At 71.9% G+C, this 55,411-nt stretch carries 55 protein-coding genes and 1 pseudogene (2 of these 56 only partly in view); 24 read left to right on the top strand and 32 right to left on the bottom strand.

The annotated features are described in order from the left end of the window. The 4 genes from AB0L00_RS26580 to AB0L00_RS26565 all read right to left on the bottom strand — a co-directional run. Positions 1-165, bottom strand: the start of a protein-coding gene (locus AB0L00_RS26580; protein ID WP_364439407.1) for a GH1 family beta-glucosidase. Its footprint begins 1,263 nt before the window's first position; 165 of the gene's 1,428 nt are visible here — the first part of the coding sequence; its start codon is at positions 163-165; its stop codon lies off the left edge, out of view. Then, positions 162-1,037 (bottom strand): carbohydrate ABC transporter permease, encoded by an 876-nt coding sequence (locus AB0L00_RS26575; protein WP_345361745.1) that lies wholly within the window; start codon positions 1,035-1,037, stop codon positions 162-164. The genes AB0L00_RS26580 and AB0L00_RS26575 overlap by 4 nt, the downstream gene beginning before the upstream one ends. Further along, positions 1,034-1,999, bottom strand: coding sequence for a sugar ABC transporter permease (locus AB0L00_RS26570; RefSeq protein ID WP_345361743.1), 966 nt, complete (start codon positions 1,997-1,999; stop codon positions 1,034-1,036). The genes AB0L00_RS26575 and AB0L00_RS26570 overlap by 4 nt, the downstream gene beginning before the upstream one ends. A gap of 91 nt (positions 2,000-2,090) precedes the next feature. Further along, positions 2,091-3,404, bottom strand: coding sequence for an extracellular solute-binding protein (locus AB0L00_RS26565; RefSeq protein ID WP_364439403.1), 1,314 nt, complete (start codon positions 3,402-3,404; stop codon positions 2,091-2,093). A gap of 248 nt (positions 3,405-3,652) precedes the next feature. Between AB0L00_RS26565 and AB0L00_RS26560 the strand changes: the two genes are divergently transcribed. Next, the gene (locus tag AB0L00_RS26560) at positions 3,653-4,069 is read left to right on the top strand and encodes a TIGR03668 family PPOX class F420-dependent oxidoreductase (RefSeq protein WP_364439400.1); all 417 of its coding nucleotides are present in this window, start codon (positions 3,653-3,655) and stop codon (positions 4,067-4,069) included. A 25-nt stretch (positions 4,070-4,094) separates the two neighbouring features. On the opposite strand, the gene AB0L00_RS26555 is transcribed toward AB0L00_RS26560, so the two are convergent. Beyond that, entirely contained in the window at positions 4,095-5,066 is a 972-nt protein-coding gene (locus tag AB0L00_RS26555; protein ID WP_364439530.1) for a hypothetical protein, read from the bottom strand. 25 nt (positions 5,067-5,091) lie between these two features. Beyond that, positions 5,092-5,643 carry a hypothetical protein gene (locus tag AB0L00_RS26550; RefSeq protein WP_364439397.1) on the bottom strand — a complete coding sequence of 184 codons (552 nt, stop codon included), beginning with the start codon at positions 5,641-5,643 and terminating at the stop codon, positions 5,092-5,094. Between the two features lie 341 nt (positions 5,644-5,984). On the opposite strand from AB0L00_RS26550, the gene AB0L00_RS26545 reads away from it, so the two are divergent. Further along, positions 5,985-6,533: a hypothetical protein gene (locus AB0L00_RS26545; protein ID WP_364439394.1), complete on the top strand. Its 549-nt coding sequence runs from the start codon at positions 5,985-5,987 to the stop codon at positions 6,531-6,533. A gap of 14 nt (positions 6,534-6,547) precedes the next feature. Here AB0L00_RS26545 and AB0L00_RS26540 read toward each other — a convergent pair whose 3' ends face one another. Next, complete coding sequence (locus AB0L00_RS26540) at positions 6,548-7,147, bottom strand: HAD family phosphatase (protein ID WP_364439391.1); 600 nt, start codon at positions 7,145-7,147, stop codon at positions 6,548-6,550. 157 nt (positions 7,148-7,304) lie between these two features. Here AB0L00_RS26540 and AB0L00_RS26535 point away from each other — a divergent pair, with 157 nt between their 5' ends. Further along, positions 7,305-7,982 (top strand): TetR/AcrR family transcriptional regulator, encoded by a 678-nt coding sequence (locus tag AB0L00_RS26535; RefSeq protein ID WP_364439388.1) that lies wholly within the window; start codon positions 7,305-7,307, stop codon positions 7,980-7,982. A 61-nt stretch (positions 7,983-8,043) separates the two neighbouring features. On the opposite strand, the gene AB0L00_RS26530 is transcribed toward AB0L00_RS26535, so the two are convergent. The 6 genes from AB0L00_RS26530 to AB0L00_RS26505 form a co-directional block, all read right to left on the bottom strand. After that, positions 8,044-8,613 carry a ferritin-like domain-containing protein gene (locus AB0L00_RS26530; RefSeq protein WP_364439385.1) on the bottom strand — a complete coding sequence of 190 codons (570 nt, stop codon included), beginning with the start codon at positions 8,611-8,613 and terminating at the stop codon, positions 8,044-8,046. A gap of 76 nt (positions 8,614-8,689) precedes the next feature. Next, positions 8,690-10,837: an MMPL family transporter gene (locus AB0L00_RS26525; RefSeq protein ID WP_364439382.1), complete on the bottom strand. Its 2,148-nt coding sequence runs from the start codon at positions 10,835-10,837 to the stop codon at positions 8,690-8,692. A 153-nt stretch (positions 10,838-10,990) separates the two neighbouring features. Next, on the bottom strand, positions 10,991-12,406 hold the full coding sequence (locus tag AB0L00_RS26520; protein ID WP_364439379.1) for an MFS transporter: 1,416 nt from the start codon (positions 12,404-12,406) through the stop codon (positions 10,991-10,993). A 66-nt stretch (positions 12,407-12,472) separates the two neighbouring features. Beyond that, positions 12,473-13,048, bottom strand: coding sequence for a TetR/AcrR family transcriptional regulator (locus AB0L00_RS26515; RefSeq protein ID WP_364439376.1), 576 nt, complete (start codon positions 13,046-13,048; stop codon positions 12,473-12,475). 77 nt (positions 13,049-13,125) lie between these two features. Next, positions 13,126-14,283 carry a sensor histidine kinase gene (locus AB0L00_RS26510; RefSeq protein ID WP_364439373.1) on the bottom strand — a complete coding sequence of 386 codons (1,158 nt, stop codon included), beginning with the start codon at positions 14,281-14,283 and terminating at the stop codon, positions 13,126-13,128. Between the two features lie 62 nt (positions 14,284-14,345). After that, on the bottom strand, positions 14,346-15,455 hold the full coding sequence (locus AB0L00_RS26505) for an acetyl-CoA acetyltransferase (protein WP_364439370.1): 1,110 nt from the start codon (positions 15,453-15,455) through the stop codon (positions 14,346-14,348). Positions 15,456-16,005: 550 nt separating this feature from the next. Between AB0L00_RS26505 and AB0L00_RS26500 the strand changes: the two genes are divergently transcribed. Next, complete coding sequence (locus AB0L00_RS26500) at positions 16,006-16,236, top strand: hypothetical protein (protein ID WP_364439367.1); 231 nt, start codon at positions 16,006-16,008, stop codon at positions 16,234-16,236. Between the two features lie 202 nt (positions 16,237-16,438). Here AB0L00_RS26500 and AB0L00_RS26495 read toward each other — a convergent pair whose 3' ends face one another. After that, positions 16,439-16,789, bottom strand: coding sequence for a MerR family transcriptional regulator (locus tag AB0L00_RS26495; RefSeq protein ID WP_364439364.1), 351 nt, complete (start codon positions 16,787-16,789; stop codon positions 16,439-16,441). A gap of 10 nt (positions 16,790-16,799) precedes the next feature. Next, positions 16,800-17,558 carry an SDR family oxidoreductase gene (locus tag AB0L00_RS26490; protein ID WP_364439361.1) on the bottom strand — a complete coding sequence of 253 codons (759 nt, stop codon included), beginning with the start codon at positions 17,556-17,558 and terminating at the stop codon, positions 16,800-16,802. Between the two features lie 166 nt (positions 17,559-17,724). Between AB0L00_RS26490 and AB0L00_RS26485 the strand changes: the two genes are divergently transcribed. Further along, positions 17,725-18,186: an Lrp/AsnC family transcriptional regulator gene (locus AB0L00_RS26485; protein ID WP_364439358.1), complete on the top strand. Its 462-nt coding sequence runs from the start codon at positions 17,725-17,727 to the stop codon at positions 18,184-18,186. A 139-nt stretch (positions 18,187-18,325) separates the two neighbouring features. Then, the gene (locus AB0L00_RS26480; protein WP_364439355.1) at positions 18,326-19,294 is read left to right on the top strand and encodes an EamA family transporter; all 969 of its coding nucleotides are present in this window, start codon (positions 18,326-18,328) and stop codon (positions 19,292-19,294) included. Here AB0L00_RS26480 and AB0L00_RS26475 read toward each other — a convergent pair. Both AB0L00_RS26475 and AB0L00_RS26470 read right to left on the bottom strand, forming a co-directional pair. After that, positions 19,248-19,547: a Dabb family protein gene (locus AB0L00_RS26475; protein WP_364439352.1), complete on the bottom strand. Its 300-nt coding sequence runs from the start codon at positions 19,545-19,547 to the stop codon at positions 19,248-19,250. The two genes, AB0L00_RS26480 and AB0L00_RS26475, sit on opposite strands and share 47 nt — an antisense overlap. Positions 19,548-19,620: 73 nt before the next feature. Then, positions 19,621-20,853, bottom strand: a complete 1,233-nt coding sequence (locus tag AB0L00_RS26470; protein WP_364439349.1) for an amidohydrolase family protein — start codon at positions 20,851-20,853, stop codon at positions 19,621-19,623. 63 nt (positions 20,854-20,916) lie between these two features. On the opposite strand from AB0L00_RS26470, the gene AB0L00_RS26465 reads away from it, so the two are divergent. The 3 genes from AB0L00_RS26465 (at position 20,917) to AB0L00_RS26455 (ending at position 24,441) form a co-directional block, all read left to right on the top strand. After that, positions 20,917-21,429 carry a MarR family transcriptional regulator gene (locus tag AB0L00_RS26465; RefSeq protein ID WP_364439346.1) on the top strand — a complete coding sequence of 171 codons (513 nt, stop codon included), beginning with the start codon at positions 20,917-20,919 and terminating at the stop codon, positions 21,427-21,429. 386 nt (positions 21,430-21,815) lie between these two features. Beyond that, the gene (locus AB0L00_RS26460) at positions 21,816-22,874 is read left to right on the top strand and encodes an LLM class flavin-dependent oxidoreductase (RefSeq protein WP_364439343.1); all 1,059 of its coding nucleotides are present in this window, start codon (positions 21,816-21,818) and stop codon (positions 22,872-22,874) included. 61 nt (positions 22,875-22,935) lie between these two features. Next, a complete protein-coding gene (locus tag AB0L00_RS26455; RefSeq protein ID WP_364439341.1) occupies positions 22,936-24,441 on the top strand; it encodes an AMP-binding protein in 1,506 nt (501 codons plus the stop codon). A gap of 9 nt (positions 24,442-24,450) precedes the next feature. Here AB0L00_RS26455 and AB0L00_RS26450 read toward each other — a convergent pair whose 3' ends face one another. After that, complete coding sequence (locus AB0L00_RS26450; RefSeq protein WP_364439338.1) at positions 24,451-24,891, bottom strand: MarR family transcriptional regulator; 441 nt, start codon at positions 24,889-24,891, stop codon at positions 24,451-24,453. An 82-nt stretch (positions 24,892-24,973) separates the two neighbouring features. Here AB0L00_RS26450 and AB0L00_RS26445 point away from each other — a divergent pair, with 82 nt between their 5' ends. After that, a complete protein-coding gene (locus tag AB0L00_RS26445) occupies positions 24,974-26,155 on the top strand; it encodes an MFS transporter (RefSeq protein WP_364439335.1) in 1,182 nt (393 codons plus the stop codon). Between the two features lie 39 nt (positions 26,156-26,194). After that, a complete protein-coding gene (locus AB0L00_RS26440) occupies positions 26,195-26,953 on the top strand; it encodes an SDR family oxidoreductase (protein ID WP_364439332.1) in 759 nt (252 codons plus the stop codon). Between the two features lie 13 nt (positions 26,954-26,966). Here the strand turns inward: AB0L00_RS26440 and AB0L00_RS26435 are convergent, their stop codons facing one another. Further along, positions 26,967-27,872, bottom strand: a complete 906-nt coding sequence (locus AB0L00_RS26435; RefSeq protein ID WP_364439329.1) for a cyclase family protein — start codon at positions 27,870-27,872, stop codon at positions 26,967-26,969. A gap of 26 nt (positions 27,873-27,898) precedes the next feature. Here AB0L00_RS26435 and AB0L00_RS26430 point away from each other — a divergent pair, with 26 nt between their 5' ends. Beyond that, positions 27,899-29,104, top strand: coding sequence for a serine hydrolase domain-containing protein (locus AB0L00_RS26430; protein WP_364439326.1), 1,206 nt, complete (start codon positions 27,899-27,901; stop codon positions 29,102-29,104). A gap of 10 nt (positions 29,105-29,114) precedes the next feature. On the opposite strand, the gene AB0L00_RS26425 is transcribed toward AB0L00_RS26430, so the two are convergent. Next, positions 29,115-29,846 (bottom strand): SDR family oxidoreductase, encoded by a 732-nt coding sequence (locus AB0L00_RS26425; RefSeq protein WP_364439323.1) that lies wholly within the window; start codon positions 29,844-29,846, stop codon positions 29,115-29,117. Positions 29,847-29,854: 8 nt separating this feature from the next. Further along, positions 29,855-30,481 (bottom strand): isochorismatase family protein, encoded by a 627-nt coding sequence (locus AB0L00_RS26420; RefSeq protein WP_364439320.1) that lies wholly within the window; start codon positions 30,479-30,481, stop codon positions 29,855-29,857. Between the two features lie 79 nt (positions 30,482-30,560). Between AB0L00_RS26420 and AB0L00_RS26415 the strand changes: the two genes are divergently transcribed. Then, positions 30,561-31,232: an endonuclease V gene (locus tag AB0L00_RS26415; RefSeq protein WP_364439317.1), complete on the top strand. Its 672-nt coding sequence runs from the start codon at positions 30,561-30,563 to the stop codon at positions 31,230-31,232. Between the two features lie 113 nt (positions 31,233-31,345). Here the strand turns inward: AB0L00_RS26415 and AB0L00_RS26410 are convergent, their stop codons facing one another. After that, positions 31,346-32,986 carry a penicillin-binding transpeptidase domain-containing protein gene (locus AB0L00_RS26410; RefSeq protein WP_364439314.1) on the bottom strand — a complete coding sequence of 547 codons (1,641 nt, stop codon included), beginning with the start codon at positions 32,984-32,986 and terminating at the stop codon, positions 31,346-31,348. Between the two features lie 130 nt (positions 32,987-33,116). Between AB0L00_RS26410 and AB0L00_RS26405 the strand changes: the two genes are divergently transcribed. Genes AB0L00_RS26405 through AB0L00_RS26385 form a run of 5 tightly spaced genes read left to right on the top strand, consistent with a single transcriptional unit; the run spans position 33,117 to position 38,324 of the window. After that, positions 33,117-33,515 carry an OB-fold domain-containing protein gene (locus AB0L00_RS26405; protein WP_364439311.1) on the top strand — a complete coding sequence of 133 codons (399 nt, stop codon included), beginning with the start codon at positions 33,117-33,119 and terminating at the stop codon, positions 33,513-33,515. After that, positions 33,512-33,850, top strand: coding sequence for a VOC family protein (locus AB0L00_RS26400; protein ID WP_364439308.1), 339 nt, complete (start codon positions 33,512-33,514; stop codon positions 33,848-33,850). Before AB0L00_RS26405 ends, AB0L00_RS26400 begins: the two co-directional genes overlap by 4 nt. A gap of 45 nt (positions 33,851-33,895) precedes the next feature. Continuing rightward, positions 33,896-35,470, top strand: a complete 1,575-nt coding sequence (locus AB0L00_RS26395; RefSeq protein ID WP_364439305.1) for a class I adenylate-forming enzyme family protein — start codon at positions 33,896-33,898, stop codon at positions 35,468-35,470. Further along, positions 35,467-37,563, top strand: a complete 2,097-nt coding sequence (locus AB0L00_RS26390) for an acetate--CoA ligase family protein (protein WP_364439302.1) — start codon at positions 35,467-35,469, stop codon at positions 37,561-37,563. The genes AB0L00_RS26395 and AB0L00_RS26390 overlap by 4 nt, the downstream gene beginning before the upstream one ends. Beyond that, positions 37,563-38,324 (top strand): glucose 1-dehydrogenase, encoded by a 762-nt coding sequence (locus AB0L00_RS26385; RefSeq protein WP_364439299.1) that lies wholly within the window; start codon positions 37,563-37,565, stop codon positions 38,322-38,324. Before AB0L00_RS26390 ends, AB0L00_RS26385 begins: the two co-directional genes overlap by 1 nt. Here AB0L00_RS26385 and AB0L00_RS26380 read toward each other — a convergent pair. From AB0L00_RS26380 to AB0L00_RS26370, 3 genes and pseudogenes are all read right to left on the bottom strand, one after another. Continuing rightward, positions 38,318-39,049, bottom strand: a pseudogene (locus AB0L00_RS26380) (enoyl-CoA hydratase/isomerase family protein); the annotation flags it as partial. The gene AB0L00_RS26385 and the pseudogene AB0L00_RS26380 overlap by 7 nt on opposite strands. Positions 39,050-39,103: 54 nt before the next feature. Further along, positions 39,104-39,652 carry a hypothetical protein gene (locus AB0L00_RS26375; protein WP_364439296.1) on the bottom strand — a complete coding sequence of 183 codons (549 nt, stop codon included), beginning with the start codon at positions 39,650-39,652 and terminating at the stop codon, positions 39,104-39,106. A 276-nt stretch (positions 39,653-39,928) separates the two neighbouring features. After that, the gene (locus tag AB0L00_RS26370) at positions 39,929-41,329 is read right to left on the bottom strand and encodes an amidase (protein ID WP_364439293.1); all 1,401 of its coding nucleotides are present in this window, start codon (positions 41,327-41,329) and stop codon (positions 39,929-39,931) included. Between the two features lie 96 nt (positions 41,330-41,425). On the opposite strand from AB0L00_RS26370, the gene AB0L00_RS26365 reads away from it, so the two are divergent. Next, on the top strand, positions 41,426-41,983 hold the full coding sequence (locus AB0L00_RS26365) for a TetR/AcrR family transcriptional regulator (protein ID WP_364439290.1): 558 nt from the start codon (positions 41,426-41,428) through the stop codon (positions 41,981-41,983). 419 nt (positions 41,984-42,402) lie between these two features. Further along, complete coding sequence (locus AB0L00_RS26360; RefSeq protein WP_364439287.1) at positions 42,403-43,848, top strand: GAF domain-containing protein; 1,446 nt, start codon at positions 42,403-42,405, stop codon at positions 43,846-43,848. A 50-nt stretch (positions 43,849-43,898) separates the two neighbouring features. Here the strand turns inward: AB0L00_RS26360 and AB0L00_RS26355 are convergent, their stop codons facing one another. After that, on the bottom strand, positions 43,899-44,126 hold the full coding sequence (locus AB0L00_RS26355; protein WP_345361613.1) for a DUF397 domain-containing protein: 228 nt from the start codon (positions 44,124-44,126) through the stop codon (positions 43,899-43,901). A 229-nt stretch (positions 44,127-44,355) separates the two neighbouring features. On the opposite strand from AB0L00_RS26355, the gene AB0L00_RS26350 reads away from it, so the two are divergent. Further along, positions 44,356-45,012 (top strand): enoyl-CoA hydratase/isomerase family protein, encoded by a 657-nt coding sequence (locus AB0L00_RS26350; RefSeq protein WP_364439284.1) that lies wholly within the window; start codon positions 44,356-44,358, stop codon positions 45,010-45,012. Between the two features lie 302 nt (positions 45,013-45,314). Here the strand turns inward: AB0L00_RS26350 and AB0L00_RS26345 are convergent, their stop codons facing one another. The 4 genes from AB0L00_RS26345 to AB0L00_RS26330 form a co-directional block, all read right to left on the bottom strand. Next, positions 45,315-46,148 carry a TIGR03619 family F420-dependent LLM class oxidoreductase gene (locus AB0L00_RS26345; protein ID WP_364439281.1) on the bottom strand — a complete coding sequence of 278 codons (834 nt, stop codon included), beginning with the start codon at positions 46,146-46,148 and terminating at the stop codon, positions 45,315-45,317. Then, complete coding sequence (locus AB0L00_RS26340) at positions 46,145-47,749, bottom strand: hydantoinase B/oxoprolinase family protein (protein ID WP_364439278.1); 1,605 nt, start codon at positions 47,747-47,749, stop codon at positions 46,145-46,147. The genes AB0L00_RS26345 and AB0L00_RS26340 overlap by 4 nt, the downstream gene beginning before the upstream one ends. Then, positions 47,742-49,805, bottom strand: coding sequence for a hydantoinase/oxoprolinase family protein (locus AB0L00_RS26335; RefSeq protein ID WP_364439275.1), 2,064 nt, complete (start codon positions 49,803-49,805; stop codon positions 47,742-47,744). The genes AB0L00_RS26340 and AB0L00_RS26335 overlap by 8 nt, the downstream gene beginning before the upstream one ends. Before the next feature lie 123 nt (positions 49,806-49,928). Then, positions 49,929-51,062, bottom strand: coding sequence for a hypothetical protein (locus AB0L00_RS26330; RefSeq protein WP_364439272.1), 1,134 nt, complete (start codon positions 51,060-51,062; stop codon positions 49,929-49,931). Between the two features lie 258 nt (positions 51,063-51,320). Here AB0L00_RS26330 and AB0L00_RS26325 point away from each other — a divergent pair, with 258 nt between their 5' ends. Continuing rightward, on the top strand, positions 51,321-52,091 hold the full coding sequence (locus tag AB0L00_RS26325; protein WP_364439269.1) for an SDR family oxidoreductase: 771 nt from the start codon (positions 51,321-51,323) through the stop codon (positions 52,089-52,091). A gap of 47 nt (positions 52,092-52,138) precedes the next feature. Further along, entirely contained in the window at positions 52,139-52,753 is a 615-nt protein-coding gene (locus tag AB0L00_RS26320) for a hypothetical protein (protein ID WP_364439266.1), read from the top strand. A gap of 8 nt (positions 52,754-52,761) precedes the next feature. On the opposite strand, the gene AB0L00_RS26315 is transcribed toward AB0L00_RS26320, so the two are convergent. Next, a complete protein-coding gene (locus AB0L00_RS26315) occupies positions 52,762-53,403 on the bottom strand; it encodes a PaaI family thioesterase (protein ID WP_345361586.1) in 642 nt (213 codons plus the stop codon). 230 nt (positions 53,404-53,633) lie between these two features. Between AB0L00_RS26315 and AB0L00_RS26310 the strand changes: the two genes are divergently transcribed. Further along, positions 53,634-54,749, top strand: coding sequence for an alcohol dehydrogenase catalytic domain-containing protein (locus AB0L00_RS26310; RefSeq protein ID WP_364439262.1), 1,116 nt, complete (start codon positions 53,634-53,636; stop codon positions 54,747-54,749). On the opposite strand, the gene AB0L00_RS26305 is transcribed toward AB0L00_RS26310, so the two are convergent. Beyond that, positions 54,750-55,411: the final stretch of an NACHT domain-containing protein gene (locus AB0L00_RS26305; RefSeq protein ID WP_364439259.1), read on the bottom strand. It continues 2,695 nt past the right edge of the window; the window shows 662 of its 3,357 coding nt (coding positions 2,696-3,357); its start codon lies off the right edge, out of view; the stop codon is at positions 54,750-54,752. It lies immediately after the preceding gene.

The following is a 55,411-nucleotide window of genomic DNA, read 5'->3' as shown; positions in this document are numbered from 1 at the left end:
GCCGAGCACCTTGCCCGGCGTGTGGGCGAAGGTGTCCCAGATCGACGGTCCGCGCCCGTCCTCGTCCACCGCCCCCTCGATCTGGTACGCCGCGGTCGCCGCGCCCCAGACGAAGCCGGTGGGGAACCTGATCTCCGTCTCCGCGCGTGATTTCTGGATCGTCATGCCTTCACGGCCCCTTCCATGATTCCGCCGATGATCTGGCGGCCGAACACCACGAAGACGACGAACAGCGGGATGGTCGCCACGACCGTGCCGGCGAACATCAGCGTGTAGTCGTTGAAATAGGCGCTGTTCAGCAGTGCCAGGGAGTACTGCACGGTCGGGTTGTCGGGGTTCAGCACGGCCCGCGGCCAGATGAACTCGTTCCAGGTCGACATGAAGGTGAACAGCGCCAGCACCGAGGCCGCGGGCCGCAGCGCGGGCAGCACCACGCTCCAGAAGATCCGGAAGGTCGACGCCCCGTCGACCCGGGCGGCCTCGATGAGCTCGTCCGGGATGGCCTGCGACGCGTACTGCCGCATCATGAACACGCCGAAGCCCGTGACGAGGAACGGGACGATCACCGCCTGGAGCTTGCCGGTCCAGTGCAGGTGCACCATCACCATGTACAGCGGGATGATGCCCATCTGCACCGGCACCATCATCGTGGCGATGACGACCAGCAGGAGCGCGTTCTGGCCCTTGAAGCGCAGCTTCGCGAAGGCGAAGCCGGCCAGCGACGCGAAGAACACCGTGGACGCGGCGACGACGGCCGAGGCGATCGCGGAGTTGACCAGCGCCTTGGCGAAGTGCGCCTGCTCGTTGTCGAACACCCGGCGCAGATTGTCGCCGAGGTGCTGGCCGGCGATGAACGGCGGCGGCACCGCGCCGACGACCGCGTTGGTCCGCGTGGCCACGACGAACATCCAGTACAGCGGGAACGCCGACAGGACGATCGCGAAGATCAACACGATGTACGTGAGCGGGCTGGCGGCCCACAGCCGGGCCGAGCCGGCGACGGCCTGCCGGGAGCGGCGGGCGACGGCTTCCTTCACTTGTCACCACCTCCGGCGAACCGGCGGATCAGCAGGAAATTGACCACGGAGAAGACGAGGATCAGCAGGAACAGCATCCAGGCGACCGCGGAGCCGTAGCCGTACTGGTAGCGGTTGAAGGCGTTCTCGAACATGTACATCGCCACGGTCTGCGACTGCCGCAGCGAGCCGCCGTTCATGTACCCGAAGTTGAACAGCAGCGGCTCGGTGAACAGTTGCAGGCCCCCAATGGTGGAGATGATCGAGGTGAAGATGATCGTGGGCCGCAGCATCGGCACGGTGATCCGCCAGAACTGCTGCCGCCGGGACGCGCCGTCGATCGCCGCGGCCTCGTACAGGTCGCGCGGGATGGCCTGCATGCCGGCCAGGAAGATCAGCGAGTTGTAGCCGGTCCACCGCCAGTCGACCATGGTCGAGACGGCCACCCAGGAGGCCCACCGGTTCGCCTGCCAGTCGATCTTGTGGACGCCGAAGAAGTGCAGGACCCAGTTGGCCATGCCGTAGTCACGGCCGTACAGCTGGGTGAACACGATCGCGACCGCCGCGACGGACGTCACCAGCGGCAGCAGCACGCCCATCCGGAACAGCGTCTGGAAGCGCAGCCGCCGGTTCAGCGCGTTGGCCAGCAGCAGCGCGAGCAGCAACTGGGGCACGGTCGCGATGACGAACATGCCGAAGGTGTTGACGACGGCGTTCCAGAACTGGTCGTCGGTCATCAGCCGCGTGTAGTTGCGCAGGCCGACGAACTCGTGGCCGCCGATCATCTCCCAGCGGTGCAGGGAGACCCAGAAGGTGTACCCGAGGGGGAACAGCCCGAAGACCAGGAAGAGGATGTAGAACGGCGAGATGTAGAGGTAGGGCGAGACCTTCAGGTCCAGCCGGGAGAGCCGGGCGCGCAGGCGGCTCCGCTCGGACGGCGCGGCGCGCGGTGCGGCCGGGGCGGGCCGCAGGTCGACGGCCATGTGCGAGGTCCTTTCGTCGAAGACGGACGGGCGTGGAGACGGGCGGCGCCGGCCGACGCGTCCTGGGGAAGGCCGGCGCCACCCGCCGGTCTCAGAGCCCCGCCGCCTTCTTGGCGTCGGAGACGGCCTTGCCCCAGCCGGACGACGCGGACAGCTTCTTCTGCGCGATCGCCCGCAGGTCCGCCTCGACCGCCTGCCGGACCTCCTGGTTGTCCGCCCCGAGGTAGACGGGCTTGAGGCTCGTCGCGGTCGCCCCGTAGATCTGGCCCACCGGGGCGTTGTTGAAGTACGGGTTGTTGAACGCCTTGACCGCCGGGTCGTTCAGCGCCTGCGGGGAGGACGGCAGGTTGTTGGCCGCCTTGAACGCGGCGATCTGACCCTGCGGGCTGGTCAGGAACTTGACCAGCTCGGCCGCCTCCTTGGGGTGCTTGCTCTGCGTCGGCACGGCCAGCCAGGAGCCGCCCCAGTTGCCGCCGCCGCCCGGCACGCCGGCGACGTCCCACTTGCCCTGCTGCTCGTCACCGCCGTACTGCTTGATGAGACCGAGCATCCACGCCGGGCACGGCGCGGTGGCGAAGGCGTCCTTCTTGAGCGCCTGGCTCCAGGGGTCGGACAGGAACTGCACGCCGTTGGCGAGCCCGGCGTCCGACATCTTGACGGTCTCGTCGAACGCCGCCTTGACGGCCGGGTTCGACTCCATGACGAACTTGTTGCTCTGGTCGAAGTACGTCTGGTTGGAGGCCTTGCCCGCCTCCTGCATGAGGATCGTGTTGTAGTACGTCTCGGGGCTGTCGATGAACTTCGTGCTGCCGCCGATCTTCGAGGTGAACTTCTGGCCCACCTTGATGAAGTCGTCCCAGGTCGGCCAGAGCTTGGTGACCTCGTCGCGCTGGGAGGGCAGACCGGCCTTCTTGAACAGGTCGGCGCGGTAGCACAGCGACATGCTGCCGATGTCGGTGCCCAGGCCGATGAGCTTGGAGCCGTCCGGGCTCATGCCCCCCTGCCACTTCCAGGGGATGTAGTTGCTCTGCAGCGACGACGCGCCGTACTGCTTCAGGTCGACGAACTTGTCGGGCTGGCTCTTGAACTTCACCATGATGCCCTCTTCGATCGCGACCACGTCGCCGGCGCCGGCGCCCGCCGCGATGTACTGCTGGAGCCGCGGGGTGTAGTCATCGAGCTTCGGGACGTTCCGCTCGTTGATCTTGATGTTCGGGTGCTGGGCCTGGAACTGCTTGTACAGCTCCTGGTAGCCGAAAGTGCCGAAGTCGTCGACGTTGAGCGTGATCTTCTCGCTCGAGCCGCCGGAGTCGTTCGACTTGCCGTCGTCGCTGGAGCACGCCGACGCCGCCGCGAGCGCGGCGGACAGCACGATCGCCAAGGCGCCGACTCGCCCGCGATGCATGTTGACCCTCATGACGGACCCCTCTCAGGTCGTCTCCATAAGCGGGGGGTTCTACCGGACTCCTCGGTGAGCCCGGTTCGTTCTGTGGGAGCGCTCCCACGAAGCGAAGCCGGGAGTCATAGGGGATGTCAATAGCCCGAAACATATTCGTTACGCGGCCGTCACGGCCTCCTTGCCTTCGGCGACACGGCCCCTCCGCCGCACGCCGCCTGCCGTCCCGGGCCGTCCTCCCGTGGCAACCTCGAAGAATGAGGCTCCCGGAGCAGATCGCGCGCACCCGTTTCGCGTCCGCGCGCGCCGTGCGCATGGCGACCGTGGATGAGGCGGGGCGTCCGCATCTGGTCGTCATGACGTTCGCGGTGGACGGCGACCGGATCTACTCCGCCGTCGACGCCAAGCCGAAGCACACCCGGGACCTCAAGCGGCTGCGCAATATTCAGGCCGACCCGCGTGTCGCCGTGCTCGCCGACCACTACGAGGACGAGTGGTCCCGCCTGTGGTGGGTGCGCGCCGACGCCACCGCGCAGATCATCGAGGACCCGGAGGCCATGGCCGAGCCGATCGGCCTGCTGCGCGGGCGTTACCGGCAGTACCGCGCCCACGCCCCCGAAGGCCCGGTCATCGCCCTGACCGTCCACCGCTGGACCGGCTGGTCCGCCTCCTGACCGGCGCGGACCCGCGTCGCACCGCCTACGACCGCCTCCTCGGGCGATGGCGGCGCAAGAGCCACAGCGCCAGGACGACGGCCGGCACGGCCCCGCCCACCATGAGGCCGTCGGTCAACCGGCTGGAGCTCAGCCGGATCGCCGATCCCGCGGTGTCGGCGACGGCCGGAAACGTGAGAGTCGCCGATACGGTCCGCTTGATCATGCCGCTCTGCAGCGTCAGCCGGGCCTTCCACGGACCGCTCGGCAGTCTGGGGTCCAGGACCACGCTCACCGGTGCGCTGTCGCCCGGGACCAGGGTGGTCCCGAGCGTCGCGGCGAACGGACCGGCGCTCATCTTGCCGGGACCGTCCGACAACGTCAGGGCACCGCCCATCTCGAGGACCCGGCCGCCCGTGTTACGGACCTGCGCGAGAACCTCCGGACGGCCGTCCTTGCCGCGCGCGGGTGTCAGGCTTGTGATCTGAAAATCCGAGGCGGGCTCCCCGCCCGGTCCGATGTCCAGGTAGGTGCGGATACCGACCCTGTTGATCGCTCCCAGGTTGTGCCGGGCGTCCGGCGCGGCCTCGGCCTGAGCCCAGACGACACCGTAACGCTCTCCATGCGAGGCCGACGGCGGAACCTTGATCGTCACGCGTGCGGTCCCCTCGCCATGCGGGGACAGATCGAGCGACGGTTCGTCGAGCGACGTCCATGTCGTCAGCTCGTTCGGGGTCCGGCCGATCAGCGGAATGAACCTGTGGCCGAGGACCTGCGCCGCACCCACGTAGAGTTGCACTCGCAACCGCCTGGCCGACGCGTTCTCGACGAGTATCCGCCGGTGGATGGTCGTACCGGGCGCGATGTGGTCGACGATCTGATAGTAGGCGCGCGGATCCTTACGACGTGCGACCGGAGCTTCCAGCAGACGGATTCCGAAGCGGCCGTGCGAGTCGTGCGACGCCACCGCCGCCGACGCACTGCTGGTCGTGTTCGCGGAGAGCACGACCAGCAGCATCACGGTCAACCATGGTGGTACGGGATCACGCGACCGAATGGGTCACCGTCCCCGTATAGGTCCGCCCCGCTGTCGCGGTGACGGGAATGACGACGGTCAGGGCCGGACTCCAGGACGCGGTGTTGCCACCCACGCCGCCCGTGTGGGTGTAGACCGGCTGCGGCGTAGCGCTCAACGTCTGCGTGGTCGGCGTGAAGGTGCCGTCTCCGGTCGTCGTGGCGGCGCCCGGGACATAGGTCACGGCGGACTGCGGGATCGTGGGGACGTCGGGTCCTCCGTCGAAGGGCGACGCCGAAACACTCGCCGTCCAGGACGCGGGGCTGGCACCCCGGGCGTCGGTGACCGTCACCGTGCCGAACACGCCCGCGGCGTTCGTGACGGTGGCACCGGGCGCCCCGTTGTTCAGCGCCGCCGTGTCCGGAACGGTCAGCGACAGATCTCCCGCGTTGACGGTGAACGTGGTGATGGTGCCCGTGGAACAACCCGTCGGGCTCCCACAGGTACCCGCACTCACCGGTTGCGACGCGGTCACCCCGAGAACGATGGCACCGGCGACCGCCAGCGTTATATGACGCACTTATCCCTCCCCACTCTGAAATGCTCGGCCATGAGAAGTCACGATGGATGTGGGATGGCTCCGCGAATCATTGCGCCGCACCATCACCCAAGATCGCAGCCATAGGCTACCCACCCAGCGGGTCGGCTACACCGCATGGTATATACCCGCCATCACCCGAATTCGCCGCCTTTAAGATTATGACCGAGCTATCCGCATATGGGGCGCTGGTCAAGGGACGCTCGAGGATGATCCCCCGAAATTCATCCCCGGGCGTGTCCCGATGAGATTCGAAGACACGCCGCGGTAGAAGAACCCTGCGGTGAGATCGTCGGGCAGCCGAAATGCGTTGACGGGAGGCAGTGAACCGGATGATTCCTGTGCGCGGCGGGCGCATCCTGGCGCTGTGGGCGACCGGCCTGATCGGTCATGCGCCGGCACCGCCGGCCAACGCCTCCGCCGACCTCGCCTCGGTGATGCCCCTGCATTCCGGAGCCGTGACGATCACTGCTCCGACCTCTTTCTCTCTCGGTAAGGCCAGGCCAGGACAGACAATGGTGAGCCGGCTGAAACCCGTCCGGGTCGACGACACGCGCGGACCTGGCGCCGCCGACTGGACCGCCACCGTGTCGGCGACCGAGTTCAGCCCCGGCAGCGGAAGGGCCATAACGAAGGCCCACATCTCCTACTGGTCCGGTCCGGCCATTCGAACGACCGGCGACGGCGTATTCACCCCCGGGCAGCTCTCGCGAGGAAGAGCACAGTCACTCAGTACGACCCGGGTCGCGTTCAGTCATTTCGAAGGCAGTAGCGAGAACTCGGCGAGCTGGCGCCCGTTTCTGGTGATCTCCATTCCGGACACCGCGGCCGCCGACGAGTACGCGGGCTCCATCATCCACTCGGTCGCCTGACGTCCCCGGGCCTGTCAGAAGACGTCGAGCAGCGCGCGAGTCCGCTCGACCGAACGGAAGACCTCGGCGCGCATGCCGACCTCGCGGGCGGCCACGACGTTGACCTCGCTGTCGTCGATGAACAGGCAGTCGGCCGGCGCGACCCCGAGGCGCTCGGCGGCGATCTCGAAGGCGCGGTGGTCGGGTTTCGCCACGCCGATGGCGCAGGAGTAGGTCAGCGCGTCGAAGTGCGCGAGCCACGACCCGTGCCGCTCCTCGAACACCGGGACCAGGTCGGCGATGATGTTCGACAGCAGGCCGAGCCGGCGGCCCTGCCCCGCCAGCTCGCCGATGAGGGACACCATGGCCGGGTCGGCGTTCGTCCAGCTCGCCAGGTCGGCCGCGGTCAGCGCGTCGATCGTCGCGGCCGGGAACCGTACGCCGAGCCGGTCGGCGACCGCCGTCCAGTACTCCGCGCTCGACTGTCCCGCGTCGTACGGTTTACGGAGCGCCCAATAGGCGTCCCAGAGCGCGTCGGGTGCGACGCCGGCGATGTCCTCGATCCGGCGCTTCGCCGCGGGCGTCTGCGTCAGGGCGATGACACCGAACAGGTCGAACACGATCGCACGCGACATGCGGTCCTCTTCTCAGGCGGTGACCAGGGGCGATGCGAGCCTATGCGGCGCCGGGCCGGCCGGCGACGGCCGGTGCCCGCGCGGATCACCGAGCCGGTGACGGGACGTGACCCATTCATTTGAACAAGCGGTTGGGCAGACGGGCCATAATGAGGGGGTGACGACCACGCGCAAGGACAACGGACGGCCGCGGGCCGATGCCCGCACCGGCACCTCGGGGGGCGCCCGCCGTCGCGCGAAGGGCTCGTCGACGCTCGCCTCCGAGCGCCGCGAGCACCTCGTGAAGCTCGCCGCCGAGCTGTTCGCGGAGAAGGGCTACCAGGCCACGACCGTTCGCAACATCGCGGACGAGGCCGGGATCCTATCCGGGAGCCTCTACCACCACTTCGACTCCAAGGAGTCGATCGTGGATGAGATCCTCACGTCGTTCTTCGACGAGCTGGCGGCCGCGAACCAGGCGGCCCTGGCCGAGGGCGGCGAGCCACGCGAGGTCCTGTCCGAGCTCGTGCGCATCTGCTTCGGCACGCTGGTCCCGCACCGCGCCGCCATCATGGTGCTGCAGAACGACTGGAACTACCTCAAGCAGTTCGACCGGTTCGACTACCTCAACAAGGCCGAGGCCGAGACCGAGCGGCTGTGGGTCGGCCAGATCAAGCGCGGTCAGGAGAGCGGGCTGTTCCGCGAGGACATCGATCCCAAGCTCACCTACCGGATGATCCGCGACACGATCTGGGTGACGGTGCGCTGGTTCCAGCCGGAAGGCCGGCTCGACGCCGACGGGCTCGCCGACCACTACATCAAGGTCCTGTTCGACGGCATCTCGCGGCATCGCTGAGGCCCGCCGCCGGGTGCCTCAGGCCGATGCCGGCATCGGCCCGAGGCGCCCGGCGGCGTGGTCAGGTCCCTGCCGGGGGCTCGTCGAGCTTCTTCAGCTCTTCCGGCAGGCGTTCGAGCAGGCCCCGCAGGTCGTCGGCGTGCTCCTCCTCCTGCGCGAGGATCGTCTCGAACACCCGCTTGGTCGTCGGGTCGCCGTCCCCGATCCACTGAATGATCTCGGTGTAGGACATGATCGCGACGCGCTCGGCGACCAGGTCTTCCTTGATCATCTCCACCAGGTCGAGGCTTCCGGCGTACTCGGCGTGCGCCCGGGTCGCGAGCGTGTCGGGGTTGAAGTCCGGCTCGCCGCCGAGCTGGACGATGCGTTCGGCGAGCATGTCGGCGTGGTTCTGCTCTTCCTGGGCGTGCTCCAGGAACTCCCCGGCGACCGCCTCGGCGTGGATGCCGGTGGCGGTGAAGTAGTGCCGCTTGTACCGCAGGACGCAGACGATCTCCGTGGCCAGCGCCTCGTTGCAGATCTGGATGACGCGCTCCAGGTCGGCGCCGTACGCGTCGGTCACGGGGCCCTTGTCGATCTCGGTCTTGGCCCGCTCGCGGATCGTCTTGATGTCGGTCAGGAATTCGGCCATGGCGTTCGTACCTCCCGCCCTTGACCTACCTCAGCGCGCACGGTCTACACCGGTGATCGGTCATTCGCTCGGGCGTTCATCGCCCGGACTCGACGCGGGCGGGTACGGCCGGTGCCGCGACGGGTGGTTCGGCGACCGGCAGCAGGCGGGCGAGCCACCCCGGCAGCCACCAGTTCACCGCGCCCAGGAGCTCCATGACGGCGGGGACGAGCACCATGCGCACGACCGTCGCGTCGATGAGCACGGCCACACCCAGGCCCAGGCCCATCTGCTTGACCGCGATGTCCGCGCCGAGCAGCACCGACAGGAACACGCACACCATGATGGCCGCGGCGGCCGTGATCACGCGGGCGGTGCGGGCGAGCCCCCGGGTGACGGCCTGCCGCGTGGGCGCCCCCGCGTCGTACTCCTCCCGGACCCGCGAGATGAGGAACACCTCGTAGTCCATCGACAGCCCGAACAGGATCGGGAACATGAACAGCGGCACCCACGCGGTAACCGGCATTCCGATCGGGAAGCCGAGCGCACGCCCCAGCCAGCCCCACTGGACGACCGCGGTGAGCACGCCGTACGCCGCCCCGATGGACAGCAGGTTCATCAGCGCGGCCTTGATCGCGATGGCCACCGACCGGACCAGCGCGAGCAGCAGGATCAGGGACAGCCCGACGACCACCGCGATCAGCCACGGGAGCCGGGAGATGACCGCGTCGGCGAAGTCGATCGTGCCGGCGTTCGGCCCGCCGACGTAGACCCGCGGACCGCCGGCGCGGTGCCGTTCGGCCATGGCGTCGCGGAGCCGGTGCACGAGCCGCGGCGTCGCGGCGTCCTGCAGCCCGGTCCTCGGGTACGCGACGAACATGGCCGTCGTACCGTCCTGGCTCGTCCGTACGGGCGTCACCGAGGCGACCCCCGGCGTGCCGCGGACGGCGTCGGCCACCGGCCGTACGTCACCGGGGAGCCGGGCCACGAGGACCAGCGGCGCGTCGTACCCGGCGCCGAACCCGTCGGCGAGGATCCGGTGCGAGGCGTAGGCGCTCGTGTCGTGCGGCTGGGTGCTGGAGTCGGTGAAGCTCAGCCGCATCGACAGCGCCGGCACCGCCAGGACGAGCAGCGCGATCGCCGAGACGGACAGGGCGACGACCGGACGCCGCTGGATCACTCCGGCCCACCGCTCGGACAGGGGCCGGCGCGCGTGCCGCCGGGTCACGCGGCGCAGCCCGAACCGGTCGATGTTCCGGCCGGTGAAGCCGAGCAGCGCGGGCAGCAGGGTCACGGCGGTGACCATCGTCATCAGCACCGTCAGCGACGCGGCGACGGCGACGGCGTTGAACAGCCGCTGGCCCATCACGAACAGCCCCATCAGCGCGACGACCACGGTGGTGCCCGCGAACAGCACCGACCGCCCTGCGGTGGCGATCGCCACGACGGTGGCGTGCTCGGGGTCGGCGCCCTCCTCGGCCAGGGCCTCGCGGTAGCGGGTGACGATGAACAGCGCGTAGTCGATGCCGACGCCGAGCCCGATGAGACCGGCGACGATCGGTGTGAAGCCCGGCGCGGGCAGCAGGTGGCCGAGCAGGGAGATGCCGGCCAGGCCGGTGCCGATGCCGAAGATCGCGGTCACGATCGGCAGGCCCATCGCCAGCAGCGAGCCGAAGGCGATGAGCAGCACGATCACGGCCGCGAGCAGTCCGATGCCCTCGGTCGGCCCGCCGCCGGGGGTCTCCGCGTTGATCACGGCGCTGCCGCCGAGCGCGAGCGTGAGGCCGTCTCCGGACGCCTTCCGCACGTCGGCGATCATCGCGGTGACGTCCTTCACCTGCATATCGTCCGCGCTCACGTCGAGCTGGACCGGGGCGAACGCCGTCCGGTGGTCCGGCGACACCTGGCCGGGCACTTGGTACGGCGAGCTCACGGACGCGACGTGCGGGGCGTGGGCGAGGTCGCCGAGCACCTTCTCCACCCGGGGCCGCGCGGCCTCGACGCCGCCGTCGGCGCGGACGGCCAGGGTGAGCGTGTCGCCGTTCCGGCCCGGGAAGTGCTGCTCGATCAGGTTCTGCGCCTTGGCGGACTCGGCCTTGCCTCCGGAGAAGTCGTTGTCGGCCGGCGCGGCGAAGCCGAACCCGATCGCGATGACGATCGCGGCGCCGACCGTCCAGGCCGCGAGGACCAGACGCCTGCGGCGGTAACAGAAACGGGCCAGCCGCGCGAGCGGTCCGTCGTACATGGGATCACCTCGTGGGACGTGTCAATGACGCCCTGAGATTCGCGGTCGATCGTGCCTCCGCGCGTCAGTCCGGCGATGACACTCCAACGGCCGCCGTACTCCGCGGGGAGTACGGCGACCAGGCGATCGGATGGGCGTTCACCGCGTCGCGGCTCAGGCGGAGACCAAGGCTTCGGACTCGTCCGTGTCGAGCCGGCGCTGCGCGGTCACGGTTCTGGCCAGTCGCATCGCCAGCACCGTCATCGTCAGCACGAGGGCCAATGCGATCCAAGCGGCCACCTCCGCGGCGGTGGCGTACCCGCCGTGGTCGAGCACCGCGAAATAGATCCCGCCCACGACGGCCACCCCGGTCACGCCGGCGAACTGCTGGGTGGTGGAGAGCGTGCCCGAGGCGACACCCGCCTTCGCAGGGGCGATCCCGGTCATCGGCGCACCGATCAGTGACGGCAGGATCAGGCCGTTGCCGATCCCCATCAGGCCTGTCGCGGTCAGCAGCCACGGAACGGCGATGTGGTCGCCTTCGGCCTGCAGTCCGACCGCGATGAGCAGCACGCTCAACCCGGTGATCACCGTACCGGCGGTCATGACCCGCAGGCCGTACTTCGCGATGAGGCGCTTTCCCGTCAGTGAGGCGACCATGGCCAGCACCGCCGTGGGCGTGAAGATGAGTCCCGCGCCGAGCGCGCTGTACCCGAAACCGGTCTGCAGGGTCAGACTGATCACGAAGATGAAGCTGGTGAAGAAGGCCATGAAGGCGGCGTTGATGGCGAGGCCGATGGTGAAGACCTTGCCGCGGAACAGCGTCAGGTCGAGCAGCGGCTGACCGCCGCGGGCGGCGAGGCGGCGCTCCCATGTGAGGGCGGCCCAGAACACCGGCACGGAGGACACCAGCAGGACCCAGGCCCACACCGGCCAGCCCTCCTGCCTGCCGAGGACCAGGGGTACGAGTGCCAGCGCCAGCGACCCGGAGACGCCGAGGACCCCGATCCCGTCCACGGCCGGGCGGCCGGCGACGGTCGTGCGCGGCAGCGCGGCGGAGGCGAGGGCGAAGACGGCCAGGCCGACGGGGAGGTTGATGAAGAAGATCACCCGCCAGCCGAGGCCGAACACGTCGGCGCCGAGCAGCAGGCCGCCCAGCAGTTGGCCGCACACGCCGCTGAGTCCTCCGGTGACGCCGAACCACGCCAGCGCGCGTGGCCGCTGTTCCGCGGGGAGGACCGTGGTGATCAGGGCGAGCACCTGGGGCACCATGGCGGCGGCCGTCAGCCCCTGGAGCATGCGGGCCAGTACGAGCTGGGTGGAATCCTGCGCCAGGCCGCACAGCACGGAGGCCACGGTGAAGGCCGCCACTCCCGTCAGGAACAGCCTGCGGTGGCCGAAGATGTCGCCGAGCCGCCCGCCGAGGACCAACCCGGCGGCATAGCTGAAGACGTAGCCGCCGACCACCAGTTCCAGCGCCGCCGCTCCGGCGCCGAGGTCGGACTGGAGGGCGGGAAGAGCGACGTTGACCACGTTGCCGTCGAAGCCGTACATGAAGAAGGCCGCCAGGATGACGGGTAGCAGGAGCATGGATCCTCCGTTGTTGATGGATCAGTCAAAAACTTGGGCATGCGAAGGCCGTATCCCCGGCCCAGGTCAGGCGCGCAGGTCGGCGATCACCGCTTCGACCGTCTCGTGCAGCGACTGCCGGTCATAGCCGGCCTTGGCCTGCACGAGCAGGCCGTGGAAGGTGCCCATCACCTGGCGGGCGAGCAGACGGGCCGGGCGGTCCACCCGGATCTCACCCTGCGCCCTGCCGTCCTCGATCGTCTCCACCAGCACCGCTTCGAGCTGCGTGAGGCACCGGCGGGCCAGCGTCGCCAGCTCGGGGTCCACGCTCGCCAGTTCGGTGACCGTGTTGACCGCGAGGCAGCCGCGACGGTCGGCCGCCGCCCGATCCACACCACTGAGCATGAGCCGCCGGATGCGCTCCAGCGGTGGCCGGTCCGCCTGGATGGCGTTCTGCCCGGCGGCGCCCTTCTCCCGGTAACGGTGGAGCGCCAGCTCGAACAGGCCCCGCTTGCTGCCGAAGGCGTTGTAGAGGCTGCCACGAAGCATTCCCGTCTCCGCGAGCAGATCCTCGGTCGAGGTCCCGGTGTATCCCTTGGTCCAGAACGTCTCCATCGCCGCCTCGACGGCCGCGTCGGCGTCGAACTTCCTCGGACGTGCCATGAGAGCAGGTTGCCAGTTTTTGATAGATCCGTCAAAAACGCGGCGTCGAGCCGTCGGCCGCCGAGGCGGCGGAGCGCTCACCCGCGCGGTGGCGGTTCCTCCGGAACGCCGGTGACCGGCAGCCGAGCCGACACGGTGAACCCTCCGGCGTCGCCCCGCCGCGCGGTGAACGAACCGCCGACCGCCTCGACGCGCTCCCGCATCCCCGTCAGCCCGTTGCCGGGGCGCCCGTGGTCGGGCGGGCCGACGCCGTCGTCGGCGACCTCGATGACGAGCTCACCGCCGGCGTACGTCAGCGACACCCGCGCGGCGGCCGACGGTCCGGCGTGGCGCAGCACGTTGGTCAGCGACTCCTGCACCAGCCGGTACGCGGCGTGGTCGACGTCGGCGGCGAGCCGTCCCGAGCCCGCGCGGGCGACGTCGACGGACAGGCCCGCCGCGCGTACGGCCTCGACCAGGCCGGGCATCCGGTCGAGGCCGTGCTCGACGGCGGATGCGCCGTCGCGGAGCATGCCGAGGGTCGCCCGCATCTCGGCGAGCGCTTCCTTTCCCGTCTTCCGGATCGCGGCGAGCGCCGCCCGTGACCCGTCGTCGCCGTCGCCGAGCAGGTGCAGGGCGCTGCCCGCCTGCACCGTGATCGTCGCCACGCTGTGCGCGACCGTGTCGTGCAGCTCGCGGGCGATCCGCAGCCGTTCCTCCGCGACGCGCCGGGCCGCCTCCCGCTCGCGACTCTCCTCGGCCTGCCGGAGTCGCTCACGCGTCTCGGCGGCCAGCTCCCGGCGGCTGCGAGCGTACTCGCCGAACAGGATGATCCCCGCGAGCAGCGTCACCTGCGGCAGCGAGTCGCTGAGCGTCCGCAGCAGCGCCTGGTCCTTGAGACCGAGGAGGACGATGTACCCGGCGACCAGGTAGAAGAGGGTGACACCGGCCGCCCAGCGCCACTTCCCGGCCAGGGAGGCGAAGTACAGCTGGACCGACAGCGCGAACGCCGGGGAGAAGCCCGGATACCCCGTCGAGTAGTAGACGAACAGCAGCGCGGCGGAGGTCAGGAGAACCCCGAGCGGCCGACGGCGGTGGAACGGAATCGGCAGCGCGATCAGCCCGGCCATGAGGTACGCCCCGAGATCCACCGGCCTCGCCCGGGGCTCGTTCGCCACGGAGACCGTGATGCACAACCCGACCACCACGCCGATCGTCAGCACCAGATCGATCAACACGGCACGGGACAGGCGCATCCGCCAAAACTACCCCCCGCCGCCCCTCAAGACAGTCGGGCTGACCCCACTTCCGTCGCAGCTCAGGAGCCGTCGTCCGGGCGGATGAGGAGGGCGGCGCTGCCGTAGGAGCCGCCGAAGCCGGTGCAGAGCGCGACCTCGGCGTCGGAAACCTGGTTCACCCCGTCGCCGCGCAACTGCCGGACCGCCTCGGCGACGTTGTTGAGGCCGTGGACGTACCCCTCCGACAGCAGCCCGCCGTGCGGGTTGACGGTGGCGAGGCCCTCGCGGAGCGTCCCGGCCAGGTCGGAGCGGGCGCACAGCCCGAAGTCCTCCAGCTGGCGCGGGACCAGCCAGGAGTACGCGTCGTACAGCAGGGCCACGTCCACGTCGGCCGGCGTCATTCCCGCGGCGGCGTAGAGCGGGCCGGCGACGTAGGAGGAGAAGATCCTCGTCATGTCGTCGGTCTTGTCCATGGCCGAGGCGCCCGGGCCGCCGCCCCGGACGACGGCGTGGATGCGCGGTGCGGCCGGTGCCCGGTCGGCGGACGTGATGACGAGCGCGCAGGCGCCGTCCGTCTCCTGGCAGCAGTCGGCGCGACGCAGGGGCGAGGTCACCGGCGGGCTCGCCCAGTAGTCCTCCTCCGCCCGGCGCAACGCGCGGGGATTGGCGGCCGCGTGCGTGCGCGAGCTGCGGACGACCGCGCACAGGTCCTTCTCGGTGAGGCCGGTGTCGTGCAGGTAGCGCTGGGCGGCGAGCGCGAACTGCTGCACCGGACCGGCCGACCCGTACGGGTGGGTGAACTGCTCCTCGACCCCCTCCCCCAGTTTCAGGGAGAGGGTGTTCATCCGCCGTCCCGAGCGGCCGTTCAGGGCGCGGTAGACCAGCACCGTACGGGCCAGGCCCGCGTCGATGAGCATGGCGGCGTCGCCGAGGATCGAGGCGCACTGGGTGCCGCCGCCGTAGATCTCGTTGTGCCAGCCGAGCTCGATCCGCAGGTCCCGCGCGACGTGGATCACCGGGGCGGAGTCGCCGAGGTGGTAGCTGAGGATCGCGTCCGGCCGCTGCCCGGCCTCGTCGATCGCGCGGCGGGCGGCCTCGACGGCGAGTTGCAACTCGGACCGGCCTGAGTCCCGGGACAGGTCCGTCATCCCCACCCCGGCGATCGCCGCCTTACCGGAGAAGCTCTGCATCCGGCCAGTCTGCCCCAGACAAGCGCTTGCTCGCCACATCCTGTTCCGGTCCGCGGCCCAGGGCGCACCGAATACTCGGCAACCGCGGCACAGAAAGGAACCAAAGCCCGCATATCAGCACTGCGGCGAGCCCTTTTCCGAGCATTCGGCACGACGCGTCCGCTACGGGTGACACAAAGCGTCACCGACAAGTCAAGTTCCGTGATCATTAATAGCCGATTCGCGATCGCGGCAGCCGGCCGACTTCGCTGCGCTCGCCCCTACGGGGTGGCCTACGGCCATCAACCGGCCTCGCCTCCCGTAGTCAGGGAACGGCCGGACGGGAACCGGCAGGCCCGCCGGAATCCGGGCTGCGGGCGGCGCTTCGCGCCGTCCTCGCCCGTCCCGGCGGCCTGCCACCCCGCCCTCCGGGCCTGACACCAACCGCCATCCACGGCCGCACACCCCGCTCGGGGCTATAACTCCAGCAACAGATCGCGATGTTGGCTCACATCAACGCCAGACGCTAGTCTGTGATCTTGTAATTCGCCCTACGTAGCAGGAGTGTGGCGTGAAAAAACTTCTTCGCATTGCTCTGCCGGTGACGATTGCAGGCACAGCGCTGTTTGGAGTGACGACCACGGCCCAGGCGGGTACTTGGATCGACGTGGACGAATTCAATACTCTCAGCCAGTGCAAGGCCGCCGCGCCCGCTGCAATGCAGCGATACGGCGCCGACACCTACACGTGTGACACGGATTCCGGGCGTCTACCCTACCTCTTGCGCGTTTTCGTCCGCTAAACGCTCTGACAAGGCGCAGCAGATTCACCGATTGGTGGCTAGCCCAGCAACCAGTCCGCTTAACGCTCGATCCCCCCGGCTGTGACAACATGGCCTGCTGGCGCGCCGACGGACCGGAGATCCCGGGCGGCCTCGTCGGCGTCGCCCGCACGCCGACCGGCTGAGCCGTCAGCCGGTCGCGAGGCGCGAGTACGTCACCGGACTACTCGCCGGCCCGGGCCAGTGCTTCGATGAGACGTTCGCGGACGACGTCCAGAGCGGCGATCTTCTCCTCCACGTCGGCGAGCCTCCGGGCGATGACCCGCGCACTCGCGGGACAGACGGGACCATCGGCGATGTCGCCATCGAGACAGAGCAGGAACGCACGGACGTCATTGGCCGTGAGGCCGAGCGAGAGCAACAGCCTGATGTTGCCCACCCGGCCGACCGTCGTCTCCTCATACTCCCGGTAACCGTTCGGCGCTCGCCGGGGGCGCAGCAGACCCTGCTGCTCGTAATACCGCAGGGCCCGAATGGTGGTGCCGGCCTCGTTCGCCAGTTCTCCGATCAGCATCGCTCTATTGTCATCCGGCCACGCTCAGCCCGCCGTCGACGCGAATGACCGTACCTGTGAGGTAGGCGGCTTCGGAACGCGTGACGTTCACGATCCACCAGGCGATCTCCGCCGGCTGAGCGATACGCCCGAGTGGGATTCTGGCCCGAAGCTCCTTGCCGGCCACGGCGATCTGCTCGTCCGAGAAACCGGCATGGCTCAGCACGGGCGTCGCGGTTATCCCGGGGGCCACCGACACGACGCGAATTCCGCGCTGCGCGAGCTCGACGGCCCACGTATGGGTGAGGAAGTCCAGAGCCACCTTCGTGGATCCGTAGACCGAGTTGTTCGGCCAGCCATAGTAGGGCGGGTTGGACGTGACGTTGACGATGGTGCCGCCGGCCTCCAGATACGGCACGGCATGTTGGGTCAGGAACACCGGGGCGAGGAGGTTCGTGGCGAGTTGTTCCTCGGCGACCTTCCGCTCGATCGCACCGAGCGGGGCCGGACGAGTGATCGCGGCATTGTTGACCAGGACATCGATGCGGCCGAACGCCTCCACCGCGGCGGCGACGATGTCGGCAGGGGCGTTCGGTGCGGCGACGTCGGCCACGAACGTCCGGATGCGCGGGTGTCCTTCGGCCGTCTCCGCCAGGCGTTCGGCGGTCCGGCCGACGATGAGAACCTCGGCGCCCGAGGCGGCGAACTGCCGGGCCGTCGCACGACCGATCCCGGTGCCTCCTCCGGTGATGAGGACTGCCCGACCATGACGGGGATTGGTCTCTTCCATGCGCGAGACGCTAAGCCCTGACCTCGGCGTCAAGGTCAAGGGCGGGAGACGGCTCGATACGGGCGGCGAGCACCGGACTGCGGACCGAATATCCTTCGGCGAACGAGCCGATGAGCCGACGTATCGCGTACGGCGTTCGGCGTGGCGGCGACGAGTGGGGGATCACATGGACGCGGTGGATCAGGCGATCCTGCGACGGCTGCAGCGAGACGGGCGGCAGACGAACCGGGAGCTGGCCGAGGCGGTCGGGATCGCCCCGTCGACCGCGCTCGAGCGGACGCGGGCGCTGCGCACTCGCGGCGTCATCACCGGCTTCCACGCGGCGGTGGACCCGGCGACGCTGGGCCGGAGCGTGCAGGCGCTGATCTCGATACGGATCCGGCCGCAGTCCCGCGAGGCCATCGAGTCGGTCCGCGACACCATGGCGGCACTGCCCGAGACGCTGGGCGTCTTCGTGGTCACGGGGAACGAGGACGTCCTCGTGCACGTCGCGGTGCCCAGCACGGCGTACCTCCGCGACTTCGTGCTCGACCGGCTGGCCCGGCGCAAGGAGTTCGTGGACGTCCGTACGACGGTGGTCTTCGACTACGTCCAGCCGGTCGAGCAATCCGAACTTCCGTCGACATAGGACCGCCATCGCCGAAGCGCGTTCGCCTGAATCACTCCGATGACGATCTCGGCCGAAGGATGCTCGGCTCATACCTCCTCAATCGAACGATCGACGGCCGAACAGCTGTTCCTCCGCAGTTCCGCCTAGCGTTCTCCGCATGGAGCAACGAAATGACCTGTCCGGAGTGGGGCTCGTGCTGGCGACCGGGGTGCTGTGGGCGACGGTGGGGCCCGCGCAGGTTCTCGCGGACTCGGCGGCCGGGCCGGTGGCGCTGGGCGGGGCCCGGATCCTGGCGGGTGGAGTGGTGCTGGCCCTGGCGGTCCTGGCGACGCGCCGGGGAGCCTTCCGTACGCTGACGCGGAGCGCGTGGCCGTCTCTGCTGGCCGCCTCCTGCGCCACCGGGATCTTCCAGGCGGCGTTCATGAGCTCGGTGGCCCGTACCGGCGCGGCCGTGGCCACCGCCGTGACGTTCGGCGTGGCACCCGTCAGCACCGGCGTCGTCGAGCGGATCGCGCTCGGCACCCGGCTGTCGCGTGGCTGGGCGGTCGGCACGTGCGCCGCCGTCGTCGGCTGCGCCCTGGTGATGACGCCGGACGGACCGGTGCACGTCGACCCGTACGGCGTGCTGCTCGGCGTCGTTTCCGGCGGCTGCTACGGCGTCTACACGGTGGCGGCCAAGCGGCTCACCGGCGGTCGCGTCGACATGCCGGCGGCGGTGTCGGTGACGCTCCTCATCGGCGGCTCGTTCCTGGCGCCGTGGACGCTGTCGCGACTGCCGGCCCTCGGCACGGCGCGCTCTCTCCTGGTGGTCGGCTGGCTGGGCCCGGTCACGGCGGCGCTGGCGTACTCGCTGTTCGTCGCCGGGCTGCGCCGGGTCACCGCGGCGACGGCGGGCACCCTGTCGCTGGCCGAGCCGCTCGTGGCCACGGCGCTGGCCGTCCTGTTCCTCGGCGAGCGGATGTCCGTGCCGGTCGCGGCGGGGTCCGTGCTGCTGCTGGGCGGGTTGGCGGTCGTCTCGGTCCCCGGGCGCCCCTCCCGGCGCTCGGCGCGCGCGGGAGGGGACGCGGACGCGCCGCGGGTCAGAGTTCGTACTGGACCGCGGCGCGTTCGGCGAGGATCGGCGTGACGTACTCGTCGATGACCGCGCGGTGCACCGGGTGGTCGCGGTAGACGGTGTAGGCGTCGCGGTCGGCGAAGTCCGCGACCACGGCGAAGTCGAAATTGCCGGGGTTCACGCCGGCGTCGGCGCCGACGTGGTACCCCTCGATCTCGGGGATGGCGCCGGGCAGGGCGGTCAGCCGCTCCACCAGGTCCCGCTTCCGCTCGTCCGTCGCGCTCTCGTTCCAGCGGAATATCACCACGTGCCGGAATCCGGCCATGTCGCCTCCTCGATCGATGCTTCGCCGACGACGATACGAGAAGGGCTCCGGCGGGCGGCGCGCGCCACCCGGTTCACGCGGCGAGGTGCGCCGCCGAACGTTCGGCCAGGTCGAAGGCCTGCCGGAGGTCGGCCCGCACCAGCCGCCCGCCCTGTTTGACGATCTTCCCGCCGACCAGGACCGTGTCCACGTTACTCAGGTCGGCCGCCGTCACCACGGCGGTGATCGGGTCCCCCAGCGGTACCAGGTTCGGGGTGTCGGCGCGGAGCAGGACGAGGTCCGCCTGCTTGCCGGGCCGCAGCGACCCGATGCGGTCGTCCAGGCCGAGCGCGACGGCGCCGTCGAGCGTCGCCATCCGCAGCACGTCCGCCGCCGAGACGGTGGGGTCGTCGGCGCGCGTCGCCGCGAAGGCCGCCCGCATCAGGCCGAACATGTCACCCGCGACGCTGGTCACGGCGTCCGCGCCGAGCGTCGTCCGGACCCCGGCGGCGCGCAGGCGGGCGAGCTCCGGGCGGCCGAGGCGCATCTGGTCCTCCAGGACCGGGGAGACCGAGGCGGTGCCGCCGCTGTCGGCGATGAGCGTGAACTCCTCGTCGGTGGCCCCGTTCAGGTGGATGTAGGTGGTGTCCGCGCCGAGCAGGCCCCGGTCGCGCAGCCGCTCGATCGGGCCGCGGCCGTTGACGTGGACGCTGATCCGCATACCCAGCTCGCGGGCGAGGCGCCAGTCGGCCTCGGTGTCCTCGATGCTCGAGAAGCCGGGCCCCCAGGCGGCGAGCGTCATCGAGACCCGGCCGCCGACGAGGCCGAGCGCCCGGCGCACCTCGTCGGGCCGTCGCGCGTCCGGCGCCGGATGGGCGTATCCGAAGACGGCCCGGATGCCGGAGTCGCGCAGGGCGGCGACGGCCGCGTCGGTGTGCTCGGGCGAGCGCTGGATGTGCGACCAGTCGAGCAGCGTGGTGATCCCGGAGTTCAGGCATTCGAGGGCGCCGGCGAGGTTGCCCGCGTGGACGTCCTCCGGGCGGAAGCGGGGCGCGGCCCCGTACACGATCGCCTCGAGGTACTCGCCGAGCGAGGCGTACGGGGCGGTGGACCGGAGCACGCTCTGCCAGGTGTGCCGGTGGGTGTCGACGAACCCGGGGAGCACGATGTGCCCTCGCGCGTCGATGACCTCGGCGCCCTCGGCGGGCAGGCCGGGGCCGACCGCGGCGATCACGCCGTCCTCGATCAGGAGGTCGGTCGCGGGCGTGGCGTGCGGCGCGGGCTCGGTGTCGATGACGAGCCCGTGCCGGATCAGGATCCGGGACATGGAAATACCTTTCTAGAAAGCTTTTTGGAAAGCTATCACGGCGAGCGACTAGGCTCAACGGCCATGGAACGGCCGGATCGCGTGGACGCCATGCTCGCGGCCTGGCGCGCGGAGGACCCCGAGGTCGCGACGCTGACGCTGGAGCTCACCAAGCGCGTCGGGCGCCTGGCCGCGCTGTGCGCGGAGGCGACTCAGCGGGCCCTGGAGGAGTTCGGCGTCACCTACGCGGAGTTCGACGTGCTGGCGACGCTCCGCCGGTCCGGCCGGCCGTACCGGCTCAAGCCGGGCACGCTCGCCGAGTCATCGATGCTGACGACCGGCGGCACCAGCAACATCCTGCAGCGACTCGGCGCGGCCGGCCTCGTACGGCGCGAGCCGGACCCGGACGACCGGCGCAGCTCGTGGGTGTGCCTGACCCCGGAGGGTCTCGACCTGACGAACCGGATCGTCGCCGCGACCGGCCGGCAGCACGAGGCGTTGTTCGGAGGGGTCACCGAGGAGACCGGACGGGCACTGGCGGACCTCCTTCGCGAGGTCCTCCTCACCCTCGGCGACGAGGCGCCGCGCAAGCGCTGACCGGCGCCTCGAGCGGACCGGCCGGGCCTGCGTCCCGAGAGGAAAGGCCTGGCCGGCGGCTCGGAAGGAAGGGCGAAGGGCGGCCGGGTCGTCGCCCGGCCGCCCCACCGCGGGGCCTATCAGGCCCAGGACACGCCGCCCATCGCAGCCTCCTTCCCCGACCGCCTATCAGGGTCGCCGCTCCCCCGAGCGTGTGCGTGGACATAAATGCTAAGGAAACGATCACTGCGGGCAAATACGTCGTTTGACATATTTTGTGGCGATCACCGCCTGTATGCGGCAATTCACCGCTGGTATTCCACCATTCGACCTTCGCCGGGACTCCATCACGGGCGTCAAGCCTGATACGCTACCAAGCGAGCGCTTGGTACGGAGGTGCCGCCCGCATGAAGTTCTCCACTTTCCAGCTCTTCCACCGGTTCGAGGGGCAGACCGTCCGGGAGGTGTACGACTACCAGATCGAGATCGCCGAGCTCTGCGAAGAGCTGGGCTTCGACGGGCTGTGGGTGGCCGAGCACCACTTCCGCGACTACGGCGTCGTGCCGAACATCTTCACGCTGCTGGCCAACCTCGCCGCGCGCACCGAGCGGATCCGGCTCGGCACCGGGATCGTCGTGCTGCCCCTGCACAACCCGGTGCACGTGGCCGAGGAGGCCGCGATGGTCGACCTGCTGTCCGACGGCCGGCTGGAGATGGGCGTCGGCCGCGGCTACCAGAGCGTGGAGTTCGAGAGTTTCGGCGTCGACCTGGGCGAGGCCCGCGAACGCTTCAACGAGGCGCTCGACATGATCATCGCGCTGTGGACCCAGAACGACGTGCACTTCCAGGGCAAGTACTACGGCACGGGCAACGAGGTCTCCCTCACACCGCGGCCGGTGCAACGGCCCCACCCGCCCCTGCACGTCGCGGCCGTGAGCCCGGAGACGGTGGAGCTGTACGCCGCGCGCGGCCTGCCGATCCTCGCCGACCCCGCCGCGCCCTTCAAGAAGATCGCCAAGGCGGCGGAGACCTGGCACGCGACCGCGCGGGCCAACGGCGTCGACACCGAGGGGGTCGAGCTGGTGGCCAGCCGCTCGGTGTACGTCGCGCCGACCGTCGAGCAGGCCCGCGCCGACCAGGCCCGCTTCGAGAGCTCCTTCGACCGGTCGCGCATCTTCAACCGGCAGAGCGCGCCCATCGACTCCAGGACCGGTGAGGTCGCCAAGGGGTTCGAGTACTGGCAGGACCGCTACCTCAAGGGCGGCGAGGTCGGCGCCGACTTCCGCTGGGAGCAGCTCGAGGTCATCGGCGACCCCGACCGGGTGATCAACCAGATCAAGATGATCGCCGACTTCGGCTTCACGAACCTGATGTGCGACTTCGGCAGCACCCGGCCCGTGCCGATCGAGGAGATGAAGAAGGTCCTGAGGTTCTTCGCCGCCGAGGTGATGCCGGCCTTCCGCTGAGGAGCCGCCTCCCGCGGCGAAACCCCCGCCCATCCCCTCGGCATCCTCGACAGGAGACGCGATGTCCGTACACGGGTTGACCCTCGGAGACGTCCTCGGTGAGCACCGGCGCGGTCGGCCTCTCGGCCTGGCGGTGGTGGACGCGGACGTCCGGCTGACCTATCCGCGACTCGACGAACGGGTGAACCGGCTCGCGAACGCGCTCGCCGCCGACGGGGTCGGCCCCGGCGAGCGTGTCCTGTGGCTCGGCCGCAACTCCTTCCGGATCCTGGAGCTGCTGCTGGCCGCCGCCCGGCTCGGCGCGATCCTCTGCCCGGCCAACTGGCGGCAGAGCGCCGACGAGCTGACCTTCGTGCTGGACGACCTGCGGCCCGCCATCGTCGTGTTCGAGGAGTCCGAGGCCGCCGGGCAGGCCCGCGAGCGCGCCGCCGCGCCGTCACGCTGGATCGCGGCGGGCGAGGAGTACGAGGCCTACGCCGCCGCCGGGGCAGCCGAGGAGCCGACGGTCGCGGTCACGCCCGACCTGCCGGTCCTCGCCCTCTACACCGCGGCGTTCGACGGCCGGCCCGCGGCGGCGCTGCTGAGCCACTCGGCGCTGATCGCGCACGCGATGGCGATGCTGCACATCCGGCAGATGGAGGACGGGTTCACCTACCTGGACTGCGGGCCGCTGTTCCACGTCGGAACCATGATGTTCTGCCTGGCCACCTTCCAGCTCGGCGGAACGAACGTCTTCACGCCCGCGTACGACCCGAAGGAGGTCTGCCGGCTGATCGAGGCCGAGCGCTGCACGCAGGCGTTCCTGTTCGGGCCGATGATCGACCAGCTCGTCGAGGCGAACGCCGACGGCACCTACGACCTGTCGTCCCTGCGCTTCGTCGCCCACTCCCCCGAGTGGGACGCCATGATCACCGTGGACGACAGCCCGTGGTGCGCGTCCACGATGGGCGGGTACGGGCAGACCGAGGTGGGAGGCATGCTGACGTTCCTCGGCCTGGCGCCGGGCGGGCAGGGGTACGCCGGCCGGCCCTCCCCGCTCGTCCACGTACGGATCCTGGACCCGGCTGGCTACGAGGTCCCTCCGGGCGAGACCGGCGAGATCTGCGCGCGTGGCGCCACGATGTTCGGCGGCTACTGGAACCGGCCCGAGCTGAACGCGGCCAAGGCCGCGGGCGGCTGGCACCACACGGGCGACCTCGGCCGCCGGGAGCCGGACGGCACCATCACGTTCATCGGCCCGCGGCTACGGATGATCAAGTCGGCGAACGAGAACATCTACCCCGCCGAGGTCGAGCGGGCGCTGAAGGAGCACGAGGCCGTCGCGGACGCGGCCGTGATCGGCGTGCCGGACCCCGAGTGGGGCCAGAACGTCAAGGCGATCGTGGTCCTGAAGGACGGCGCGTCGCTGACGCGGGAGCAGGTCGTCGAGCACGTGCGGTCGCGAATCGCCTCGTACAAGAAGCCGCGGCACGTGGAGTTCGCCGCGTCCATCCCCAAGAAGGGCTACACACCGGACTACGACGCCCTCGACGCGGCCTACGGCGGTGGAGGTTACCCCGGCGGCTGACCGCCGTGTTCAGGTGACGAGGGCGTGGAGTAGATCGCGCAGGGACTCCTGTTGCGTCGGGCTGAGCGCGGCCAGCGGCGAGTGGGCGTTCAGCCGGTCCAGAACGTCGGCCCGGCGGCGTTCGCCCGCGGGTGTGAGCACGATCCGCTTGGCGCGCCGGTCGGTCGGGTGCGGCCGCCGCTCGATCAACCCCTGCTCCTCCAGCCGGTCGAGAACGAACGTGGCGTTGGAGGCCTCGCAGACCATCCGCTTGGCCAGCTCCCGCGCGGTGATCGGGTCCGACAGCTCTCGTAGTGCGATCACCTGGGTGGGGGTCAGACCCAGCTCGTCGGCGACGGCGCGCACGTGGACGTCCAGCTTCTGGGTGAACCGGTGGATCAGCTTGCACACGTCCCGGTCGATCTGCCCCTCCGTCACCGGATCCGCCACCGCGTCACGCCGCTCCGCCATGCCAGCAGTCTAGTCGAACTGCTTCGAGTCATGATAGTTATGACTCGGAACATATGAGTTCGAACTATATTGGGGCGATGCCATGCCGCTTCCGGTCTTCTCTCTCATGCTGGTGGTCTTCGGCCTGACCACCGGGGAGTTCGTCATCGCCGGGATCCTGCCGGAGGTGTCACGCGCGTTGTCGGTGTCCGTCCCGGCGGCCGGGCTGCTGGTCAGTGCGTACGCCCTCGGCATGATCGTTGGTGGGCCGGTGGTCACGACGCTGACCGCGCGGCTGCCCCGCCGCCCGCTCATCGTCGGGCTCATCGTCACCTCCATCGCCGGGAACACCGCCTCGGCCCTCGCGCCCGGCTACCCGGTCCTGCTGGCCGCGCGCTTCGTCGCCGGTCTGGTGGTGGCCACCTTCTTCGCCGTCGCGATCTCCACCGCCGTCTCCACCGCTCCCCCAGGCAGGCAGGCCTCCACCGTCGCGCGGTTGACCCTGGGCATGAACCTGGGGATCGTCGCCGGCACTCCGCTGGGCACCCTCATCGGCCACGACCTCGGCTGGCGGGCGACCTTCGCCGCGGTGGCCGAGTTCAGCGCCGCCGCCCTGATCCTGGTGCTGTGGTCGATCCCCGCCCGGCCCGCCCCGACCGTCGGCTCACTGGCCGGCGAGCTGCGCGTGTTCACCGGACGGGACGTCATGCTGGCCATCGCCCTGACCGCGGCGGGCAACCTCGGGATCGTCACCGTGTTCAGCTTCCTGGCCCCACTGGCCACCGACGTCAGCGGGTTCTCCGACGAGGCGGTGCCGGTGCTGCTGCTGGTGTACGGAGCCGGCGCGGTCATCGGCAACTTCCTGGGCGGATGGCTGGCCGACAAGGCACTCATGCCCTCGCTCGCCGGCCTGCTGGCCGTCCTGGCAGGGGTGCTCGCGGTGGGCGGGGCGATCAGCGGTCACCGGCTGCCCGCCGCCGTGCTGTGGTTCGTGCTCGGCGTCCTGGCGTTCGCGATCATCCCGGGCATGCAGACCCGCGTGCTGGCCACCGCCCAGGCCGCCCCCACTCTCGCCATCGCCGTCAACGCCTCCGGCTTCCAGCTCGCCGCCGCGTTCGCCGGATGGCTCGGCGGACGGCTCATCGACGGTCCCGGACCGCGTTCGATCTATCCCGTCGCCGCCGCCCTCACCATCGTGGGCCTGCTCATCGCGCTCTACTCGCTACGACGCGACCGCCGTCCCGCCGCAGCGCCCACCCCCCAGGAACCGGCCGCCCACCACTGACGCCCACCACTGGCGGTCGCACGAGGAAACAGATCATCCATGCATACGACGGAACGGCCGTTGAACGGCAAGGTCGCCCTGGTCACCGGCGGATCGCGAGGCATCGGCGCGGCGACCGCCCGCGCGCTCGCGGCCGACGGCGCCGCGGTGGCGATCAGCTACACCGCCTCCGCCCGCAAGGCCGACGACGTGGTCACCGCCATCGAACGCGCGGGCGGGCGCGCCGCCGCCCACCGTGCCGACCAGAGCGACCCACGCCAGGTCGCCGACCTGGTGCACCGTGTGGCCGCCGGCTTCGGCCGGCTCGACATCCTGGTCAACAACGCCGCGGTGTTCGTCACCGGCAGAGTCGACGACACCGAGGCCGACCTGGCCGCCCTCGACCGGCAACTGGCCGTCAACCTCGGCGGCGTCACCGCCGCCGTCCGAGCCGCCGCCGCCGTCCTGCGGGACGACGGCCGCATCATCACCGTCGGCTCCATGCAGGCCACCCGGCCCGGGTTCCCGGGTGTGGCCGACTACGTCGCCACCAAGGCCGCCATCGTCGGTTACACGAAGGGAGCCGCCCGCGACCTGGGGCCTCGCGGCATCACGGTCAACGTCGTCCAACCCGGCTCGGTGGCCACCGACATGAACCCACCGCACGGTCCTTTCGCGGACGTCCAACGTGCCGCCAACGCGATGGGACGCTTCGGCACCCCGGAGGAGATCGCGGCGGGCATCGCCTTCCTGGCCGGTCCGAACGCCTCCTTCATCACCGGCACCGTCCTCGACGTCGACGGCGGCTACCTGGCGTGAGCTGCGGGAACGGTCACAAGACGGCCAGGGGGTTGATCGGGCTGGCGGTGCCGCCCTCGATGGCCAGCGGCGCCGCCACGAACAGGAAGTCCGTACGGCCGGTGGCGGCGAGTTCCTCCAGCCAGAGCATCTCGGCCAGGTGGATCCCGTGCCGCCACAGGAAGATCAGGTGGAGGTCGTCGTCGAGGTCCTCGTCGGCGAGCTGACGCTCGTTGAGGCCGCCGATCGCGGCGTTGTCGCACGCCACCATCGCGACGTCCCGGGCCGCCAGCCAGCGCCCGGCGTCGGTCGACAGGCCCGGCTGCCCGGCCCAGTACGCCTCCGGGGAGTCCTGCCAGGTCAACGGCCAGCCCGTACGGACGACGGCGATGTCCCCGGGGCGGACCTCCACCCCGCACGCCGCCAGGTCCTCGGCCGAGACGCGGTCCTCGGCGGCCAGGTGACGCACGCGCCGGAGTCGCGGGACGTCGAACAGCACCCCGCGGCCGACCACCGGACCCGCCTTGTCGATGCCGCACCGCGTCGCGCCGTACGAGCGGACCCGCCCGGCCGGGTGCCCGTTGTAGAGCCGGTCGCCGGTCCACATGTGGCACAGCGCGTCCATGTGCGTGGTCGTTCCGTGCGGCGTGACGACGATGGCGTCGTCGGCCATCCGCAGGCCCGCGCCGATCGGGCGGGCGCCCGCGGCGTAGTCGCCCGCGTCGACCGACATGAAGTGCTGGGGCAGTGGCCGTCCGCGCAGGTGCGGGACGGTGGTCGGCGCCGGGGAGGACGTGGCGCCGCGGATCGGCAGCGACAGGCTCAGCGGCCGGCCCTCCCGGACGCAGGCCGCGGCGGCCCGCACGACCTCCGGGGTGAGGAGGTTCAGCGCGCCCCGTTCGTCGTCGGTCCCCCATCGGCCCCAATTAGACTCGCTCACAATTGTTCCCTCCAGGAGTGAGGCACATGATCGAAGGTCACTGCGATCCGGCGTTCGAAGCGGTCCGGACGGCGTTCACCGACGGCTTCGAACGCGGTGAGGAGTTCGGCGCGGCCGTGGCGGTCTACCTGGGCGACCGGTGCGTCGTGGACCTCTGGGGCGGTGTCGCGGACCGCAGGTCCGGCCGGCCCTGGGAGCGCGACACCCCGTGCCTGGCCTTCTCCTGCACCAAGGCGGTGACCGGCACGTCCGCCCTCCTCCTGGCCGAGCGCGGCCTGTACGACCTGGCGGCCCCCGTGACGTCGTGGTGGCCGGAGTTCGGCGCCGCCGGCAAGGAGGCCGCGACCGCCGAGCACCTGCTGTCGCACCAGGTGGGGCTGCCCGCGCTGAGCCGCGACGTCCCGGTCGCCGAGGCCCACGACCCGGCCGCGGTCGCGGCGCTGCTGGCGGCGCAGGCGCCGGAGTGGAAGCCCGGCACCGCGCACGGGTACCACGCGCTGACGTACGGCTGGCTGGCCGGGGAGATCGTCCGCCGCTGCTCCGGCCGTACCGTCGGCGAGTTCGTGCGCGACGAGATCGCCGGGCCGCTCGGCCTGGACCTGCACGTCGGCGCGCCCGATGACGTGATCGAGCGGACCGCACGGCTCAGCGCGGGCCGGAAGGTCGACAAGGGCGCGTCGGCGCGCAAGGGCGGCCCCAGCGCGACCGGCGAAGTGCCCCGGCCGATGAACCCGAACGACCCCCTCGCCAAGATGATGGCCGGGTTCCGCGACCCGGACAGCCTGCTGAACCGGACGTTCGGCAACCCCGACATCAACCGCCTGCCCGGCGGCAACAACAACCCGGAGATGCTGCGGGCCGGCTGGCCGGCGCTCGGCATGGTGACGACGGCCCGGGCCCTCGCCGGCTTCTACCGCGACCTGCTGGCCGGCCGGATCGTCTCCCGCACGACGCTGCGCGACGCCGTCGTACGCCGGGTGGCCGGCCCGGACCGCGTGATGTACATCGACAGCTCCTTCGGCCTGGGGTTCATGCGGCCGTCGCTGGTCTTCCTCACGCCCAAGGCCGGCTGGGACTCGGCGTTCGGGCACACGGGCCTCGGCGGCTCGATCAGCCTCGGCGACATCGAGAGCGGCCTGGCCCTCGCCTACATCCCGAACCGCATGGGCGACGAGGTCTCCGGCGGCGTCCGCGCCTACCGCCTGCTCGAGGCGGCGTACGCGAGTCTGTAGGCGGTCCACGTCAGAACATGGTGATGCCGCCGCTGACGGACAGGGTCTGGCCGGTGATGTAGCCGGCCCGGTCGGTGCAGAGGAACGCGACGAGGCCCGCCACGTCGGCGGGCCGTCCGATGCGGCGCAGCGGGATCTGCCGGGCGAGCTTGTCCACCAGCCCGGGATGGCGGTCGGCGACGGTGCGCACCATCGGAGTGTCGGTCGGGCCGGGGCAGACGACGTTGCTGGTCACGCCCTGCCGGGCGGCCTCGCGCGCCAGGGTCTTGGCCAGCCCGAACAACCCCGCCTTCGTCGCGGCGTACGCCCCCTCGCCGCCGGAGCCCGCCCGCGCGCCGTCGGAGGAGATGAACACCAGCCGCCCCCAGTCGCGCATGCCCGGCAGCAGCAGGCGCGTGAGGTACATGGGGGCGCGCAGGTTGATCTTCCACATCAGGTCCCAGGACGCCGGGTCGCTGTCGACGAACGGCTCGACGATGCTGATCCCGGCGTTGTGGACGAGGATGTCGGCCGCGCCGACGCGGCCCGCCAGGTCGTCGATGCTCCCCGGGTCGGCCAGGTCGACCCGCTCGGCGACCGCGTCCGGGAGACCGGCGGCGGTCGTACGGGCGGCGTCCTCGTCGAGGTCGGCGACGACGACGCGGGCGCCCAGCCCCGCGAGGTCGGCGCAGATCGCCGTGCCGATCCCGCCCGCGCCTCCGGTCACCAGCGCGGTGCGCCCGGCGAGCGACAGCCCTTCCATCCGGCCTCCTAGGGGGTCTTCCAGGCTCGTACGAGCTCACCGGCGGTGGCGCGGGCGGCGAGCAGGCCGACCGTGTTGGTCAGGACGGCGTCGGCGTAGTCGGCGGGGACGCCCGCCATCGCGTCCGTGACCGCCACGACCCGGTAGCCGAGGTTCACCGCCTCGAGGCACAGGCCCGGGACGCCGAGGTTGAGCGAGACGCCGACGGCGACGACGGTGCGGACGCCGAGGGAGCGCAGCGTCTGGTCGAGTGAGGTGCCGGTGAACGGCGAGAAGCCGTGGTAACGCCGCGACTCCAGGTCCGCCGGGTCGGCCAGTTCGGGCACGACCTCGATCGCCGGGGTCCCCTCCAGCATGTGCGCCGGATCACGCAGCAGCCTGCGGATGAACGGGGCGTTGTCGGTGTGGCTGCCCGCGCGGTCGGCGCGGAACGCCGCCGTGCACTGCACGACCGGGACGTCGGTGGCCCGCGCCGCCGCGGCGACCCGCGCGGCGTTGCCGACGACGTCGCGCTCGGCACAGGCCTCGGCGAGCGCGGGGAAACCCGTCAGGTCGCCGACCACGCCCCGCTGCATCTCCATCACCAGGACGGCACTGTGCCGCGGCGCCGCGAGTTCGGTCAGGGTGATCGGCATGCCGCAACGATAAGCGAGCGAGCACTTGCTTGGGTAGCCCGATCGGCGGTCCGGCCGGATGCCGGTAGCGTGAGCCCTCGTGGATGTACCGGATCTCCCCCCGTGGCCGGCCACCGTCCGTGAGGCCGAGGCCGTGCAGGACCGGCTGCGTACCCGCGTCGACCTGACCTGCCCGGACCCGCCGTCCGTACGGACCGTCGCCGGGCTCGACGTCGCGTACGCCGAGGACCGGCTCGCCGCCGCCGTCGTCGTCCTGGACCTGGACGCCCTCGAGGTCGTCGAGGAGACCGTGGTCCTCGACCGGCCGACGTTCCCGTACGTGCCGGGGCTCTTCGCGTTCCGCGAGCTGCCCGCGCTGGTCGAGGGACTGCGACGGCTGAACGTCACTCCCGACCTGCTCATCTGCGACGGCCACGGGCTCGCCCACCCGAAGCGGTTCGGCCTCGCCTGCCACCTGGGCGTGCTGACCGGCCTGCCGGCGATCGGCGTCGGCAAGACGCGGCTGGTCGGCGCGTACGACCGGCCCGGCGCCGACCGCGGATCCTGGAGCGCCGTCACGGAGGGCGACGAGGTGGTCGGCCGCGCGCTGCGCACGCAGACGGGCGTCCGGCCGGTGTTCGTCTCCGTCGGTCACCGCGTCGACCTGGACACGGCGTGCGCCGTGACCCTGCGACTGACGCCGCGCTACCGCCTGCCGGAGAGCACCCGGCGCGCCGACCACCTCTCCCGCAGCGCGCTCGCGGCGGGCTGAGCCCCGGGCCGGGCGCCTCGGCCCGGCGGCGAGGGCGCGGTGCCGCGCCCTCGCGTCACCGGTGCCGAGGGAGTGTCCGGTGGACCTTCGGCCGGCCGCGCGGCCCCTAGGCCCTAGAGCGCCTTGAGGAAGCGGGCGGCGATGGGCGCGGCGGCCTTGGCGCCGAAGCCGCCGCCCTCGACGACGACGGCGAACGCCACGTCACCGCGGTAGCCCATGAACCAGGCGTGCGTCGGCGGCTCCTTGCCCTTCTGCGCCGAGCCGTACTCCGCCGTGCCGGTCTTGCCCGCCGTACCGGACGGCAGCCCGGCCGGCTTGGCGGTGCCGGAGGTCACCACGGCCCGCATCATCCCCTCCAGCCGACTCCTCGCCGTCGAATCAAGCGGAGTCGCCTTGGCCTTCTGCGGAACGTGCGGTTCGGTGACGAACACGGGCGGCCGCCAGGTGCCGTCCGCGACGCCGGCCGCCACGCCCGCGATGCTGAGCGCGTTGGCCAGGTCACGGCCCTGACCGAAACCGGCGACCGCCTTCTCCGCGTCGCTGGTCGGCGTGGGGAAGCTGCCGGCGGCGGCCGTGACACCGGGATCGATCTTCTGGTTGAAGCCGAGCGCGGTCGCCGCGCTGCTCAGCTTCGCCGCGCTGAGCAGCTTCTGGGTCTGGAGGGCGAACGCCGTGTTGCAGGACTCCGCGAGCGCGTCCTTGAACGTCATACTGGCCGCGCCGCCCTCGCCCTCGGAGTTGTGGATGACCTGCCCGCCGACGTTGGCGGTCTTGGGGCACTGGACGGAGGACGAGGGGGTGAGCCCGGCCTGCAGCAGCGCGTACGCGGTGACCACCTTGAAGGTGGAGCCGGGCGGGTAGGTGCCCTGCAGCGCGCGGTCGAAGCCGCCCGGGATGTTGCCGACCGCGAGGATCTGCCCGGTCGCGGGGCGGATCGCCACCATGGACGTCGGCTTGCCCTGGCCCTGCAGCGCGTTCGACATCGCCCGCTGGACGTGCAGGTCGAGGCTGGTCTTGACGTTCTGGCCGGGCGTGCCGGTGAAGCCGCCGACGGACTTCACGATGTGCCCGGACGCGTCGGCGGTCGAGATGGTCGTGGTGGGCGTGCCGGCCAGCCGCTTGTCGAAGCGCTGCTGGATGCCCCACTGCCCGACGACGTCACCCTTGGCGTACGGCGTGCCGAGCTTCTTGGCCTGCTTGTCGGTCAGCGGCGCGGTGCCGCCGACCAGCTGCTGGACGGAGCCGGAGACGTCGGGGCCGTCGATGGGCGTACCGTCGGCGGCGAAGACGCTGCCGCGCTTGAGCCACTTGGACGAGGTCGTGAAGTGCTGGCCGGCGTGCAGTTCCGGATGGACGGCCTCCGGCGCCCAGGCGACCTTCCACTCGCGGTGGCTCGTGACCAGCCGGAGACTCCCCTGGTACTTCCAGTCCCCGGCCGGCAGCGCGAGCGTCGCCGTGAAGGGGGCGGTCGCCTGCTTGCCGTGTTTCGTGACCGTCCCGAGTGAGACCCCGACCTTCGTGGTCCCCAAGTCGGTGCGCAGCCCCTGGTAGTACCGGTCGAAGTCGGCCGGCGGTGTGACGGTCGCGGCCCGCATCGCCGCCAGGTCGCCGCGCCGCCAGCCCGCCAGGAAGTCCTCGGCCGTCTGCGCCGGGCTGCCCTTCGTACGCAGCAGGACGTACGCCCCGCCGCCCGCGACGCCCAGAACCACCACCAGCGCAGCAGCAATGATCAGCCAGACTTTTTTGTTTCCCATCAGCCCCGTTTTTCACTGCGTTTACATTTGCCCCGCGCGGACAATCGTAGTGGCCCACGTCAAAGCGGTCCGGGGACGGGCGAATCGCACCTCTTGCCGACCAACCAAGCGTGCGCTAGCTTGGCGAACGATGGACCCGCGCCCGCTGCCCCGGCCGAGCGCGCTGACCGCGCCCTACTGGGAGGCGTGCCAGCGTGGCGAACTCGCCGTTCAGCGCTGCCGCGACTGCGGCCGTCGTGTCCACCTCCCCGAGCCCGCCTGCCCGCACTGCGGTGGCGTGGACCTGCCGTACGAGGCGGTGTCCGGGTACGGCCGGGTGCACACCTTCAGCGTCGTCCACCGCGCGTTCCTGCCGGGGTTCCAGGTCCCGTACGTCATCGCCTGGATCGACCTGCAGGAGGGCGTCCGGGCGTTCGGCGGCATCGTCGGCGACCTCGCGCCGGAGGACGTGCGGATCGGCATGCCCGTGCGGGTCCGCTTCGACGACCTCCCCGGATTCGGCCGCATCCCCAACTGGAGGCCAGCGTGAAGATCGGCAACGTCCTCTATCCGGTGCGCGACGTCGACCGGGCCATCGCCTTCTACCGCGACGGGCTCGGGCTCGCCGTGAAGTTCACCGACGGCGGCCGGTTCGCCGCGCTGGACGCGGGCGGCACGACGTTCGCGCTGGCGGGACCGGCCGAGGACGTCACCGGCGGGCACCCGGCCGCCTCGTTCAAGGTGCCCGACGTCACGGCCGCCGTGGAGCGGCTCACCGCGGCCGGCGCGCGGCTCGTCGGCGGCCCGGACGAGGGGCCGCACGAGACGCGCGCCGTGCTGCTCGACCCGGACGGCAACCCCCTCGTCGTCTACGCGCCCCGCTGACCGCTCGACCCCGAACCAGGACCCTCCCCGCACCAGGAGACCCCAGTGGCGCGATCACCATTCGGCAATTACGGGCATGCGATCCTCACCGCCGGCGCGCTGCGCGCCCCCGACAAGGTGGCGCTGACCTACTGCGGCGGGCCCGGCCTCACCTACGACGGACTGAACCGGAAGGTCAACCGGGTGGCGCACGCGCTGCTGGAGGCGGGGATCCGCCCCGGAGAGCGCGTCGCGTCGCTGCTGAACGAGACGCTGCACGTCGCCGAGGTCTACCTCGCGCAGATGAAGCTGGGCTCGGTGGTCTGCGCGCTCAACCCCTACTGGCCGGAGGACACGCTCGCCCAAGTCGTCGAGCACTCCGAGTGCACGGCCTTCGTGTACGACGCGAGCGTCGAGAAGCTGGTCGCGGCCGTACGGCCGAGGCTCCCGGGCGTACGGCTGTGGCTCCGGGTGGGCGGGGCCGCCGAGGACGCCACCGACCTGGACGCGCTGGCGGCCGCGGCGGCGGAGGACGAGCCGCCGCTGGGCGGGCACGGCGACGACCTGATGGCGCTGTTCTATACCTCGGGGACGACCGGCCTGCCCAAGGCGGTCCGGCACACCCACGCCTCGAGCCTGGCGTCGGCGCAGATCTGGCTGGACATCCCGCACGGCGCCGACTCGGTGATGGGCACCGGCGCGATCATCTGGGGCATCGGCTTCCCGGCGCTGGTCGGACCGGCGTTCTACGCGGGCATGCGGCTGGTGCTCGAACAGGACTGGGGCCCGGCCAACTTCCTCAAGGTCGTGCCGCGCGAGCGCGTCACCCATGTCAGCCTGATCCCCAGCTTCTTCTCGGCCCTGCTCGGCTCCGACGAGCACGCCGACGTGGACCTGTCCTCGCTGACCGCGATCGTGCTCGGCGGCGAGCCGCTGCTCCCCTCCCTCCGCGAGAAGATCATGAAGCGGCTGCCCGGAGCGGCGATCTTCAGCTACTACGGCCAGACCGAGGCTCCGTACACCTGCATCGGCCGCCAGGACGACGGCAGCCAGGACATCGCCTCCGTCGGCCGGGCCCGGACGTCCACGGCGGTGCGGGTGACCGGCCCGGACGGCGAGCGGCTCGTGAACCAGGTCGGCGAGATCAACCTCACCGGGCCGAACCTCATGCAGGGCTACGACAAGCTGCCGGACCGGACCGCGCAGGTCCTCCGCGACGGCTGGTACGTCGGCGGAGACCTCGGCATCCTCGACGAGGACGGCTTCCTGACCGTGCTCGGCCGCCGCGAGGACGCCATCCTCAAGAGCGGCGTCTGGTCCCAGCCGAGCGGTCTGGAGGACGCGGCCATCGAGCTGGACGGCGTCGCGGAGGCGGGCGTCGTGGGCGTTCCGGCGCAGCCGGAGGGCGAGGACGCGGTCGAGCAGCGCGTCCTGGTGGCGGTCGTCCCCCGTGCCGGGACGACTCTGGACGCCGATCAGGTCCGGGCCCGGCTCGCCGCCCGGCTGCCCGCCCACCAGGCTCCCGACCTCGTCGTCGTCGCGGACGAGCTGCCGCACACCCAGGACGCCTCCGGCGGCCCGGGCAAGCTGTTGCGCCGCGAGATCCGCACCCGCTACGCCGACCTCCTGGAGCGCCCGTGACGCAGGTCGAAGAGCCCGGCGTGGTCGCCGAGCATGTCGTCAAGGATCTGATCTCCGGGTTCGGGATCGCGGTGCCGCGCGGCGCGACCGCCCGGGCCGCGGAGGACGTCGTCGCCGCGGCGAGCGGGCTGACCCCGCCGCTGGTCGTCAAGGCGTACGGCCCTGGGCTGGTGCACAAGAGCGACGCCGGGGCCGTGCGGCTGGGGCTCGGCTCACCGGTCGAGGCCGCGCGGGCCGCCGCCGCGATCCGGGCGGCGCCGGCCGCCGCGGGCATCGCGATCGAGGGCTACCTGGTCGAGGAGCAGGCGGCGCCGGGCGTCGAAGTGATCGTCGGAGCGGTCCGCGACCCGTCCTTCGGGCCCGTGGTCCTGGTCGGCCTGGGCGGCGTCTGGACCGAGGTCCTCCACGACACCGCCCTGCGGCTGTGCCCGATCACCGAGGACGACGCCCGGGAGATGCTGTCGGAGCTGCGCGGCGCGGCCCTCCTCGACGGCCTCCGCGGCTCGCCGGCGGTCGACCGGGACGCCCTGGTCAAGGTCCTCCTCGCGGTCGGCGGCCCGGGCGGCGTCGCCGAGAGCCTGGACTTCCGCGAGTTCGAGCTGAACCCGGTCATCTGCACGCCCGGGGGCGCGGTCGCGGTGGACGCCCGCCTCCTGCGCCCTGCCCCCGCGACAGTGGAGGCCCGGCTGCCGCGCCCGGAGGCGACGCCGCAGGACTTCGCCCGGCTGTTCGCGCCGCGCGGCGTCGCGGTGGTGGGCGCCTCCACCAAGCGGCCGAACTTCGGCAACATGTTCCTCGGCTTCTACCGCGCGGCCGGGTACGCCGGCCGACTCGTAGCCGTCCACCCGACCGCCGACGAGATCGACGGGGTGCCCTGCGTGCCCTCCCTGGACGGGTCCGGCGTCGACTACGCGCTCGTCGCCGTCCCGGCCGAGCGCTGCCCGGACGTCGTACGCGAGGCCCGCGGCGTCCCGTTCGTCCAGGTGATGAGCGGGGGCTTCCGGGAGACCGGCGCGGCCGGCCTGGAGGAGGAGCTCGTCGCCGCCGCCCGCGCGGCGGGCGTCCGGCTGCTGGGTCCCAACTGCATGGGCGTGTACTCCCCGGCGGGCGGCCAGACGTTCATCGGCGGGCGGCCGGGCCCGCCCGGGCGGATCGCGCTGGTCTCGCAGAGCGGCGGGCTCGCCGGCGAGGTCGTCAGGGTCGGCGAACGCCGCGGCCTGGCCTTCTCCAAAGTCGCCACGGTCGGCAACAGCGCCGACGTCGGACCGGCCGAGCTCCTGCGGTACCTCGCCGCCGACGACGACACCTCGGTGATCGGCCTCTACCTCGAGGACCCCCGGGACGGCAGGGCGCTGTTCGAGGCGCTGCGGGCGGTGTCCAAGCCGGTCGTCGCCCTCGTCGGGGGGCGCTCGGCGCAGGGCCACCGGGCCGCCGCGTCGCACACCGGCGCGATGGTCGGCGACGCGCGGATCTGGGCGGCCCTCGGCCGGCAGGCCGGGCTGCCGCTGGTGACCGCCCAGGACGACCTGATCGGCGCGCTCGACCTCCTCGACCTGCACGCCGGGCGGGACGTGCCCGCGTCCCCCGACGTCCTCGTCATCGGACCGAGCGGCGGGGCGGGCGTGCTCGCCGCCGACGCCCTCGACCGAGCGGGGCTGCGGCTGGCCCCGCTGCCCGACGTCGACCTCGGCCTGCCCGTCGGCGCCGTCCCTGGCAACCCCCTGGAGATCCCGGTCGGCCCGCGCGGCAGGCCGGACCTCGTCGGGCAGGTCGTCACCGCCATCCAGCGGGCCGCTCGGCGGCCGTACCCGGACGTGATCACCCACGTCAACGTGCAGAGCTTCTTCACGTTCGGCGACAGCGCCGACCCGCTCCTCGCGTACGCGCACGCGGTCGGGGAGCTGCAGCGCGGGCTGACCGGCACGAGGGTGACCCTCGTGCTGCGCAACGCCGAGTACGCCCCGCCCGGCATCGAGGACGAGCTGCGGACGATCGCCCGGACCGCGGGCGTACCCACCTATCGGAGCATCGAGGCGGCGGCCACGGCGGTCGCGGCCGCCAAGGTCCGCGACCAGCGGCGGGAGTGTGTGTGATGGGCAGATTGGACGAGAAGGTCGCGCTGATCACCGGCGGCGCGCGGGGAATGGGCCGGGCGCACGTGAGGCGCTTCGTCGCCGAGGGCGCCAAGGTGGTCTTCGGCGACGTCCTGGAGGAGGAGGGCGGCAAGCTCGCCGCCGAACTCGGTGACGCGGCGCGGTTCGTGCCGATGGACGTGACCAGCCCGGAGGACTGGCGGACCGCCGTCGACACCGCCGTCACCGCCTTCGGCGGCCTCACCGTGCTGGTGAACAACGCCGGGATCATCAGGCACAAGCCGATCGAGGACATGTCCCTGGAGGAGTGCACCCGGGTCATCGAGGTCAACCTCATCGGCCAGTGGCTCGGCGTCAAGTCCGTCATCGAGCCGATGCGGGCGGCCGGCGGCGGGTCGATCGTGAACGTCTCCTCCACCGAGGGCTTCATCGGCGCCGCCGGGCTGGCCGCCTACAGCGCCAGCAAGTTCGGCGTCCGGGGGCTGACGAAGGCGGCGGCGCGCGAGCTCGGCCAGTACGGCATCCGGGTGAACTCCATCCACCCCGGCGCCATCATCACCGCGATGACCATGGACCCGGACGTCGTCGCGGCGACCGCGAGCAGCGCCGAGGCGTTCTTCAACGCCCTGCCGCTCAAGCGGATGGGCAAGGCGGAGGAGGTGCCGGGGCTGGTCGTCTACCTCGCCTCGGACGAGTCCGGCTACTGCACCGGCAGCGAGGTCCTCATCGACGGCGGCATGCTCACCGGCGCCGGCTACTGACCGCGCGAACCCACCGTACGGTCCAGGAAGGCCCGGATCCGGCCGTCGGTCGCCGCCCTCGTCCACAGCTCCACGGTGGTCGGCTCGGCGACGCGATCGAGCCGTTCGTTCACCTCCTGCCGGAACTGCGCCTTCGTGTAACGGAAGGTGTCGGCCGGGATGTCGGTGGCCGTCCGGCCCGCGACGGCCACCGCTTCGTCCACCAGGGCGTCCGGATCGGTCAGTTCGTCGACCAGGCCCAGCGCCAGGGCCGCGTCCGGCTCGTGGTTCGCACCGTCGAAGATCACCTGACGGGCGCGGACCGGTCCCAGCGCGAACCGCATGATCTCCAGCGCCGGGGCCGGGAACGGCACCCCGACCCGGAGCTCGGGGACCCCGATCCGGCCGGCCCCCGAGGCCATGATCCCGCGGTCGCGGGCCGCGGCGAGCACGCAGCCGCCGGCGATCGCGTGCCCGTTGAGCGCGGCGACCACCGGCTTGCCGAGGTCGAAGACGGACCGGAACGCGCCGCCGAGCGCGGGCAGGAACTCCGCCACGTACGGGGCGCCGCCGTCCACGACGCGCTTGAGGTCGACGCCCGCCGAGAACACCCGTCCGGTCCCGGTCAGCACCACGGCCCGGGCGGGTCCCTCCGGGTCGTCCAGCTCGCGCATCGTCTGCTCGATCGCCCGGCACAGCTCCAGGTCCAGGGCGTTGACCTTGCCATGGGCGAGCCGTACGACCGCGACGCCACGCGCTGCTCTGGGGCTTCCCGGCCCTCACCATCGTGCTGGAGCCGCTCAGCGCTCGGCGGCCTTGCGCAGGGCCAGGGTCACCCTCGCCAGCTCATCGGCGGAGGCGATCGAACTGGCGACCACCCCCACCGTGGAGCCGTCGCCCCACGCGCAGCCGGCGCCGCCGTGCGATCCCGGCGCACAGCGCAGGACGCCGCCGAGCGGCCCCGGCGGGTAGTCCTTCGGGCCGGACAGCGGCATGGCCGCGAGTGCGGAGTCCACCTCGAAGGACGGCGGGTTGGTCCGGAGTTCCTGCGCGATGGTCGGGTGGTCGCCGGCCGCCAGCCCGAGGAAGGCGAGCCGCTGCCGGGCGTCCCCACGCCGCTGATAGACGCCGATCTTCATCTTCGCGGCGTACACCGAGTTCTGCTGGGCCTGGGCGTTGCGAATGGTCTGGATGACCCGGTCGGCGTCCGCGCCGGTCATCCGCGTGTAGTCGTCGAAGGAGCCCGGAACCGTGATCATGTGCTGCGCACCGGCCGGATGCGAGGAACCCGCCGTCCGGCCGTACGCCGCCGGCCGCACGCCCGACGACCCGCAGCCGACGAGCACCATGCCCGGTATCAGAGCGAGCGCCCCGACGGACGGCCGGAAGGCCGCCCACGCAAGCTCCCTTGACCGCCTCCGACCGCTGAAGGTCGCCATATCCGCCAAGCTACGCGGCCGAAGCCCGACGATTACCCGCTGAAGGAACAGATCACTTAAACGCACCCCCAAGCCGGACAAGACCGAAGAGTCCTCACCGCTTCGAGCCGCGCCGCCTTGATCCCTGGCGTCTGCTGCGCTTAGGGGGCAGCGGACGCCGGGGATCAACGGATACGGGTTCCGGCGCTACGCGACGCCGTGGACGGTTTTCTCGGTGTCGGCGGGGTGGCGGTCGGGCCAGCGTTCGGCGGCCTCGAGCTGGGTGGCGAGGGACAGGAGGGTGGCCTCGTCATTCTCCCGGCCGAGGAACTGGGCGCCGATGGGCAGGCCGCCCGCGCTGAGCCCCGCGGGGACGCCGATGGCCGGCCAGCCGAGGACGTTCCACGCCCAGCAGAACGGGCAGGCCCCGGCGGCCAGGTGGCCGGTCGCCAGCCAGCCGCGGCCGGTCAGCGCGCCGATGCGCAGCGGGAGCCGTGCGGTGGCCGGGGTGAGCACGACGTCGGCGCGCTCGAAGATCCGTCCGATGCGGCGGGCCGTCCGGGGTTCCAGGCGGCGCGCGATCGGCACCAGCCGGCGCCCGAAGTGCCGGCCGAGGAACGCCTCGGTGATGGTCGCGGGTTCGGGCTCGGCGTCGGGCGTCGCCTCGAGCCAGTCGGCCACCCCGGCGGTTCCGCGCGGGAGGAAGTTCAGGCCGATCAGGCCGTAGTCCGGGTCGGCGGGGAACACGTCGTGGCCCAGGTCGGTGAGCACGTTCGCGAGGCGCAGCACCGCGCTCCGGATCTCCGGGTCGACCGCCGACGGCACGCCGAACGGCGTGCGGAACGACAGCGCGATCCGCAGCCGCCCGGGCTCACGCTCGACGGCACGCCGGTACGGCTCGGCGGGGGCCGGCGGGCGGTGGATGTCCTCCGGGTGGTTGCCGGTGAGCACGTCCAAGAGCAGGGCGGCGTCCTCGACCGTACGGGTCAGGGGGCCGGCGACCGCGATGCCGTAGAAGGAGTCGATGTGCGGCCAGATGGAGACGCGGCCGCGCTGCGGCTTGAGGCCGACGAGCCCGGTCCACGCGGCGGGGATGCGCAGGGAGCCGGCACCGTCGGAGCCGACCGCGCCGGAGACCATGCCGGCCGCGACCGCCGCCGCCGAACCCGCGCTCGACCCGCCCGGCGTGCGCTCGCGGTCCCAGGGGTTGCGCACGGTCCCGAAGCCGGTCTCCCCGGTCGGCCACTGGCCGAGCTCGCTCGTGTTGGTCTTGCCGACGATGATCGCGCCGGCCGCGCGCAGCTTGCGCACGACCTCGCTGTCGGCGGTCTTCGGCTGGTGGCTGCCGCGGCAGCCGAAGGGCGTGATGTGCCCGGCCAGGTCGGTGTCGTCCTTGATGGCGACGGGGACGCCGAGCAGCGGGGGGCGCTTTCGTCCGCGCCACCGGTCGGCCCGGTCCGCCTCGTCGAGGGCCTGCTCGGCACAGGTCACACGGAAGGCGCCGAGCGTGTCGTGCTCGATGCGGTCGAGGGAGTACTCGACCAGTTCGCGGGCGGAGACCTCTCCCCTGGCCAGCCGGGCGGCGTCCGCGGTGAGTCCTTCGATCACAGGATCCCCCCGAAGGCTGGATTCGTTCGTTCGAACGAACGATAATCCGAGAAGGGCCTCGAGGAGAAGGCCGGAATACGCCAGACTTGCCCCGCGATGGAAGACACACGAGAACGCATCCTGCTCGCCACGTTGCGCCTGATCGGTGAGCACGGCGTCGGCGCGGTCACCAACCGGCGCGTCGCGACCGCCGCCGGCGTCGCGCTCGGCTCGCTGACCTACCACTTCCCCAACCAGGCCGAACTCCTGCGCGAGACCCTCAATCGGTACGTCGACGAGGAGATCGGGCGGATCAGCGAGATCGCCGCGCGGCTCGAGGGCATCGGGCCGGAACAGGCCGTCGTCGAGACCGAGCGCGCCATCGCCGACCTGCCGGACGGCCCCGAAGAGGTCGCCACCCTGGAACTGCACCTGCACGCCTCCCGCGACCCGCTGGTCCGGGAGGCCGCGGTCCGTTCGGTGGCGGCCTACGACCAGTTGGCGACGGCGATCCTGACGGCCCTGGACATCCCCGATCCGGAGGCCAAGGCCCCCACCGTGGTCGCGCTGCTGTACGGCCTCGCGGTCCGCCGTCTGGCGACCGGCGACCCCTCCGGCACCGCCGAGGCGCTCCGCCTGCTGTTGTACGGCGCGACGGGGCCCCGCCCAGAGTGATCCGAGGACGGTCCGCCCGCCCTGGGGCGTTCCTTCCCCGGCCGGAGTGACCCGAGGACGATCCGCCCCCGCCGCGGGGCGCTCCTCTCCCGGCCGGAGTGGCCGGGGATGGGCCGCCCGCCGCCGGGGCGCTCCTCTCCCGGCGGGCCCAACGGCGGCGGGCGCGTGCACGGCGCACCGGATCCGTCCCCTCTCACGGGTCCAGGCTGACCGCCACGGACGACCGCGGCCCGGAGCGGAAAGGTGACGCCCCGTTGCGGTCGCGGAACGTACGGTAGACGAAGCAGGGTTGCAAACACGTTGCAACCGGCCGATGACCCACGGCGATGATCGCAGGTCGCCAGTTTGGCCGAATCGCTTGCGGCCGGGGGCCGCAGCCCCAATGCTCGGGGCAGACACGCCCCCAGTGGAGAAGCGCCATGCGAAGCAGCCACGTGTGCGACAACCCCGCGGACTGCGATCTCCGGACCGCCGTGCTGCACGAGGCGGCCGGCGCCGGGCAGGCCCGCACCGACCGCACGCTGATCCGTGAGTCGTGGTGTCGTTCGCTGGACGCGGGGGTCGACCCGGAGATGCGCGCGGCGCCGCAGGCGATCGACGCCGCGCGGGTCGCGGACGTACGGGCGGCCCATCCCCTCGACCGGCACCTGCCGCGGCTGCGGGACACGTTGCGCGGCGTCGCCGACGCGACCACCCAGCTCATGGTGATCACCGATGGCGACGCCCGGGTGCTGTGGAGCGAGGGCCCGAGCGACGTACGGCGGTGCGCGGACGCCGTCGGGCTGATCGAGGGGTTCCGCTGGTCCGAGGAGGCCATCGGCACCAACGGCATCGGCACGGCGCTCAGCACCCGGGCCCCGGCCTACGTCCAGGCCACCGAGCACCTGGTGCGCGTCCTTCAGCCCTGGTCGTGCGCAGGCGCGCCGGTCGTCGACCCGGACACCGACGAGGTGATCGGGTGCGTGGACATCAGCGCGACGGTCGACCAACTGCACCCGGCCGTCGTCGCGCTCGTGGAGGCCGCGGCCCGGCTCGCCGAGGCCTGGCTGACGCTGGAGATGAACGACCGCGACGAGTGCCTGCGCGCCCGGTACCTCCGGCACGTGCGCGGCGACACCCGTGCCCTGGTGACGACGACCGGGCGGATCCTGGCCGCGGATCCCGACGGGTGGCGGGGCGGACGGGTCGTGGTCCCGGAGGCCGGGGCCCGGGTCGCGCTGCCCGACGGCCGTACCGCGGTGGCGGAGACGCTGGGCCAGGCGTACCTCCTGCGCGCCACCGGCTCCGACGACCGGTGCTCGCTCACCCTGCGGTTGCTCGGCGACGAACAGCCGTGCGCCTTCCTCGACGGCCGGCGCGTCCCCCTGTCCCTGCGGCACGCCGAGCTGCTCGCGCTGCTGGCGCTGCATCCGAGCGGTCTGTCCTGCGAACAGTCGTCGCTGTACCTCTACGGGGACGAGGGCAATCCGGTCACCGTGCGAGCGGAGATCCATCGGCTCCGCGGCCAGCTCGGGAACATCGTCCGGGCCAAGCCGTACCGCCTCGACTGCGAGGTGGAGGCCGACTTCCTGACCGTACGGCGGCTGCTGGCGGCCGGAGACGTCGCGGCGGCCGTACGCCTGTATCCGGGGCCGCTGCTGCCCCGCTCGGAGTCCCCTGCCGTGCAGGCGGCGCGGGACGAGCTGGCCGCGCAGCTCCGCCGGCAGCTACTGCACCGGGGCGACTCCGAGGCGCTGTGGTGTTACGCGCAGGCGGCGGCCGACGACCTGGAGATCCTCATGAAGCTGGCGGCTGTGCTGCCGCCGGGCGATCCGCGGCGGGTCTCCGCGCAGCTCCGGCGGGACCGCGCCCTTCAGGACGGCTGACCGCCGCGCCGGGCCCGCCGCTCCCGTCCGCGCGGCGGCGGACGGCTCCGTCAGGAGCTCTGCGGGGGCTTCGGCGCGTCCTCCACCATGTCGTCGAACTCGCCGTCCTTGACCCCGAGGATGAACGCCTCCCACTCGGCGGGGGTGTAGTACAGCGCGTCGCCGTCGGGCTTGGCGGCGTCGCGCATGACGATCATGCGGTCGGCGTGCTTGTGCTTGATGGGCACGTCTGCGCCGTCGACGAACAGGATCTCGACGGATCCGGACTGCTCGCTCATGCCGTCCCTCTTCTGCTCGGGTGCTCGGGGGAACGCTCCCGCCGGACGCGACTGACCCCCAGGCTATCGGGCGCGTGCGTCGCTACGGGGCCGAAATACCGGTGGAGCCGGGCCGGACCCGGACGTCCCCGTCTCCGTCCGTTCGTGCCGCCACGCCCCTGCCCTGACAGGCGCGGAGATGAGATGCTCGTCCCAGCAGTTACTCATCAGTAGCAACGGGAGAGACGGCATGATCGAGCTACGGCGGGACGGGGACGTTCACATTCTTCGCATGGACGCGGGCGAGAACCGCTTCGGCCCCGACTTCCTGGACGAGCTCGAGAAGGCGCTCGGCGAGCTCGAGTCCGCGGACGGGCGGCGCGCCCTGGTGACGATCGGCACCGGCAAGTTCTTCTCGAACGGCCTCGACCTCGAATGGCTGTCCGAGAACCCCGACCGGCTGGAGCCCTACCTGCACCGGGTCCACGCGGTGTTCGCACGGTTCCTCACCCTGCCGATCCCCACGGTCGCCGCGATCAACGGTCACGCGTTCGCCGCCGGGGCCATGCTCGCCCTGACTCACGACCACCGCGTCATGCGCGGCGACCGCGGCTACTTCTGCCTGCCCGAGGTCGACCTCGGGCTCTCCTTCACGCCCGGCATGGCCGCCCTGATCCAGGCCCGGCTGTCGAACCTCGTCGCGCACGAGGCCATGCTCACGGGCCGACGCTACGGCGCCGAGGAGGCGCGCGAGGCGGGCATCGTCCACCGGACCGCTCCGGAGGCCGAGGTCCTGGCCACCGCACTCGAGGTCGCCGCTCCCCTGGCCGCCAAGGACGGCGCGACGGTCGGCAAGATCCGCACGGCCATGTACGAGCCGGTGCTGGCCGCCCTCTCCGCCCGCTGACGCCGACGGACGACGGCAGGGGGTTTACTTTGCAATCCCGATCGATATAGTAGACATATGGGCCGGCGCTCCTGCGGCAGCCATCGCGGGCTGGTCCTCGGGTGAACCGTCTCGGCGGCCGAGCGCGTCCGGTTGAACGAGACGGCGGCGGGGTGGGCCCCGAGTGGCAGCGGGGCCGCCCCGCCCTCCCTCTCGACGCGCGAGCGCATTCCCTGGCCTTTTCTCGTCAGGCTCGATCCATTCCTGCGGCGACCTTCTGTTGCTCAACACCAAGTGCACCAAGTCGTGGTGACGCCGCCGCGTCAACGACGGGCGACCCCGTAGTCGGCGGCGAAGCGCCGTAGCGCGTCGAGGGCCTCGCCGGTGCGTGTCCACGGCCGTACGATCATGCGGTCCACGCCCAGCGCGGCCCACGCGCCGACCTCCTCCGGCCCGGCCAGTTCGTACGCGTGCACGGTGATCTCGAAGGGCCGGTCGCGGTCGCCGAGGTGGCGGCGGAGCCGGTCCAGTTGCGGGCGTGCCGACTCGAGGGTGTGCGGCATGCCGATCCAGCCGTCGCACCGTGCGACCGCGCGGCGCAGGGCGGCGGGCGACTCCCCACCCGCGAGGATCGGGATGCCGCGTGGCTTCGGCTCGAAGGCGACCTCGCCGAAGTCGAAGAACTCGCCGTGGTGCTCGACGACGTCCTCGCTCCACAGGCGGCGGGCCACGTCGATGGCCTCGTCCAGGCGCCGGCCCCGGCTCCCGAAGTCGATCCCCGCCGCCTGCCACTCCCCCGCGTACCAGCCCGCGCCCACGCCCGCGATGGCACGCCCGCCGGAGACGTGGTCGAGCGTCGCGAACGCCCGCGCGGCGACGAACGGGTGGCGCAGCGCGAACAGGTACACCGCCGTGCCGAGCCGGATCCGTTCGGTGACGGCGGCGAGCGCGCACAGGTGGGCCGGCGCGTCGAACAGCGGGGTGGACGGCACGATGCCGGGCCGGCCGGTCCCGGGGTACGCGGCGGTCGACAGGTCGGTGGCGAAGACGAGGTGCTCGGGCATCCACACCGACTCGAAGCCGAGGCGGTCGGCCTCGACCGTCAGGTCCCGCCAGATCCCGGGATGCACGAGCCCCAGGGGGACGCCGAATCTCACGGGGCGACCCTCCCGTCGCGCAGGTCCCGCGCCGCGACGTCCGGATCGCGGTCGGCCGGGTCACCGTAGCCACCGCCACCGGACGTCTCGACCACGAACGCCTCGCCCCCGCGCAGCGGAGAGCGCGTCGCCTTGGGCGGCAGCGGCTCGCGGGCGCCGTCGGCGCGTTCGCGGAAGTAGCCGCCCGCCCGGCCGGGAGCGCCGCCCTCCGCCCCGGCGGGCGGGTGGCTCAACCGGTCGCCGCGCGTGTCGACGTGCGCGTCCTCCAGCACCCGGATCACCGTGCGCGTGCCGAGCCCGCCCCGCCAGCGGCCCCGTCCGCCGGAGTCGGGGATCAGCGCGACCTCCTCGATCCGCACCGGCAGCCGCGCCTCGATGGGCTCGACCTGCGGGATGATGTTGCGGCCGCCGCCGAACAGCGCACCGGTCGCGTCCGGCCCGTCGCGGCCGTACCGCGCGCCCATGCCGCCCAGTTCGAACGCCATGTGCAGCCACGGGCGGGTGACGCCGCTGACGCTGAAGGCCTGCAGGATGCCGGAGGCGGCCGCGCCGCGGCCCGGCAGCGCCCGCGTGAGCGCGGCGAAGACGGCCTCCTCGGCCGCCGCCACGGTGGCCCACCGGCCGCCGCCCGGGTACGGCTTCGTGCAGTTGACGAGGCTCCCCTCGGGCATCCGTACCTCGACCGGCGCGAAGCAGCCCTCGTTCATCGGCAGTGCCGGATCGACGAAGCAGCGCAGCGCGTACATCACGCCGCCGAGCGTCTGGGAGAACCCCGAGTTGACCGGCCGGGCGACCTGCGGATCGGTGCCCGCGAAGTCGACGAGCACCCCGTCGTCGTGCACGGTCACCGCGACGCGGACCCAGTGCCGGCCGTCGCCGTCCTCGACCGCGTACTCCCCCGTGTAGCCGCCCCTCGGCAGCCGCGCGAGTTCCTCGCGCATCCGCGCCTCGGTGTGGGCGAGATAGCCGTCGATCCCGGCCGCGAGATCCTGTTCGGCGGCGAGCGCCTCGACCCGGCGCGCGGCGACGTTGACTCCGGCGACCAGCGCCCGCAGGTCGCCGAGCAGCCGGTCGGGGGTGCGGCTGTTGGCGGCGAGCACCCGCGTGAGGCCCTCGTCCCACCCGGCGGCGGTGGCGATCCGGACCGGCGGCAGTTGCAGTCCCTCGAGGAACACGTCGGCCGCGTCGCTGGCCATCCCGCCGGCGGACAGGCCCGACAGGTCCGCGACGTGGATGAGCGTGCCGGTGAAGTAGGCCGGGCCACCGTCGACGAAGACCGGCCGGAAGACCAGGAGGTCGTTGGCGTGCACGCCGCCCTGGTAGACGTCGTTGGAGCAGAAGACGTCGCCCGGGCGCATGCCGGCGAGCGGGTAGGCGTCGATGACGTACGGGAGGGCGCTGCGCAGGCTCGCGCACTGCACGAGCGCGGTGGACAGCGAGTGCGCGACCAGGCGCCCGCTCGCGTCGAGGATCGCCGCCGCCGCGTCCGCCCCCTCGACGATGAAGGTGGAGTACGCCGAGCGGACGACGACGATGCTCGCCTCCTCGGCCGCGACGCGAAGGGCGTTGCGGAGGATCTCGGCGGTCAGGTCCTCACGCATCCGCGTCCTCCCTCTCCAGCGAGACGGCGCCGTGGTCGTCGAGGACGCCGCTCCAGCCGGGCGGCACGACCAGCGACGCCTGCGGTTCGGTGACGACGCACGGGCCGGTGAACCGTTCGCCGGGGACGCAGGCGGTCCGCTCGCGCACCGGCACCTCGCGGAACGCCCCGCCGAACCACGCCCGCCGGGTCCGGTCCGGAGCCGGGCGCGGTGGGTCCGCCCCGCCCGGGTCCGCCGCTCCGGCGGGCAGGGACACGCGCGCCCGGGCGACGGTCAGCTCCGCGGGGTCGCGCAGGTCGATGCCGTACGACTCGCGGTACCGGGCGTAGAACTCCTCCACCGCGGCCTCGATGACGTCGCGGGTGACCGGTCCGGGGCGGAGCTCGACGGTGAAGGCGTGCGCCTGCCCGGCGAACCGGAGGCCGACCGAACGCGTGACCCGGCCGCGCGCGTCGCCGAGGCCGAGGTCGGTGCGGCCGGCCGCCTCCAGGTCGGCGAGCACCGTCTCCAGCGCCGCCGGGTCGGCGGCGGCGGCCGGGGCGAGGAACGACCGCGACCGCTCGATCGCCAGGTCGGCGTGCAGCAGCCCGGCCGCCGATCCGACGCCGCAGCGCGCCGGGACGAGCACCCGGCGGATCCCGAACCGCTCCGCCAGCCCGGCGGCGTGCGTCGGGGCCGCGCCGCCCAGGGCGACCAGGGTGAAGCCGCGCGGGTCGATGCCGCGCCGGACCGTGACGACGTGCACGGCGGTCCCCATCTGGGCGCCGGCGATGTCGTGGACCGCCGCGGCCGCCTCGACGACGTCGACGCCGAGCGGCTTGGCGACGTGCCGGGCGAGGGCCTCCTCGGCAAGGTCGGGCCGCAGGCGGAGGTCGCCGAAGCCGTCCGGGTCGAGGTAGCCGAGCACGAGGTCGGCGTCGGTGACCGTCGGCAGCGTGCCGCCCCGCCCGTAGCACGCCGGGCCGGGCGCGGCCCCGGCGGACCGCGGGCCGACCCGCAGCGCGCCGGCCTCCACCCAGGCGATCGAGCCGCCGCCCGACCCGACTTCTGCCAGGTCGATCGCCGGGACCTTGATGGGCACGCCGGTGCCCGGCCGCCGCCCGCCGAAGCTCCCCTTGCCGCCGACCTGGAACTCATGGGTGACGCCCGGGCGCCCGTCCCGTACGAGCCCGGCCTTGGCGGTCGTGCCGCCCATGTCGAAGGAGATGAGGTCGGCGAGGCCGTGGCGGGCGCCCTCGCGGGCGGCCGCGACCACTCCGGCGGCCGGGCCGGACTCGATCGTGTAGACGGCGCGGGAGGCGGCGAGCCCCGCCGGCAGCACGCCGCCCGCCGACTCCATCACGTGCACCGGCGCGGTGATGCCGGCCTCGGCCAGGCGATCGCGCAGCCGGCGAAGGTAGGCGCCCATGACCGGACCGACGTACGCGGACATGAGCGTGGTCGTCGCCCGTTCGTACTCGCCGACCTCCGGCCAGACCGCCGAGGAGGCCACGACGGGGGTGCCCGCCGGGAGCCGCTCGGCGATGATCGACGCGAGTCGTCGCTCGTGGGCGTCGTTGGCATGGGAGTGGAGCAGGCAGATCGCCACGGCGGCGACGCCGAGGTCCGCGACGCGCTCGGCGACCCGCCGGGCGGCGTCCTCATCCAGCGGGGTCAGGACGGTGCCGTCGGCGGCGAGGCGTTCGGGGACCTCGAAGGTGTGGGTCAGGGGCACCGGCGGCTCGCCGGGCGAGTACGCCAGGTCGTACCGCTCCTCCTCGACGCGCGCCTGGCGGCCGAGCGCGAGCATCGAGCGGAAGCCCCGCGTCGTGACGAACGCGACGGCGGCGCCCCGGCGTTCGAGGATGACGTTGGTGGCGAGCGTCGTCGCGTGCGTGAACCGGTCGACCGACGCGGGCGCGACTCCCGCGTCGGCGAGCACCCGGCGGACGCCGCGCAGCAGCCCCTCCGTCGGATCGTCCGGGGTCGTCAGCGTCTTGGCGACGTGCACCCGGCCGTCCGCGACGAGGACCACGTCGGTGAAGGTGCCGCCGATGTCCGTGGCCAGTGCCGTCACGCGACCTCCACCCAACCTAGCGACCGCTTGGTGAAGCGTAGAAAGCAGTCCGGCCGCTGTCAACGGCGGTCCCCGCTCGGCAGGGTCGTACGGCTCGGGCGGACCTCCACCGTCAGGCGGAGGTCACTTCCGTTCGCCCGCGGTCTTGCTCGGAGACTCCCCTTCGTGCCGGCGCAACTGTCCGCCGTGCCCCTCGGTCAGCTCGCGCTCCAGCCTGGGCTCGCGCCCCGTGATCTCACGAGTGGGCCTCCCGACCCTGGCCTGGCCAGGCCTCTGCCCCGCTTCTCGCGCTCCTCGCCCCGTCTTTCGTCCCTCTCCCACGGTCGGCCAGGCCTTCGTCTCCCAGAACTTCCAGCCCTCCCGGATGGTGGGGAACGTGGCGACGCCCGTGTTGATCCTCAACCGGCCGCAGTTATGGAAGATCTTCCACTCGTCGAAGCCGACTTTCAGGCCGAACACCCGGTACCGCACATGTCCGATCATTCCCTTGGTGACGTGGACGGTGTACTGGTGCCCGCTCTCCACGGAATGCTCCTGCTCGACCTCCGGCCGCAATTCCTTTCTGACGCGGGCGAGGAAGTTCTGCACGGTGACGTCGGTGTCGACCTCTTTCTCTAGCTCGACGTGCAGCCGAACGAGGTGGACCCGCCTGATCCAGACCTGGATGTCACCGCCGGGGCCGTCGACGTAATAGGAGTCCGGCACGAACAGGTCGACGGGCTTCTGGAATCGGAGGCGGAAGTAGACGCGCGGATCGCACCCCGCGATGAAGTTCTTCAGCGGCGTACGGCGCGGCCGGGGGAAGGCGGTCGGCGTCCGCGAGGCGGACGCCGACGGACTGGCGCCGATCGAGACGTTGATGCCGTCGGACTTCGCACTGGCCGACGTGGTGGCACTGGCCGACGCGGTCGCGCTGGGGGACGCGGTGGCGGTGACGGTCGCAGTCGCAGTGGCGGTCGCGGTGGGAGACGCGGTGACGGTGGCGGTCGCGGTCGGGGCGGGGGTGGGCCGCGGACGCGGCCCGGGATCGGCCATGGGGGCCCTCACGGTCCGGCGGGGTTCGCGCCGTCTCGGCCCGGCACCGTCGGGCGCGCCGGCGGCCGGCCACGGGTCCCGGCCGGCCGCGGACGCGGTGACGCCGCCGCGGTCCGGAGACGCGGTGGCGGGGGCGAGGGACGAGACGGCCGCGGCGACGAGGACGCACAGGGACCCGATGGCGGCCGAGGCCGTCACCGTCGCCAGAGGAGATGGAACCACGGCGCTCATCCGAGGATTACGCATTGGTGCACCATTCCCTTGGAACGCAGCATTGCGCGATAAATACCGTAGGCGAAGATCTATTCTTTCCCAGGGCCGACGGTAACACGGGGTCGACAGAAATCCCGGAAGGCGCGTTCGCATGTTTCCCGGGCAGACATTTACCGCAATTCCGCTTCTCCGGTTGATTCGTCGGAGTGACACTGAGCTAGCGTCCGCTTGGTACGATGCGGCGTCGCGCTACCTTCGGGAGGTCCAGTGCTGTCCGGAAAGGTCGCTGTCATCACCGGGGCCGGCCCGGGCCTGGGCCGCACGCTCGCCGGGCTGATGGTCGAAGAGGGCGCGCGGGTCGTGGTGTCCGCGCGCTCGCGGGCCGCCCTGGAGGAGACCGCGGCCGCCGCCGGAGCGCTCGCGGTGCCCGCCGACGTGCGGGACCCCGACCAGGTGCAGGCGCTGGCCCGCACGACCGTCGACCGGTTCGGCCGGATCGACGTGCTCGTCAACGCGGCGTTCCCCGGCACCCATCGCAAGAACGTCCTCGACATGGACCCCGACTACCTCGAGCTCTGGCGCTCGGCGGTGGAGACGGCGACGTACGGCACCCTCCTCGCGTGCCGTTACCTCGCCCCGTACATGGTCGAGGGCGGCGGCGGATCCATCGTCAACGTGACCTCCCTGTCGAGCCGCACCGGCTATGCCGGCCGGAGCGACTACGCCACCGGCAAGGCGGGCGTCCACCTGCTGTCCCACTGCCTCGCCGACGAGCTCGGCCCGCTGGGCGTCCGGGTGAACTGCGTCGCGCCGGGCTGGATCGCCAGCGACGCGCTCACGACGTGGATGGAGACGCGCGCGCGGGACGAGGGCACGACGTTCCAGGCCGTGTACGACCACGACGTCGACCGCATGGCGCTCCGGCGGATCGCAACCGAGGAGGACGTCGCCCGTGCGGTGATGTTCTTGGCCGGCGACGGGGCCAGGGCGATCACCGGCGCGACCATCGATGTCAACGGGGGTCAGCTGTTCACGTGAGGTCGAGGAAACCCATACCGTCGTGGCCGCGTCTTACGATGGTGATCGTGCCGGGGTCGTACACATGGTCGCGCCTGTCCGAGGCCGACGTGGTCGAGTTGCGCGATCTCGTGTCCGGACGCTCCACCGTGCTGCGCCGCCCCCCTTCCGACCTGCTGGCCATGGACGACATCGTCCGGCTCGAGGCCCTCGCGTTCCGGGAGAGCGCCGGGCCGCAGGCGGAGCTGTTCGGCGCGCTGGACACCGACCCGCTGCGGGTCCTCACCGGCATGAACTGGCTGATCGCCTTCTGGGCGGTGCTGTGGGACCTGCGCGCGGGCGAACCCGCCGGAGACCTGATCCGGACACTCGACTACGACGGCCCCTGGCGCAAGGGCGCCACCCCCGAGCAGGAGCAGGTCTGGCGGTCGATGAGCCAGCGGGTCCGCACCGGCGTGTTCGCCGCCCTCACCGGGAACCCGGAGTCCCACCGGGTGTACGCCGACGACGTCCGCCGGCTCGCCCCGGACGTCTTCCTGCACGTCACCCTGACCATCATGGACGCGCTGAGCCGCAACCTCGGCCGGCAGGGTCTCGAGCTCTCGGGCATGGCGGCCGAGCTGGAGGCCTACACCGAGCCCGGCCGGCCGGGCGGCGGGCCGTCGTTCAGCCCGCCACGCTGAGCACCCGTTCAGCGGGTCGGCATGACGAAGACGGCGGTCGCCTCCGCGGTAACCCGCCCGTCCGGTCCCAGGATGCGGCTCTCGACGAACGTCTTGCGGCCTTCCACGCGGACCGCCTTCGCCTCGGCGGACAGGGGAACGCCGAGCGGCGTCGGCCGCCGGTAGCGCAGGTCCAGTCCCGCGGTCATGCCGGGCGTGCCGTTGGCGGACGCCGCGACGCCGGACAGGTGGTCGAGGACCATCGCCGACACACCGCCGTGGACGAAGCCCGGCGGCCCCTCGTACAGCACGCCGAGGGTGAACTCGCTGCGTGCGGTCCCGTCGGGCGAGACGCTGATCTCGATCGGCGGGGCGAGGGGGTTCAGCGCGCCGGTGACCGGGCTGCCGAGCTGGCGGACGATCCCGCCCTCGCCCACCTGGGCGCCCGGCGGGATGCCCCGGCCGGCCTCGGCGAGCCGCCGGGTCAGCAGCTCGACCTCACGGGCGACGACGGCGACCTCGCTCTGGTCGGCGCGGGTCAGGACGACCAGTTCCGACAGCTCCCGTACGCGCGCGGCCAATTCGGCGAGGCCGGCAATCCGGACCTCATCGAAATCCTGCCGGTCACGCTCTTCGAACACCCGCTGCATGGCCGTCCACGCTCCGGTCACGGGACCTCCTTCGTCGGAGAAGTGACCAAAGGTGCTGTGCTCATGACTCGCTCGCTCCGCTCACTCACGCGGCCTCCTTCGTCGGAGAAGTGACCAAAGGTGCTGCGCTCATGGCTCGCTCGCTCCGCTCACTCACCCGGCCTCCCCGCCTCGCTGCCGAACTGGATTCTAGACCGACGATCCTCGGCGGTCACTCGACCAAGCAAATGCTTGGTGTTACCGTCCCCTCCATGGCTGGAGAACGGGTGGCCCGCGCGGCGGTGGTCCGGGAGTTCGGCGTTCCGATGGAGCTGACCGAGATACGCGTCCAGCCGCCGCAGAGCGGTGAGGTCCTCGTACGGATCGCCGCGTCCGGGGTGTGCGGCTCCGACATCAAGGCGCTCGACGGGCACAGCCCGGTCGCGCGGCAGCCGCCGCTGGTGCTCGGTCACGAGAGCGCGGGCGTGGTGGCCGAGGTGGGTCCGGGCGTCACGAGCGTACGGCCGGGCGACCACGTGGTCATCGCGATGAACGGCCCGTGCGGGCGCTGCCGCAACTGCTCGCGCGGCCGCGTGCACCTGTGCTCCGGCCCCGCACGACTCAACGCGATCATGGGCCTGATGGGCGACGGCACCACCCGCCTGACGGTCGACGGCGTCCCCGCCCGGCCCATGATCGGCATCGGGTCGTTCGCGGAGTACGCGGTGGTCGGCGAGGCCGCCTGCGTCAAGGTACGCGCCGAGGCGCCGCTCGACCTGCTCGCCCTGACCGCGTGCGCCGTCGTCACCGGGGTCGGCGCCGTCCTGAACACCGCCCGCGTCGAGACGGGGGCGAGCGTGCTCGTCGTCGGCTGCGGCGGCGTCGGCCTGAACGTCGTCCAGGGCGCGGTCCTCGCGGGCGCCACGACGATCATCGCGGCCGACGTCGTGCCCGCCAAACTCGCACTCGCCGAGGGGTTCGGCGCGACGCACACGATCCTCGCCGAGGACCTGCCCGCCCAGGTCGGCGAGATCGTACGCGGCGGCACCGACTACGCCTTCGACGTCACCGGCAACGTCGACGTGCTCGCTCAGGCGTTCGCGGCGACGCAGCCGGGCGGCACCACCGTGATGGTCGGCAGCCCGCCCGCCGGCCGGCCGCTGTCGATCCCCCCGCAGACGCTGTTCGCCTCCCGGCGTCTGCTGGGCACCCAGGGCGGCGACGCCGTGCCACGCCGCGACCTCCCCCTCCTGGCCGACCTGCACCGCCGCGGCCGCCTCGACCTGGAGCGCCTCGTCAGCGAACGCGTCCCCCTCGACAAGATCAACGACGCGATCGACCACGTACGCTCCGGCGCCGTCGCCCGCTCCGTCATCGTCTTCGACTGATCAGCCCGCCTGCAGCCGACGCCCCAGCAGGTGCCCGTTCCGCACGTCCTGACCAGGCTCGAGGTAGACGGTGAGCCCGCGCAGTCCGACGAGCGGCGCCAGGTCGATCCCCGGCGCGACGCCCTTCAGGAATAGCCGCCGCAGCTTGCGCAGGCCGCCGAGCGGGCTGAGATCGGTGACATCACTGCAGTGACGGAGCCAGAGCGTCTGCAACTCCGTCAGTCCGGCCAGCGGGCCGAGGTCGTCGATGCCCGTGTCCTCGAGGTCAAGGAAGTACAGGCGGCGAAACGCGGTGATCGGCGCGAAGTCGGTGACGCCACGACAGCCCCAGATACCGAGTTCCTCGAGATCAAGCCCGGCGAGGGGACGCAGGTCGGTCACCCAGGACGAGTGGTTGACGTGCAGGAACTGCAAGTTCGCCGCCCGCCGCACCAGATCCTCCAGCCCTGACTCGAGAGATGAGCCGATGAGGCGCAGGCTACGGAGGCCCTCCAGCGGAGGAAGCGCGTCCAGATCGGTCAACGCCGGGCATTCTTCGAGCGTGAGGTCTCTGAGCGAGATCTGCGCATGCAGCGGAGAGAAGTCGGTGACCTCCTCGAGGTGGACGAGCCCGATCGCGTCCAGCGCCGGGAGGTCGCGAACGAATTCCAGGTCCCGCAGGC

The organism is Actinoallomurus sp. NPDC052308 (assembly GCF_040679195.1).
GTDB lineage: Bacteria > Actinomycetota > Actinomycetes > Streptosporangiales > Streptosporangiaceae > Actinoallomurus > Actinoallomurus liliacearum.
This window is presented reverse-complemented; position numbering and strand designations above follow the sequence as displayed.

Excerpts from the sequence above, each read along its gene's own strand:
- AB0L00_RS26495 (WP_364439364.1), bottom strand. The coding sequence starts at position 16,789 with ATGCTGATCGGAGAACTGGCGAACGAGGCCGGCACCACCATTCGGGCC.
- AB0L00_RS26385 (WP_364439299.1), top strand. The coding sequence starts at position 37,563 with ATGGGCAGATTGGACGAGAAGGTCGCGCTGATCACCGGCGGCGCGCGG.
- AB0L00_RS26570 (WP_345361743.1), bottom strand. The coding sequence starts at position 1,999 with ATGGCCGTCGACCTGCGGCCCGCCCCGGCCGCACCGCGCGCCGCGCCG.
- AB0L00_RS26565 (WP_364439403.1), bottom strand. The coding sequence starts at position 3,404 with ATGCATCGCGGGCGAGTCGGCGCCTTGGCGATCGTGCTGTCCGCCGCG.
- AB0L00_RS26360 (WP_364439287.1), top strand. The coding sequence starts at position 42,403 with ATGCGAAGCAGCCACGTGTGCGACAACCCCGCGGACTGCGATCTCCGG.
- AB0L00_RS26470 (WP_364439349.1), bottom strand. The coding sequence starts at position 20,853 with ATGTCCCGGATCCTGATCCGGCACGGGCTCGTCATCGACACCGAGCCC.
- AB0L00_RS26505 (WP_364439370.1), bottom strand. The coding sequence starts at position 15,455 with ATGCAGAGCTTCTCCGGTAAGGCGGCGATCGCCGGGGTGGGGATGACG.
- AB0L00_RS26490 (WP_364439361.1), bottom strand. The coding sequence starts at position 17,558 with ATGGAAGAGACCAATCCCCGTCATGGTCGGGCAGTCCTCATCACCGGA.
- AB0L00_RS26425 (WP_364439323.1), bottom strand. The coding sequence starts at position 29,846 with ATGGAAGGGCTGTCGCTCGCCGGGCGCACCGCGCTGGTGACCGGAGGC.
- AB0L00_RS26515 (WP_364439376.1), bottom strand. The coding sequence starts at position 13,048 with ATGGCACGTCCGAGGAAGTTCGACGCCGACGCGGCCGTCGAGGCGGCG.
- AB0L00_RS26525 (WP_364439382.1), bottom strand. The coding sequence starts at position 10,837 with ATGTACGACGGACCGCTCGCGCGGCTGGCCCGTTTCTGTTACCGCCGC.
- AB0L00_RS26355 (WP_345361613.1), bottom strand. The coding sequence starts at position 44,126 with ATGAGCGAGCAGTCCGGATCCGTCGAGATCCTGTTCGTCGACGGCGCA.
- AB0L00_RS26560 (WP_364439400.1), top strand. The coding sequence starts at position 3,653 with ATGAGGCTCCCGGAGCAGATCGCGCGCACCCGTTTCGCGTCCGCGCGC.
- AB0L00_RS26540 (WP_364439391.1), bottom strand. The coding sequence starts at position 7,147 with ATGTCGCGTGCGATCGTGTTCGACCTGTTCGGTGTCATCGCCCTGACG.
- AB0L00_RS26350 (WP_364439284.1), top strand. The coding sequence starts at position 44,356 with ATGATCGAGCTACGGCGGGACGGGGACGTTCACATTCTTCGCATGGAC.
- AB0L00_RS26430 (WP_364439326.1), top strand. The coding sequence starts at position 27,899 with ATGATCGAAGGTCACTGCGATCCGGCGTTCGAAGCGGTCCGGACGGCG.
- AB0L00_RS26410 (WP_364439314.1), bottom strand. The coding sequence starts at position 32,986 with ATGGGAAACAAAAAAGTCTGGCTGATCATTGCTGCTGCGCTGGTGGTG.
- AB0L00_RS26485 (WP_364439358.1), top strand. The coding sequence starts at position 17,725 with ATGGACGCGGTGGATCAGGCGATCCTGCGACGGCTGCAGCGAGACGGG.
- AB0L00_RS26310 (WP_364439262.1), top strand. The coding sequence starts at position 53,634 with ATGGCTGGAGAACGGGTGGCCCGCGCGGCGGTGGTCCGGGAGTTCGGC.
- AB0L00_RS26365 (WP_364439290.1), top strand. The coding sequence starts at position 41,426 with ATGGAAGACACACGAGAACGCATCCTGCTCGCCACGTTGCGCCTGATC.
- AB0L00_RS26440 (WP_364439332.1), top strand. The coding sequence starts at position 26,195 with ATGCATACGACGGAACGGCCGTTGAACGGCAAGGTCGCCCTGGTCACC.
- AB0L00_RS26510 (WP_364439373.1), bottom strand. The coding sequence starts at position 14,283 with ATGCGCCTGTCCCGTGCCGTGTTGATCGATCTGGTGCTGACGATCGGC.
- AB0L00_RS26450 (WP_364439338.1), bottom strand. The coding sequence starts at position 24,891 with ATGGCGGAGCGGCGTGACGCGGTGGCGGATCCGGTGACGGAGGGGCAG.
- AB0L00_RS26455 (WP_364439341.1), top strand. The coding sequence starts at position 22,936 with ATGTCCGTACACGGGTTGACCCTCGGAGACGTCCTCGGTGAGCACCGG.
- AB0L00_RS26420 (WP_364439320.1), bottom strand. The coding sequence starts at position 30,481 with ATGCCGATCACCCTGACCGAACTCGCGGCGCCGCGGCACAGTGCCGTC.
- AB0L00_RS26475 (WP_364439352.1), bottom strand. The coding sequence starts at position 19,547 with ATGGCCGGATTCCGGCACGTGGTGATATTCCGCTGGAACGAGAGCGCG.
- AB0L00_RS26465 (WP_364439346.1), top strand. The coding sequence starts at position 20,917 with ATGGAACGGCCGGATCGCGTGGACGCCATGCTCGCGGCCTGGCGCGCG.
- AB0L00_RS26375 (WP_364439296.1), bottom strand. The coding sequence starts at position 39,652 with ATGGTGCTCGTCGGCTGCGGGTCGTCGGGCGTGCGGCCGGCGGCGTAC.
- AB0L00_RS26480 (WP_364439355.1), top strand. The coding sequence starts at position 18,326 with ATGGAGCAACGAAATGACCTGTCCGGAGTGGGGCTCGTGCTGGCGACC.
- AB0L00_RS26530 (WP_364439385.1), bottom strand. The coding sequence starts at position 8,613 with ATGGCCGAATTCCTGACCGACATCAAGACGATCCGCGAGCGGGCCAAG.
- AB0L00_RS26340 (WP_364439278.1), bottom strand. The coding sequence starts at position 47,749 with ATGCGTGAGGACCTGACCGCCGAGATCCTCCGCAACGCCCTTCGCGTC.
- AB0L00_RS26405 (WP_364439311.1), top strand. The coding sequence starts at position 33,117 with ATGGACCCGCGCCCGCTGCCCCGGCCGAGCGCGCTGACCGCGCCCTAC.
- AB0L00_RS26520 (WP_364439379.1), bottom strand. The coding sequence starts at position 12,406 with ATGCTCCTGCTACCCGTCATCCTGGCGGCCTTCTTCATGTACGGCTTC.
- AB0L00_RS26445 (WP_364439335.1), top strand. The coding sequence starts at position 24,974 with ATGCCGCTTCCGGTCTTCTCTCTCATGCTGGTGGTCTTCGGCCTGACC.
- AB0L00_RS26460 (WP_364439343.1), top strand. The coding sequence starts at position 21,816 with ATGAAGTTCTCCACTTTCCAGCTCTTCCACCGGTTCGAGGGGCAGACC.
- AB0L00_RS26555 (WP_364439530.1), bottom strand. The coding sequence starts at position 5,066 with ATGCTGCTGGTCGTGCTCTCCGCGAACACGACCAGCAGTGCGTCGGCG.